The organism is Cupriavidus sp. a3 (assembly GCF_051015765.1).
Taxonomy (GTDB): Bacteria; Pseudomonadota; Gammaproteobacteria; order Burkholderiales; family Burkholderiaceae; genus Cupriavidus; species Cupriavidus oxalaticus_A.
The window spans coordinates 961097-1018767 of sequence record NZ_CP170644.1 but is presented as its reverse complement, the minus strand read 5'-3'; the positions used below and the strand labels follow the sequence as shown (position 1 = coordinate 1018767).

General features: G+C 68.2%; 47 protein-coding genes (2 of these 47 running past the window's edge). 28 read left to right on the top strand and 19 right to left on the bottom strand.

Annotated features, from left to right (window positions below):
* On the top strand, nt 1-108 hold the final stretch of the coding sequence (locus ACAD63_RS26465) for a hypothetical protein (RefSeq protein ID WP_434034611.1). 114 nt of this gene lie to the left of the window's left edge; only the last 108 of its 222 coding nucleotides appear in the window; the start codon falls outside the window, past its left edge; its stop codon occupies nt 106-108.
* Nucleotides 109-115: 7 nt separating this feature from the next.
* Here ACAD63_RS26465 and ACAD63_RS26460 read toward each other — a convergent pair whose 3' ends face one another.
* Entirely contained in the window at nt 116-2140 is a 2025-nt protein-coding gene (locus ACAD63_RS26460; RefSeq protein WP_434034610.1) for a sensor histidine kinase, read from the bottom strand.
* 26 nt (nt 2141-2166) lie between these two features.
* On the bottom strand, nt 2167-3558 hold the full coding sequence (locus ACAD63_RS26455) for a sigma-54-dependent transcriptional regulator (RefSeq protein ID WP_135702785.1): 1392 nt from the start codon (nt 3556-3558) through the stop codon (nt 2167-2169).
* A 296-nt stretch (nt 3559-3854) separates the two neighbouring features.
* Here ACAD63_RS26455 and ACAD63_RS26450 point away from each other — a divergent pair, with 296 nt between their 5' ends.
* The 9 genes from ACAD63_RS26450 to moaA all read left to right on the top strand — a co-directional run bounded on the left by ACAD63_RS26450 (nt 3855) and on the right by moaA (nt 12747).
* Nucleotides 3855-5306, top strand: coding sequence for an L-lactate MFS transporter (locus ACAD63_RS26450; protein WP_434034609.1), 1452 nt, complete (start codon nt 3855-3857; stop codon nt 5304-5306).
* 34 nt (nt 5307-5340) lie between these two features.
* The gene (locus tag ACAD63_RS26445) at nt 5341-5463 is read left to right on the top strand and encodes an MFS transporter small subunit (RefSeq protein WP_198065771.1); all 123 of its coding nucleotides are present in this window, start codon (nt 5341-5343) and stop codon (nt 5461-5463) included.
* A gap of 302 nt (nt 5464-5765) precedes the next feature.
* Complete coding sequence (locus ACAD63_RS26440) at nt 5766-7205, top strand: cytochrome ubiquinol oxidase subunit I (RefSeq protein WP_434034608.1); 1440 nt, start codon at nt 5766-5768, stop codon at nt 7203-7205.
* Nucleotides 7206-7225: 20 nt separating this feature from the next.
* On the top strand, nt 7226-8233 hold the full coding sequence (gene cydB / locus ACAD63_RS26435; RefSeq protein ID WP_195427789.1) for a cytochrome d ubiquinol oxidase subunit II: 1008 nt from the start codon (nt 7226-7228) through the stop codon (nt 8231-8233).
* On the top strand, nt 8233-8370 hold the full coding sequence (locus ACAD63_RS26430; protein WP_434034607.1) for a DUF2474 family protein: 138 nt from the start codon (nt 8233-8235) through the stop codon (nt 8368-8370). Before cydB ends, ACAD63_RS26430 begins: the two co-directional genes overlap by 1 nt.
* 3 nt (nt 8371-8373) lie before the next feature.
* On the top strand, nt 8374-10512 hold the full coding sequence (locus ACAD63_RS26425; protein WP_434034606.1) for an FUSC family protein: 2139 nt from the start codon (nt 8374-8376) through the stop codon (nt 10510-10512).
* Nucleotides 10499-10711: a DUF1656 domain-containing protein gene (locus tag ACAD63_RS26420; protein ID WP_434034605.1), complete on the top strand. Its 213-nt coding sequence runs from the start codon at nt 10499-10501 to the stop codon at nt 10709-10711. The genes ACAD63_RS26425 and ACAD63_RS26420 overlap by 14 nt, the downstream gene beginning before the upstream one ends.
* Nucleotides 10708-11523 (top strand): HlyD family efflux transporter periplasmic adaptor subunit, encoded by an 816-nt coding sequence (locus ACAD63_RS26415; protein ID WP_434034604.1) that lies wholly within the window; start codon nt 10708-10710, stop codon nt 11521-11523. The genes ACAD63_RS26420 and ACAD63_RS26415 overlap by 4 nt, the downstream gene beginning before the upstream one ends.
* 108 nt (nt 11524-11631) lie before the next feature.
* Nucleotides 11632-12747 carry a GTP 3',8-cyclase MoaA gene (gene moaA / locus ACAD63_RS26410; RefSeq protein WP_434034603.1) on the top strand — a complete coding sequence of 372 codons (1116 nt, stop codon included), beginning with the start codon at nt 11632-11634 and terminating at the stop codon, nt 12745-12747.
* Between the two features lie 5 nt (nt 12748-12752).
* On the opposite strand, the gene ACAD63_RS26405 is transcribed toward moaA, so the two are convergent.
* From ACAD63_RS26405 to ACAD63_RS26380, 6 genes are all read right to left on the bottom strand, one after another.
* The gene (locus ACAD63_RS26405) at nt 12753-13019 is read right to left on the bottom strand and encodes an Rrf2 family transcriptional regulator (protein ID WP_133094567.1); all 267 of its coding nucleotides are present in this window, start codon (nt 13017-13019) and stop codon (nt 12753-12755) included.
* On the bottom strand, nt 13006-14466 hold the full coding sequence (locus ACAD63_RS26400; RefSeq protein WP_133094566.1) for a PLP-dependent aminotransferase family protein: 1461 nt from the start codon (nt 14464-14466) through the stop codon (nt 13006-13008). Before ACAD63_RS26400 ends, ACAD63_RS26405 begins: the two co-directional genes overlap by 14 nt.
* A gap of 34 nt (nt 14467-14500) precedes the next feature.
* Nucleotides 14501-15709 (bottom strand): molybdopterin molybdotransferase MoeA, encoded by a 1209-nt coding sequence (locus ACAD63_RS26395; RefSeq protein WP_135702794.1) that lies wholly within the window; start codon nt 15707-15709, stop codon nt 14501-14503.
* Nucleotides 15703-16572: a formate dehydrogenase accessory sulfurtransferase FdhD gene (gene fdhD / locus ACAD63_RS26390; RefSeq protein WP_434034602.1), complete on the bottom strand. Its 870-nt coding sequence runs from the start codon at nt 16570-16572 to the stop codon at nt 15703-15705. The genes ACAD63_RS26395 and fdhD overlap by 7 nt, the downstream gene beginning before the upstream one ends.
* Before the next feature lie 99 nt (nt 16573-16671).
* Complete coding sequence (locus ACAD63_RS26385; RefSeq protein ID WP_434034601.1) at nt 16672-18999, bottom strand: FdhF/YdeP family oxidoreductase; 2328 nt, start codon at nt 18997-18999, stop codon at nt 16672-16674.
* 178 nt (nt 19000-19177) lie between these two features.
* Nucleotides 19178-19498, bottom strand: a complete 321-nt coding sequence (locus ACAD63_RS26380; RefSeq protein ID WP_434034600.1) for an AMP-binding protein — start codon at nt 19496-19498, stop codon at nt 19178-19180.
* Between the two features lie 59 nt (nt 19499-19557).
* On the opposite strand from ACAD63_RS26380, the gene ACAD63_RS26375 reads away from it, so the two are divergent.
* From ACAD63_RS26375 to ACAD63_RS26355, 5 genes are read left to right on the top strand one after another with little or no spacing between them, the layout of a single operon-like run.
* Nucleotides 19558-20511, top strand: coding sequence for a hypothetical protein (locus ACAD63_RS26375; RefSeq protein ID WP_195427796.1), 954 nt, complete (start codon nt 19558-19560; stop codon nt 20509-20511).
* Nucleotides 20508-21392, top strand: a complete 885-nt coding sequence (locus ACAD63_RS26370; RefSeq protein WP_195427797.1) for a HesA/MoeB/ThiF family protein — start codon at nt 20508-20510, stop codon at nt 21390-21392. The genes ACAD63_RS26375 and ACAD63_RS26370 overlap by 4 nt, the downstream gene beginning before the upstream one ends.
* Nucleotides 21385-22656, top strand: coding sequence for a hypothetical protein (locus tag ACAD63_RS26365; RefSeq protein WP_195427798.1), 1272 nt, complete (start codon nt 21385-21387; stop codon nt 22654-22656). Before ACAD63_RS26370 ends, ACAD63_RS26365 begins: the two co-directional genes overlap by 8 nt.
* On the top strand, nt 22653-23789 hold the full coding sequence (locus ACAD63_RS26360; protein ID WP_135702801.1) for a GNAT family N-acetyltransferase: 1137 nt from the start codon (nt 22653-22655) through the stop codon (nt 23787-23789). The genes ACAD63_RS26365 and ACAD63_RS26360 overlap by 4 nt, the downstream gene beginning before the upstream one ends.
* Nucleotides 23783-24799, top strand: coding sequence for a hypothetical protein (locus ACAD63_RS26355; protein WP_434034599.1), 1017 nt, complete (start codon nt 23783-23785; stop codon nt 24797-24799). Before ACAD63_RS26360 ends, ACAD63_RS26355 begins: the two co-directional genes overlap by 7 nt.
* On the opposite strand, the gene ACAD63_RS26350 is transcribed toward ACAD63_RS26355, so the two are convergent.
* From ACAD63_RS26350 to pgaA, 6 genes are all read right to left on the bottom strand, one after another.
* The gene (locus tag ACAD63_RS26350; RefSeq protein WP_133094558.1) at nt 24796-26439 is read right to left on the bottom strand and encodes a c-type cytochrome; all 1644 of its coding nucleotides are present in this window, start codon (nt 26437-26439) and stop codon (nt 24796-24798) included. The two genes, ACAD63_RS26355 and ACAD63_RS26350, sit on opposite strands and share 4 nt — an antisense overlap.
* Before the next feature lie 121 nt (nt 26440-26560).
* Entirely contained in the window at nt 26561-27880 is a 1320-nt protein-coding gene (gene oxlT / locus ACAD63_RS26345) for an oxalate/formate MFS antiporter (protein ID WP_133094557.1), read from the bottom strand.
* Nucleotides 27881-28533: 653 nt separating this feature from the next.
* On the bottom strand, nt 28534-29028 hold the full coding sequence (pgaD, locus tag ACAD63_RS26340; RefSeq protein WP_135702804.1) for a poly-beta-1,6-N-acetyl-D-glucosamine biosynthesis protein PgaD: 495 nt from the start codon (nt 29026-29028) through the stop codon (nt 28534-28536).
* Nucleotides 29025-30362, bottom strand: a complete 1338-nt coding sequence (gene pgaC, locus ACAD63_RS26335; protein ID WP_434034598.1) for a poly-beta-1,6-N-acetyl-D-glucosamine synthase — start codon at nt 30360-30362, stop codon at nt 29025-29027. The genes pgaD and pgaC overlap by 4 nt, the downstream gene beginning before the upstream one ends.
* Entirely contained in the window at nt 30359-32389 is a 2031-nt protein-coding gene (gene pgaB, locus ACAD63_RS26330; RefSeq protein WP_434034597.1) for a poly-beta-1,6-N-acetyl-D-glucosamine N-deacetylase PgaB, read from the bottom strand. Before pgaB ends, pgaC begins: the two co-directional genes overlap by 4 nt.
* 14 nt (nt 32390-32403) lie before the next feature.
* A complete protein-coding gene (pgaA, locus tag ACAD63_RS26325; protein ID WP_434034596.1) occupies nt 32404-34920 on the bottom strand; it encodes a poly-beta-1,6 N-acetyl-D-glucosamine export porin PgaA in 2517 nt (838 codons plus the stop codon).
* 921 nt (nt 34921-35841) lie between these two features.
* Here pgaA and ACAD63_RS26320 point away from each other — a divergent pair.
* Both ACAD63_RS26320 and ACAD63_RS26315 read left to right on the top strand, forming a co-directional pair.
* Nucleotides 35842-36534, top strand: coding sequence for a cytochrome c biogenesis CcdA family protein (locus ACAD63_RS26320; RefSeq protein ID WP_135702807.1), 693 nt, complete (start codon nt 35842-35844; stop codon nt 36532-36534).
* A 61-nt stretch (nt 36535-36595) separates the two neighbouring features.
* Entirely contained in the window at nt 36596-37126 is a 531-nt protein-coding gene (locus ACAD63_RS26315) for a thioredoxin family protein (protein ID WP_133094552.1), read from the top strand.
* Nucleotides 37127-37164: 38 nt separating this feature from the next.
* On the opposite strand, the gene ACAD63_RS26310 is transcribed toward ACAD63_RS26315, so the two are convergent.
* Nucleotides 37165-37683 carry a M23 family metallopeptidase gene (locus ACAD63_RS26310; RefSeq protein ID WP_434034595.1) on the bottom strand — a complete coding sequence of 173 codons (519 nt, stop codon included), beginning with the start codon at nt 37681-37683 and terminating at the stop codon, nt 37165-37167.
* Between the two features lie 266 nt (nt 37684-37949).
* Between ACAD63_RS26310 and ACAD63_RS26305 the strand changes: the two genes are divergently transcribed.
* Nucleotides 37950-38264, top strand: coding sequence for a zf-TFIIB domain-containing protein (locus ACAD63_RS26305; RefSeq protein ID WP_133094551.1), 315 nt, complete (start codon nt 37950-37952; stop codon nt 38262-38264).
* A gap of 57 nt (nt 38265-38321) precedes the next feature.
* Here the strand turns inward: ACAD63_RS26305 and ACAD63_RS26300 are convergent, their stop codons facing one another.
* Nucleotides 38322-39956 carry a hypothetical protein gene (locus tag ACAD63_RS26300; RefSeq protein WP_135702809.1) on the bottom strand — a complete coding sequence of 545 codons (1635 nt, stop codon included), beginning with the start codon at nt 39954-39956 and terminating at the stop codon, nt 38322-38324.
* A 169-nt stretch (nt 39957-40125) separates the two neighbouring features.
* On the opposite strand from ACAD63_RS26300, the gene blaOXA reads away from it, so the two are divergent.
* A complete protein-coding gene (gene blaOXA / locus ACAD63_RS26295) occupies nt 40126-40965 on the top strand; it encodes an OXA-1206 family carbapenem-hydrolyzing class D beta-lactamase (protein ID WP_135702810.1) in 840 nt (279 codons plus the stop codon).
* Nucleotides 40966-40979: 14 nt separating this feature from the next.
* Here the strand turns inward: blaOXA and ACAD63_RS26290 are convergent, their stop codons facing one another.
* Entirely contained in the window at nt 40980-41324 is a 345-nt protein-coding gene (locus ACAD63_RS26290; RefSeq protein WP_133094548.1) for a hypothetical protein, read from the bottom strand.
* Between the two features lie 221 nt (nt 41325-41545).
* Between ACAD63_RS26290 and ACAD63_RS26285 the strand changes: the two genes are divergently transcribed.
* The 7 genes from ACAD63_RS26285 (at nt 41546) to ACAD63_RS26255 (ending at nt 50774) form a co-directional block, all read left to right on the top strand.
* On the top strand, nt 41546-42808 hold the full coding sequence (locus ACAD63_RS26285) for an ROK family protein (protein ID WP_434034594.1): 1263 nt from the start codon (nt 41546-41548) through the stop codon (nt 42806-42808).
* Nucleotides 42795-44396 (top strand): sugar ABC transporter ATP-binding protein, encoded by a 1602-nt coding sequence (locus ACAD63_RS26280; protein ID WP_434034593.1) that lies wholly within the window; start codon nt 42795-42797, stop codon nt 44394-44396. Before ACAD63_RS26285 ends, ACAD63_RS26280 begins: the two co-directional genes overlap by 14 nt.
* A gap of 139 nt (nt 44397-44535) precedes the next feature.
* Nucleotides 44536-45567 (top strand): ABC transporter permease subunit, encoded by a 1032-nt coding sequence (locus ACAD63_RS26275; protein ID WP_133094546.1) that lies wholly within the window; start codon nt 44536-44538, stop codon nt 45565-45567.
* Between the two features lie 26 nt (nt 45568-45593).
* A complete protein-coding gene (locus ACAD63_RS26270) occupies nt 45594-46574 on the top strand; it encodes an ABC transporter substrate-binding protein (protein ID WP_434034592.1) in 981 nt (326 codons plus the stop codon).
* 57 nt (nt 46575-46631) lie between these two features.
* Nucleotides 46632-48122, top strand: a complete 1491-nt coding sequence (zwf, locus tag ACAD63_RS26265; protein WP_371703944.1) for a glucose-6-phosphate dehydrogenase — start codon at nt 46632-46634, stop codon at nt 48120-48122.
* 11 nt (nt 48123-48133) lie between these two features.
* On the top strand, nt 48134-49792 hold the full coding sequence (pgi, locus tag ACAD63_RS26260) for a glucose-6-phosphate isomerase (RefSeq protein WP_434034591.1): 1659 nt from the start codon (nt 48134-48136) through the stop codon (nt 49790-49792).
* A 22-nt stretch (nt 49793-49814) separates the two neighbouring features.
* On the top strand, nt 49815-50774 hold the full coding sequence (locus ACAD63_RS26255; RefSeq protein ID WP_434034590.1) for a carbohydrate kinase family protein: 960 nt from the start codon (nt 49815-49817) through the stop codon (nt 50772-50774).
* Nucleotides 50775-51093: 319 nt separating this feature from the next.
* Here the strand turns inward: ACAD63_RS26255 and ACAD63_RS26250 are convergent, their stop codons facing one another.
* Nucleotides 51094-52065: a Bug family tripartite tricarboxylate transporter substrate binding protein gene (locus tag ACAD63_RS26250; RefSeq protein WP_135702818.1), complete on the bottom strand. Its 972-nt coding sequence runs from the start codon at nt 52063-52065 to the stop codon at nt 51094-51096.
* A gap of 493 nt (nt 52066-52558) precedes the next feature.
* Between ACAD63_RS26250 and ACAD63_RS26245 the strand changes: the two genes are divergently transcribed.
* Nucleotides 52559-54622, top strand: a complete 2064-nt coding sequence (locus ACAD63_RS26245; protein ID WP_434034589.1) for a cytochrome-c peroxidase — start codon at nt 52559-52561, stop codon at nt 54620-54622.
* Nucleotides 54623-55169: 547 nt separating this feature from the next.
* A complete protein-coding gene (locus ACAD63_RS26240) occupies nt 55170-56513 on the top strand; it encodes a nucleobase:cation symporter-2 family protein (RefSeq protein WP_133094539.1) in 1344 nt (447 codons plus the stop codon).
* Nucleotides 56514-56591: 78 nt separating this feature from the next.
* On the opposite strand, the gene ACAD63_RS26235 is transcribed toward ACAD63_RS26240, so the two are convergent.
* Nucleotides 56592-57671: the 3' portion of a PQQ-dependent sugar dehydrogenase gene (locus ACAD63_RS26235; RefSeq protein WP_135702819.1), read on the bottom strand. Its footprint extends 402 nt past the window's final position; only the last 1080 of its 1482 coding nucleotides appear in the window; the start codon falls outside the window, past its right edge; it ends in the stop codon at nt 56592-56594.

Genomic DNA, 57671 nt, shown 5'->3' with positions numbered 1-57671 from the left:
GAAGTGGAAAGCGAGCGCTTGCAGGCATGCCACGGCGTACACTGCCTGCTGGCAATGATCAAAACGCAACTTGATCTGATGGCAGAGGAGTTGTGTCCCGTGGCGTGAGTCGTCATCACCCTCGGCCATCCGCCTCTGGCTGCGCCGCAGACCCGTCTTCGCGCAGCCAGACGATGAACTCGGCACCCTGCCCCACCGTGCTTTCCACCGTAATGCGGCCACCATAGCGCTCTACCAGCGCATAGCTGATGGACAGGCCGAGGCCGGTCCCCATCTGCTTCTTGGTGGTGAAAAACGGATTGAACAGGTTGGGCAGGTCTTCCTCGCGGATGCCGCGGCCCGTGTCGCGCACATGCAGCGTCACGCCGTGCCCTTCCCAGTCGCGCGTGGCCAGCGTAAGGATGCCGCCCTCCGGCATGGCGTGGATGGCATTGGTCACCAGGTTGACGATGACCTGCTGCAGTTCGCTGCGGCTGATGCGCACGCGGCGTGTGGCCTGGCAGGCCAGTTCGACCCGGATGGCCGCGTCCTTCAGCATATGCCGGACCAGGTCCACGCAGCCGGCCGCGACCTCGCCCACATCCAGGCGCTCGGTATTGCCGGCGTAGGCCTCCGGCCGGACAAACTGCAGCAGCCGGTTGGTCAGCAGGTAGATGCGTCGCACCTGCTCGTCGATCAGCCGCAATTCATGCCGGACCGGCTCCGCGGCCGGGCCGAGAATATCGCGGGTCACGTCCAGGTTGCCCTGGATCACCGCAATCGGATTGTTGATCTCATGGGCCACGCCCGCGGTAAGCTGCCCCGCGAGCGCAAGCTTTTCCGAGGTAATCAGCTGCTGCCGGGTCGCGCGCAGCACCGCGTTCGCATCCTCGAGCTCGCGGGTCCGCTCGGCGACCTTGCGGTCTAGCGAGTCCGCCCAGTCCCTGAGCTCGGCATTGCGCTGCTGCACGTCCGACAGCAACCGGTCGAACTGGCCGGCGAGCTGGCCCAGTTCATCCTCGCTGCGCACCGGGCCGACGCGCGCGTTGTCGTTGCCGGCCTCGAGCGCGCGCATGGTGCCGACCATCTGCGTCATCGGCGTGAACACGCGCCTGGCCCACAGCAGCGAGAATAGCGCTCCCGCCACGGCCAGCAGCAGGAACAGGCCCACCAGCACGCCCAGCGCGAGGTCCTTGGCCTGGCTGATCGGCCTGGCCAGGTAGCCCACGTAGAGCATGCCGATGCGCTGGCCGCGGCTGTCCACGATAGGCTCATAGGCGCTCATGTACCGGTCGTTGACCACGAAGGCCAGGTCCAGCCATTTTTCGCCACGCGTGAGCACCTTGTCCCGCACCTCGCGGGAGACGCGCGTGCCCAGGGCCCGCTCGCCATGGAACAGCCGCACATTGGTGGCAATGCGCGTGTCGTCCAGGAACAGGGTCGCCGTGCCCTGGCTGCCACGGGGCAGGGATTCCGGCTGGTAGACCAGTGCGTTGATCGCGTCGATAAAGCCGAGGTTGTGGTTCAGCAGCGTACCGCCGTGCAGGATCGCCACCAGCTTGCCCGCCGCATCGAACACCGGCGCCGCCGCGTGCACCACCATGCCACGGGATTCCATGGTCCTGTCGGTCGGCGCCGCATTGGCGGTGGCGCGCAGCGTTACCTGGGCGCGCCTGGCAAGGTCGCCGGAGACGGCAGCCAGCTGCGCGGCGGACCAGGCGTCGGTGGCGGCATCCGGGCGGCCGGCCGCGGCGCTTTCCACCACGCGCCAGCCGGCGTAGTCCATACCCGCCGCACCCGCCGGCGCAGCGGCAAGCAGCCGCCCTTTGGGATCGAGCAGTTGCAGGAAGTCGAGGCCGTGCGTACGCCGCGCGTCGGCCAGGATGGCGGGCATGGCGCTGCCGCGGCCAAGACCGTCCACCAGGGCATAGGATCTGGCCTCCTGCAGGACGCGGTCTTTCATGCCGCCGACCATGTGCTCGAAGTACTCGTGGGCGACCAGCAGGTCGCTGTTGACCTTGTAGGCCAGCAAGGCCTGGAACGTGCGATTGCCCCACAGCGCCATCAGCAGCAGCAGCGCCACCAGCGCCACCAGCAGGGGCGCGACCACGATGGACACCAGCTTGGCGCGCAGCGAGGCGCGATAGCGGCGCAGCAGCATTGAGGGCGCTGAGGGCGTTGAGGGCTTCAAGCGCGCAGGCCCCACTGCAGGCATTTGCGGTCCAGCGTGCGGCGCGAGATGCCGAGCCGGCGCGCGGCTTCCACGCGATTGCCGCCCTCCGCCGCCAGCACCTGCAGGATGTGCCGGCGCTCGACGGCTTCGAGCAGGGTGGCGTCGTCGGCGGCTGCGTCATGCGTCGGCGGCGTATCCGCGTCACGCGGCTCGGCGGCATGGGCCAGCAGTTCGACGGGGTACTCGCCCAGGATCAGCGCCCGCTCCACCAGGTTGCGCAGCTCGCGCGCATTGCCTGGCCAGTCATAGGCCTTGAGCAGGCACACCAGCGACGGCGACAGCGGCACCGGCGGCAGCCCCAGCTGCGCCGACAGCTGCTCGGAGAAATGCTCGGCCAGCGGCACCACGTCTTCCGGCCGCGTGCGCAGCGGCGGGATGGTCACGGCGACCACGTCGAGCCGGTAGAACAGGTCCTGGCGGAAGCGCCCCGCGGCGACTTCGTTGGCCAGGTTGCGGTTGCAGGCGGCAACGATGCGCACGTCCACCGCGATCTCGCGCTCGGTGCCGAGCGGGCGGATGCGCCGGTCCTCGATGACGCGCAGCAGCTTGGCCTGCATCGCCAGCGGCAGTTCCGAGATCTCGTCCAGGAACAGCGTGCCGCCATCGGCATAGAGGAACAGCCCGTGGCGCGCGCCGGCCGCGCCGGTGAAAGCGCCCTTGGCGTGGCCGAACAGCTCGCTTTCGATGATCTCGGGCGCCATCGCGCCGCAGTTCAGCGGCACGAACTGGCCCTGGCGGCCGCTGAGCCGGTGCAGCTCGCGCGCCACCACTTCCTTGCCGGTGCCGGACTCGCCCGTCACCAGCACCGTGGACGGCATCGGTGCGACCCGCGCGACCAGCGCCATCAGCTTCTTCATGGCTTCGGACTCGCCGATGAAGTCCTTGTGGATGGTGTACTTGTCCAGCTCGCGGCGCAGCAGGTAGTTCTCGCGCGCGAGCCGGGCCTGGTTGAAGCAGCGCCGGATGGCGTTGAGCACCTGGTCGACGCGGAACGGCTTGACGATGAAGTCCGCCGCGCCGGAGCGCAGCGCGGCAATGGCCGTGTCCATGTCGGCGAAGGCCGTCATCAGGATGACGTCGGCGGGATTGCCGGCTGCGCGCAATGCCTGGAGCCACTCCATGCCGCTGGCGCCGGGCAGCGCCACGTCCAGCAGGATCAGGTCCACATGGCGCTGCTCCAGCAGCGCGGCGCCCGCTTCGGCGCTGTCGGCCGTAAGCACGCTGCCCACCTTGCCTTCCAGCGCCCGCGACAGGAACGAACGCATGCCGGCCTCGTCGTCCACCACCAGGATCGTGCGGCGCTGCCAGTTATCGGCTTCGGCGGCGTTGCTTTGTCGTTCGCTCATCACTTTGGTTGTTGCGGTGCAGGCGGAGAGTCTAGCGACTGTGCCCGATCCGCCTGTATTGGGGTTAAACCGACCCGACCGTGCGCGGCGGCGGCCGTGGATGGACATTTTGACCCGCACGCCGGGCCCGTGCCCGGACATTTTGTCCAATGGCCCGCCCTTCCGGAAGGCCGCTTGCCGCAACCCATTGATGGCAAACGGTATCGGCCACCGGCACAGCTCTTGCTGAACGACGCGCCTCAGCCCGGCGCACCCGCGCAACAAGAGGCTGCCACTTCCAGGTAGGAGACAACTTCATGTCCTATTCCGCGCAAGCGCAAACACCCGCCAAGCAGGAGCAACACCGTTCCGGGCCATCGCAAGGACCATCGCCATCGCGGCCAGCATCGCGGCCATCGCCCTTCTCCAAGGAAGCGATCATCGCCCGGCCGGGCTTCAACCGCTGGATGGTGCCGCCCGCCGCGCTGGCGGTGCACCTGTGCATCGGCCAGGCCTACGCCTTCTCGGTCTTCAACGAACCGCTGACACGGATCATCGGCGTCACGAGCGCGGCGCCGGGCGACTGGCAGCTGACCACGCTGGGCTGGGTGTTCTCGCTGGCGATCTTCTTCGTTGGCATCTCGGCCGCGTTCGCGGGCAAGTGGCTGGAGAAGGTCGGGCCGCGCCGCACCATGTTCACGGCCGCGTGCTGCTTCGGCGGCGGCTTCCTGGTGTCGGCGGCGGGGATCTGGCTGCACCAGATCTGGATGCTGTACCTGGGCTACGGCGTGCTGGGCGGGATCGGGCTCGGGCTTGGATACGTGTCGCCGGTGTCTACGCTGATCCGCTGGTTCCCGGACCGCCGAGGCATGGCCACCGGGATGGCGATCATGGGCTTCGGCGGCGGCGCGATGATCGGCGCGCCGCTGTCGCTCGCGCTGATGAACCACTTCAAAAGCGCCACCAGCGCGGGCGTGGCCGAGACCTTCCTGGTCATGGGCGTGATCTATTTCATCTCGATGTCGCTTGGCGCGCTGGCGATCCGCATCCCGGCCCCGGGCTGGGCGCCTGCCGGCTTTGTGCCCAAGGCCAAGGCGAGCAAGATGGTCACGCACGCCAACGTGCATATCGACCAGGCGCTGAAGACGCCGCAGTTCTACCTGCTATGGCTGATCCTGTTCCTGAACATCACGGCAGGCATCGGCGTGCTGGGCCAGGCAGCGGTGATGATCCAGGAAACCTTCAAGGGCACCATCACCGCCGCGGCCGCGGCCGGCTTCGTCGGCCTGCTCAGCATCGGCAACATGACGGGACGCTTCCTGTGGAGCTCCGCCAGCGACTACTTCGGCCGCAAGCTGACCTACGCCATCTTCTTCGCCTTCGGGGCCGCGCTCTACCTGGCCGTGCCGGCGATCGGCGCGGCCGGCAACGTGGCGCTGTTCGTGGCCTGCTATTTCCTGATCCTGACCATGTACGGCGGCGGCTTCAGCACCATTCCGGCCTACCTGGCCGACATGTTCGGCACCGCGTACGTGGGCGGAATCCATGGCCGCCTGCTGACCGCATGGGCCGCCGCCGGCATTGCCGGACCGGCGCTGGTGAACTACATCCGCGAGTACAAGCTGGCGCTGGGCGTGCCCAGGTCAGAGGTCTACGTCGACACCCTGCACATCATGGCGGGACTGCTGGTGGTGGGCTTCGCCTGCAACCTGCTGATCCGGCCGGTGCATGCGCGGCACCACCTGCGCGAAGCGGCCAGCGCGGCCTGACTGGGCCTGCCATCAAGAACACAGGAGACAAACCATGGAAAACGGCCGCACTTTCGGCAAGACACTGCTGCTGCTCGCGTTCTGGACCTATGTGCTGATCCCGCTGGGCGCGGGCATCTGGTCGACCCTCGGCAAGGCCATGACGCTGTTCAGCTGAGCGACCGCGCAGGCTGTCCGCTGCAGCACGCTCCGTGCTTGCGGTGGCGCCCGATGCGATTGCCCCTGGCTCCGGGCCCGTCGATGCCGCGGGATCCATCCCAGCCTGTGATCCCGCGCAACGGCGCCATCTGTACTGGTGGCGCCCACGGGCCTGGCCAGCGCCGCCCCGGCCCGAACAACTGAGCTTGAACGGTTCCCCCAGAACTGTATCCCTGGCGGGCAGGCTGTCACCCGTACCCTTGTCCGTAATGTCGCGGTACGGCCCATCTGCCGGCGGCGCCCCCCACGGAGAGCACCTCAATGCACGGACTCACAGCCCTGGACCTTGCCCGAATCCAGTTCGGGTTCACGGTTTCCTTCCACATCTTATTTCCCGCCATCACTATCGGGCTGGCCTGCTTCCTGGCATTCCTGGAAGCGCGCTGGCTGCAGACCCGGGACACCGTCTACCGGACCCTGTACCAGTTCTGGATCAAGATCTTCTCGCTGAACTTCGGCATGGGGGTCGTCTCCGGCCTGGTCATGGCCTATGAGTTCGGCACCAACTGGTCGGGCTTCTCGCAGTTTGCCGGGGGCGTCACCGGCCCGCTGCTGACCTACGAGGTGCTGACCGCCTTCTTCCTGGAGGCGGGCTTCCTTGGCGTGATGCTGTTCGGCTGGAACCGCGTCGGGCCGGGGCTCCATTTCTTCTCGACGGTGATGGTGGCGCTCGGCACCATGATTTCCTCCACCTGGATCCTGGCGTCCAACAGCTGGATGCACACGCCCGCCGGCTACGTCATCGTTGCCGGCAAGGTGGTGCCGACCGACTGGCTGGAGGTGATCTTCAACCCGTCGTTCCCCTACCGCCTCGCCCATATGGTCATCGCCGCGCTGCTGTCCACGGCGCTGTTCGTGGCGGCGTCGTCGGCCTGGCAGCTGCTGCACGGGCGCGCCGTGCCCGCCGCGCGCAAGATGCTGTCGCTGGCGATGTGGATGGTGCTGGTCACCGCGCCGATCCAGGCGATGGTGGGCGACGCCCACGGCCTGAACACGCTGGAGCACCAGCCCGCCAAGATCGCGGCGCTGGAGGGGCACTGGAACACGGCCGCGAAGGATGACAAGAACGGCTTTCCGCTGATCGTGTTCGGCATCCCCGACATGGAGCGCGAGGAAACCCGCTACGCCATCGAGATTCCGCGCCTGGGCAGCCTGATCCTGACGCACACCCTTGACGGGCAGATCCGCGGCCTGAAGGACTTCCCCACGGAAGACCGCCCCAACGCCACCGTGCTGTTCTTTACCTTCCGCACCATGGTGGGCCTGGGCGTGGCGATGATCGGCTTCGGCCTGCTGGGATGGATACTGCGCCGCAACGGCGCGCTGTACCGGTCCAGGGCGTTCCTGCGCCTGGCCGTGGCGATGGGCCCCACCGGCCTGATCGCGCTGCTGGCCGGCTGGATGACCACGGAGATCGGGCGCCAGCCGTGGGTGGTGTACGGGTTGCTGCGTACCCGGGACGCCGTGTCGGCGCATGCGGCCGGCCCGGTGGCGCTGTCGCTGGCGCTGTTCGTGGTGGTCTATTTCGTCTGCTTCGGCGTCGGCATCCGCTACATGCTCAAGCTGGCCAGCGCCGGCCCCGCCCCTGACGCACATCCGCATGAGGCACCGTCCTACGGCCCCGGCAGCGTCGTTCCCGCCGCCATCGCCGCGGCTTCCGAACCCCACGCGATGGCCCGCCACGGCCGCCGCGATTCCTGAACCCTGAACAGGTGATCGACATGGGTATCAACCTTCCCGTTATCTGGGCCGCCCTGATCTTCTTCGGCGTGATGATGTACGTCGTCATGGACGGCTTCGATCTTGGCATCGGCATCCTCTTCCCCTTCGTCGGCGACCGCCATGACCGCGACGTGATGATGAACACCGTGGCGCCGGTCTGGGACGGCAACGAGACCTGGCTGGTGCTGGGCGGCGCGGCGCTGCTGTGCGCCTTCCCGCTGGCCTACTCGGTGCTGCTGACCGCGTTCTACCTGCCGCTGATGTTCATGCTGCTGGGACTGATCTTCCGTGGCGTGGCCTTCGAATTCCGCTTCAAGGCCAGCGACCGCAGCCGCCCGTACTGGGATGCCGCCTTCACGTGGGGCTCGGTGGTGGCCGCGTTCTTCCAGGGCGTGACGCTGGGCGCCTATATCGATGGCATTGCCATGGATGTCACCACCTATGCCGGCGGCGCGCTGGACTGGCTGGCGCCGTTCCCGATCTTCGCGGGCGTGGGCGTGGTGATCACGTACGCCTTCCTGGGCGTTACCTGGCTGATCATGAAGACCGAGGGCCGGCTGCAATGGACCATGCTGCGCGTGACCAACGTGCTGACGGGCGTGATGGTGGCCATGATCGCGGCGGTGAGCGTGTGGACGCCGCTGACGCATCCGGGCATTGCCGAGCGCTGGTTCGCGCTGCCCAACCTGTTCTTCTTCCTGCCGGTGCCGCTGCTGGTGCTGGTCGCGGCCGCCGGCATCTACCGCTCGCTGCACCAGCGGCCGAACGTGGCGCCGTTCCTGTACGCGCTGCTGATGATCTTCATGGGCTATACCGGGCTGGCCATCAGCATCTGGCCCAATATCATCCCGCCGTCGATCTCGATCTTCGATGCGTCGTCGGCCCCGCAAAGCCAGGGCTTTGCGCTGGTCGGCACGCTGTTCATCGTGCCGATCATCCTGGCCTACACGTCCTGGTCCTACTATGTGTTCCGCGGCAAAGTCAAGCGCGGGGAGGGATACCACTGATGGCCAGGCTCATGCGTTCGGGGCTCGCGTCGCGGCTGGGCTGGCTGCTGGCCCTGTGGCTGGCGGGCGTCGGCACGGTCTTCGTGTGCGCCAGCCTGATGCGGCTGCTGATGCGGGCGGTCGGGTTGTCGGGCTGAAGCATGGCCTCGTCCAACCCGCTTCCCCGGGCCACGCTGCCGGGCCACGATGCACCGGATGCCCCCGATGCCACCGAGGCACAGCGCTGGCTCCGCGCGCTCGCGGCAGCATGCCCGGAATACGCGCCGTGGCTGCATTCGCTGAAGGTGTTCGGCGCGGCCATGCTGGCGCTCGGCGTGGCGCTGGCGCTCGGCCTGCCGCGGCCGTACTGGGCCATGGCCACGGTGTACCTGGTATCCAGCCCGCTGGCCGGCGCCACCCACGCCAAGGGCACCTACCGCATCCTCGGCACGCTGCTGGGCGCGGTGTCCGCAGTGGTGCTGGTGCCGCTGCTGGTCGACGAGCCCGTGCTGCTGATGGCCGCGATCGCGTGCTGGACCGGCGCCCTGCTCTACCTGTCCCTGCTGGAGCCGGCGCCGCGCAACTACATCTGCCTGCTGGCCGCCTACACGCTGCCGATCGTGGCGCTGCCCACGGTCACGCATCCGGCGGCCGTGTTCGGCATGGGCCTTGCCCGCATCGAGGAGATCGTGATCGGCATCGCCTGCGCCAGCGTGGTCAGCGCGGTGGTCTTTCCCGTGCGCACCACCCCGGCGCTGGCTGCGCGCGCGTCCGTCTGGCTGGACCATGCCTCGCGCTGGATCCGCGACATCATGGCCACCGGCGCCACCGGTGCCAGCGCGGGCCAGCGCCACGACAGCTTCAGCCTGCTGGCCGCCGATATCCTGGCCATGGAGACGCAGCTCGCCCAGCTCAGATATGAGACCGACGGTGCGCCGGCACTGCGGCACGCGCGCGCCCTGCACCAGCGCATGACGGCCCTGCTGCCGCTGGTGCTGGCGCTTGCCGATGCCGCCGGCGCCTTGCGGCGCCACCCGGCGGGCATGCCTGACGCGGTGGCGCAACGGCTGCGCGCCACCCTGGCATGGATCGCCGGCGAGCGGGGCGCGAGCCGCCCGGTGCCTTCCTGGCTACCCTCGGGCACTGCACCGGCACCATCCGCGGACTGGCATGCGCGCCTGGTCGCGGCCACCAGTACCTACCTCGATGAGCTGGCCGACCTGTGGCAAGACTGCCGCCTGCTGCAGGCAAGCCTGCGCCAGCATGGCAGCGACCCGGCGACGCTGCGCTATCGGGTCGAGCCCGCCGGACGGGCGCGCCACCACGATCACGCGCAACTGCTGTTCCGCGCCGCCACCGCCGGCTCGGCCACCTTAATGGCGGGCTTGCTGTGGATGGCCTCGGGCTGGGTCGACGGCGCCGTCCCGGTCGGGCTGGCCGCGCTTGCCAGCTGCTTTATTGCGAGCACCGCGGAGCCGCGCCTGGTGGCCGGCCGCGTGATCGCGTGGAGCATCGCCTGCGCGCTGCTGTCCTGGTACTACCAGTTCGTGGTGCTGGTGCTGGCGCATGACTTCGGCTCGCTGGTGGCGCTGCTGTTCGTTCCGTACCTGTTCATCGGCGCGATGACGACGCAGCCGCGCAATGCGCTGTTCGGGGTGCTGCTGGCGGTCACCGCGGCGTCGTTCCCCGGGCCGCAGCACCTCGGTGCAGCCAGCTTCGCCGGCATCTTCAACAGCAGCCTGGCAAGCCTGGCGGCGCTGGTGTTCGCCGCGTTGTGGGCCGTGCTGATGCAGCCCTTCGGCCAGCAGCTGGTGGCCTACCGGCTGGCCAGGGCCAACTGGAACGAGATCGCGCTGGCCGCGCATCCGCGCGCGGCGGTCAACAGCGCGCGGCTGCGCGGCCGCATGCTGGACCGGCTGCTGCGCCAGTGGCCGCCGCTGACGCGCCGCAACAACGCCAGCACCAGGCCGGCCGGCCTTGCCGCAGCCGACTTCCTGGTGGAAGCCGCCGTGCTGGCGCTGCGGCGCGCCTGTGCCGATGGCCCGGCCGAGCGCCGCCGCGCCGTGGAACACGTGCTGGCAGGGGTGGCGCGGCATTACCGGCAGTGCGCGCGCATCGGCCATGCCGGCACGCCTACTGTGGCACTGGCCGCGCGGATCGACGCGGCCGCCGCGGCGCTGGCCACGAATTTCCACGCCAGCCCCCGCGCCGCGCTGGCGGCGCTGGCCACCCTGCGGCTGGCGCTGTATACGGACCGCACGGACCGCGCGGACCACGGACGCCCTCATGCACGCCACTGAGTTCGACCTGTACGGCGTCTTCGTGCCGGCCACCGTGGTGTGGATGCTGGCGGCGTTCGCCATCACCGCCGGCGTGCGCGCCGTGCTCGGCCGGATCGGCTTCTACCGCATCGTGTGGCACCGGTCCCTGTTCAACTTCTCGCTTTATATCCTCGTGCTGGGCGCGATCGTCGCGCTCGCCTGGCAGGCTCCATTATGAATCGCAAGCTTTCGCTGCTCGGCCCCTACGCGGTGACCCTGGCGGCCGTGGTCGCGGCGGCACTGACCGCCTGGCATCTGTGGCAGTACTACACCGAAGCACCGTGGACGCGCGACGGCCATGTGCGCGCGGACGTGATCCAGGTCGCGCCCGATGTCTCCGGCCTGGTCACGGCCGTGATGGTCGATGGCAATGCCTGGGTGCGGCGCGGCCAGGTGCTGTTCGTGGTGGACGAGGCGCGCTTCAGCCTGGCGTTGCGAGTGGCGCAGGCCGAGGCCGCCTCGGCACGCGCGGCGCTGGCCCTGGCGCGCCGCGATCCCGCCGCGGCGGACAACGCGCAGGGGCGCGTCGCCACGGCCGATGCCGCGGTGGACGTGGCCAGCCTGAACCTTGCCCGCTGCCGCGTAACCAGCCCCGTGGACGGCTATGTCAGCGACCGCCTGCCGCGCGCTGGGGATTTTGCCAGCCGCGGCCGCCCGGCGCTGTCGGTGGTGGCGAGCGGCACCCAGTTCGTCGAAGGGTATTTCGAGGAAACCAAGCTGCCCGCGATCCGGGTCGGCAGTGCCGCGGAGGTACATATCATGGGCCTGCCCACGCCGCTGCGCGGCCGGGTGCAGAGCATTGCCCCCGGCATCGAAGACCAGGACCGCAGCAGCGGGCCGAACATGCTCCCCAGCGTCAACCCGACCTTCAACTGGGTGCGGCTGGCACAGCGCATCCCGGTGCGCATCGCGCTGGACAAGGTGCCGCCCGGAGTACGCCTGATCGCCGGCCAGACCGCCACGGTGCGCATCCGCGACGCGCACGAATAAGCGCCAACTGTTCTGCTGCGGGCCGGCCCGAAGTGTGCGCCTGCCGGGCCGCGAGCCGTCCTTACCATGGACGGCATGCCCCACCCCATTGCCCCCGGGAGAGCCGCCATGCAAGCCGCGCCTGTGCAGACCCAGCACGCTACCCAAGCCAACCCCGCCACCCTGGCCACCATCGCGCCGGACCAGGCCTGCCGCGACCTGCTTGGCCGGCCCTTGCGCGACTTGCGGCTCTCCGTGATCGACCAGTGCAACTTTCGCTGCACGTATTGCATGCCGAAGGAGCGCTTCGGGCCCGACTATCCGTTCCTGACGGCGCAGCAACGGTTGAGCGATGCCGAGCTGCTGCGCATCGTCCGCGCCTTCGTCTGGCTCGGTGTCGAGAAGGTGCGGCTGACCGGCGGCGAGCCGCTGCTGCGCAAGGGGATCGAAGCGCTGGTGGAAGCGATTGCGTCGTTGCGCACCCCCGGCGGCAAGCCGGTCGAGGTGGCCATGACCACCAACGGCAGCCTGCTGGCGCGCAAGGCCCGCGCGCTGCGCGACGCCGGCCTGGGCCGCGTCACGGTCAGCCTGGACAGCCTGGACGACGGCGTGTTCCGCGCCATGAACGACGTCGGTTTCCCGGTGGCACGGGTGCTGGAAGGCATCGATGCCGCGTGCGCCGCCGGGCTGGCTCCGGTCAAGGTCAACTGCGTGGTCGAGCGCGGCACCAACGACGCGCAGGTGTTGCCCCTGGTCGAGCACTTCCGTGGCAGCGGCGTCACGCTGCGCTTTATCGAATATATGGACGTGGAGGGCCCGCGCGGCTGGTCGCAGTCGCGCGTGATGCCTTCCGCCGAGATCCGCGCCATGGTCGAGCGCACGCATGCGCTGCTGCCGGTCGCGCGGCGGGATGCGGAAACGGCCAGCAACTACATGCTGGCCGATGGCAGCCTGAAACTGGGCTTTATCTCCAGCGTATCGCACCCGTTCTGCGGCGATTGCACCCGCGCACGCGTTTCGGTCGATGGCCGCCTGCACCTGTGCCTGTTCGCCACCAGTTCCGTCGACCTGCGTCCGCACCTGTCGGCCACTCGCCCGGGTGCAGCACTCGCCGATGCCATCAGCCAGGCATGGCAGGCGCGCGGCGACCGCTACTCCGAACTGCGCGGCGAATTGCGCGCGGAACGGCTTGCCAGCGGCAAGCATCAATACCCCACCGTACGCATGTCGCTGGTGGGCGGCTGAGCCGTTCAGTCATTCTGCGGGAACGCCTGCGCGGCAAGCTCCGCCCCGGCCTGCGTCAGGCTGGCGTGGCCGTGGCCCGCCTCGTCGATCGCAAAATCGGCCAGCCCCGCGGACTGCAGCTGCGTCAGCACGCGCCGCAGCACGCTCATCGGCAGTTGCGCCCGCTTGGCGATCTTCGCGAGCGACCAGGGCGCCGTGGCAGCGTCGCGCGGGGCCTGGTTCAGCACCTGCAACGCGGCGAGGATGGCGGGATCGATGTCATGGTCCGGCATGGCCCGGCTTCTCCTGTTCGTGCTGCCGGCTGCGCGCCAGCAGGTGCTGCGCGATCTTGCCCAGCGTCTGCACCGCGGACTCGATGCCGGGCGACCATTCGGCGCTGTAGTTCAGCCGGATGCAGTTGGCGTAGGTGGCCCCTGGCGCGAACATATGGCCCGGCGCGACCGTGATGCGGTGTTCCAGCGCCGCGTGGTACATCTCCATGGCGTCGATGCCTTCCGGCAGCTGCACCCACAGCACGTAGCCGCCCGCGGGCCGCGACGTGGTCGTCCCTTCGGGAAAGAAGCGGCGCACCGCCGCCGCCATGATGCTGGCCTGCTGCGCATAGGCCTTGCGCACGCGCCGCAGGTGGAAGTCGTAGCCGTCGTTCTTCAGGAACTCGGCGATCGCCAGCTGCGGGATCGCCGGCGTGGTCAGCGTATTGAGGAACTTGAGCCGCTCCACCGCTTCGCGGTAGCGGCCCGGCAGCGCCCAGCCGATGCGGTAGGCATTGGTCAGCGTCTTGGAGAACGAGGCGCAATGCAGCACAATGCCGGCCTTGTCGTGGGCCTTGAGCGAGCTGGGATGGGCTTCGCCGTAATAGAGCTCGCCGTAGACGTCGTTCTCGATCACGGGGATGTCCTTCTCGGTCAGCATCGCCACCAGGCTGCGCTTCCTGTCGTCGGGCATGTGGAAGCCGAGCGGGTTCTGGAAGTTCGGCATCACCATGCACGCCTTCACGCCTTTCTCGTCGATCAGCCGGGCCAGTGCCTCCTGGTCGATGCCTTCCACGGGATCGGTCGCGACCTCTATGGCGCGCATGCCCAGGCGCTCGATCGCGTGCAGCATGGCATAGTAGGTCGGTGACTCGACCGCGATGGTGTCGCCCGGCTTTGCCACCGCCTGCAGGCACAGGTTGATGGCTTCGGTGGCGCCGATGGTGACGATCACTTCATTGGGGTCGATGGCCTGGCCGTTCTCCAGGTAGCGGCGCGAGATCTGCCGGATCAGCTCGGGGCTGCCCGGAGGCAAGTCGTCGAGCAGCGTCCACTTGGCATAGCGGCGCGCGATGTTGTTGGCGTACTGGTTGATGCGCTGCCACGGGAACAGCGACGGATCCGGATAAGGCGAGCCCAGCGGCACGGCCTCGTCCGAGCGGATCGAGCGCAGCGTGGAAAGCACCAGCGCGCTGACGTCGACCGCCGAAGGCTTGGCGCTGGGCCGGGACGTACGCAGCTCGATCGCCGGCTCGCCCGGGCGTGCGCGGACGAAGTAGCCGGACTGCGGCCGGCTTTCGATCACGCCGCGGCTCTCCAGCAGCACATAGGCGCGGATCACCGTAGTGATGCTCATGCGGTGGTGCTGGCTGGCCTGCCGCACCGACGGAATGCGCTCGCCCGGCAGCAGCACGCCCTGCTGCACCAGCGCCTCGATATCCGCAGCCAGTTTTTCATATAGTGTCACGCTGCGCTCCCCGCCTGCCGTGTTGCCGATCTTGTTAGCTGAGCCAACGATGGAGATCATAGTACGGCAGCGGCACATGATGGAGCGATCCGGCGCTGTGCGGCCCGACGCGCACAAAGCCGCTGGCGTGGCCGAGCGCGGACACGGACGCCGCGCCCTGCTGCGCGGTGACCTGCACGAGGCTGTCCCGGCCGGCCGGGCTGCCGGGCTCGCCGACACGCCAGAAGGCATCACCGCGCTGCGCCCGCGCACCCGGCAGCGCCGCGCGCACGCGCCCTACCGGCGGGAACAGCACCGCGCGGCCCTGCAGCCGGCGCAGCAGCGGCGTCACCAGCAGCGCGAAGGTGGCATACGCCGCGGCCGGATTGCCGGGCAGGCAAACCACTGGCTTGCCGCGCAGGCGCCCCACCGTGACCGGCTTGCCGGGCTTCATGTCGACGCCGCGGCAAAGCAGTTCCCCGCCGGCCGAGGCCAGCGCCGCGGCCACCAGGTCGCGCTGCCCGACCGAGGCGCCGCCCGCCACCAGCACCAGGTCCGCATCGGCGGCCAGTTCGCGCAGGATGTCGTGCAGCGCCCGCTCGTCGTCCCGCACATGGCGATGGCAGCAGACTACCGCGCCCATGGACTGCACCAGCGATTCGAGCATGGGGCCATTGACGTCATGCACCTGGTAGACGTCGCGCGGCTCGTCGTTGGCGGCGACCTCGTCTCCCGAGGTCACGACCGCCACTTCCACCAGGCGGCAGACCGGCACTTCGGCCAGGCCCTGCGACGCCAGCGCGGCGATATGGCCAGCCTGCAGCAGCGTGCCGGCGGGCAGCAGCAGGTCGCCGCGGCGGGCGTCCTCGCCCTTGCGGCGGATATGCTGGCCCGCACCGGGGGCGCGCGCGCACACCACGCCGCGGTAGCTTTCCTCGGCATCCTCCAGTGCGACGACCGCGTCGGCGCCGGGCGGGATCACGCCGCCGGTGTAGATGCGGATGGCATGGCCCGGCAACAGCGGCTCGGGCCGCGTGCCGGCGTAGACCACCTGCTGCAGCGGCAGGCAGGCCTCGCGGCAGTCTTCGCTGCGCACGGCGTAGCCGTCCATCGCGCTGCGGTCGGCTGCCGGCGTGTCGATCACGGCGCAAAGGTCGCGTGCCAGCACGCGCCCCGTCGCCAGTCCCAGCCATACGGTCTCCGTTTCGCGGACCGGCTCCGCGCTCATGGCGAACACGGCCTGTGCCTCGTCGAAGCTCAGCACGCTGCCCCTCCCACTTCTCCAGTCATGCCCGGCGCGGCGGCGGTGTAATCGACATAGCCGTCGGCGCGGCAGAAGCTGAGCAGGCGCAGGCCGGCCTGCTCGGCTATGCGGATCGCCAGCGAGGTCGGCGCCGAGATCGTCGCCAGCATCTGGATGTTCATGCGCGCGGCCTTGCGCACCAGTTCATAGCTGGCACGGCTGGACAGCAGCACGAAGCCGTCGTCCAGCGCCACGCGCTGCATGGCCAGGTGGCCGATCAGCTTGTCCAGGCCGTTGTGCCGGCCGACATCTTCGAACGCATGCAGGATCTCGCCGCTGGCGTTGCACCACGCCGCCGCATGCACGCCACCGGTGGCGCGCATCAGCCGCTGGTGCGAAGGCAGCGCCGACACGGCGCGCTCGAGCAACCCGCGCGAAGGCACCAGCCGCCGTGCCGGCTCGCGGATACGCGCAGGCTGCAGGTCCAGCAGTTCCAGGCTCTCGATGCCGCACACGCCGCAGCCGGTGCGGCCCGCCAGCGCACGGCGCTGCGCCTTCATCGCGGCAAAGGCCTGCTCGCTGATCTGCAGCTGGACTTCGGCGCTGTGCCGGTGCACGCGGACTTCGATGTCGTGGATCTGCGCGTTGTGGGCAACGATGCCCTCCGTCAGCGAGAAGCCCACGGCGAACGCTTCCAGGTCCAGCGGCGTGGCCATCATCACGGCGTGCGAGATGCCGTTGTAGACCAGGGCCACCGGCACTTCCTCCGCCACGTTGTCGAGCGCCGGCCGCGCCGCGATGTCCTTGTGGCGGACGATAGGGCGGGATTCATAGCCTGTGTGCTGGATCTGGTCGATCTGTCCGGCCTGTTCGATGCAATGCATGGGGACCTCATGAACCTGTGAAATGCTGCCGGTCTGCTCCCTCTCCCACTGCGCGGGAGAGGAGCGTTTGCGTGGGGCGACGGCAAGCGCCGGCCACGCTCACGCCGCCACTGCCGGCTGGCTGCGCGACGGCGTCAGCAGCACCGGCACCGATTTCGAAGTCGGCGTGCCGCAGCCGTCGCCGGTGCTTTCCAGCGGCACCAGCGGATTGGTCTCGGGATAGTAGGCGCCCAGGCAGCCCTGCGGGATGTCGTAGTCGACCAGCACGAAGTCCTCGACATGGCGCTGCAGGCCGTCGTCCCAGACGCTGGTGATATCGACATGCTGCCCCGCCTCCAGGCCAAGCCTTGCACGGTCGGCCGGATTGATGAAGACCACCCGGCGCAGGCCGAACACGCCGCGATAGCGGTCATCCAGGCCGTAGATCGTGGTGTTGTACTGGTCGTGCGAGCGCGTGGTCATCATCACCATCAGCTTGTCGCCGTACTGGTCCCGCGCGCGGTGGATCGGGGTGTCCTTGTCGATGCCGTGGACCAGGAACTGCGCCTTGCCCGACGGCGTCTGCCAGATCCGGTTGCGCGCCGGCGGCGTCAGGTGGAAGCCGCCCGGCACGGCGACGCGCTCGTTGTAGTCGTCGAAGCCTTCGATCACCTGCTCGATGGCATCGCGGATACGCGCATAGTCCTGCGCGTACCAGAGCCAGTCGATCTTTCCGGTACCCAGCGTGGCGGCGGCCATGCGCGCCACGATCGCGGTCTCCGACAGCAGGTGCGGCGACGCCGGCGCGTTCATGCCGAAGGAGATATGCACCATGCAGACCGAATCCTCCACCGTCACTCCCTGCGGCACGCCTTCCTGCATATCGATTTCGGTGCGGCCTAGCGTCGGCAGGATCAGCGACTCCTTGCCATGCACCAGGTGGCTGCGGTTGAGCTTGGTAGCGATATTCACCGTCAGCGCACACTGGCGCAGCGCCTCGTGCGTGCGCGGCGTGTCCGGCGTGGCGGTCGAGAAATTGCCGCCCAGTCCGACAAAGACCTTGACCTTGCCCTCCAGCATCGCGGCAATGGTCTCGACCACGTCATAGCCGTGCTCGCGCGGCGGCTCGAAGCCGAAGGCGGCGCCCAGGCGGTCCAGGAACGCCGCTTCTGGCTTTTCCTCGATGCCCACGGTGCGGTCGCCCTGCACGTTCGAATGCCCGCGCACCGGCAGCAGCCCGGCTCCCTCACGGCCGATATTGCCGCGCATCATCATCAGGTTGGACAGCAGCTGCACCGTCGGCACCGAATGCTTGTGTTGCGTCAGGCCCATGCCCCAGCAGGCGATCACGCGCTTGCCGCGGGCATAGACCTGCGTCAGCGCATCGATGTCTTCCAGCGAAACGCCCGACTCCGAGACGATGTCGGCCCAGCTTTCCGCACGCAGGTCTTCGACGAAGGCGCCGAAGCCGATGGTGTGCTCGCGCACGAAGTCGACATCGACCAGCCGCTCGCGGCCATGCCGGATCGCCTCGTCGTCGAGCTCGACCAGGCGCTTGGCCATGCCCTTGATGAGCGCGAAGTCGCCGCCCAGCTTTGGCTGCACGAACATCGACGCAATCCTGGTGCTGGAGCCGGTCAGCATCTCCACCGGGTGCTGCGGGCTGGTAAAGCGCTCCACGCCGCGCTCGCGCAGCGGATTGATCGACACGATGGTCGCGCCGCGCCGGGCGCATTCGCGCAGATCGCCCAGCATGCGCGGATGGTTGGTGGCCGCGTTGTGGCCGAACAGCAGGATGGTGTCGGCATGCTCGAAGTCATCGAGCACCACGGTGGCCTTGCCCACGCCCACCGTCAGCGGCAGGCCGCGGCTGGTGGCTTCGTGGCACATGTTCGAGCAGTCGGGGAAGTTGTTGGTGCCGTAAGCGCGCACGAACAGCTGGTACAGGAACGCGGCCTCGTTGCTGGCGCGGCCCGACGTGTAGAACGCGGCCTGGTTCGGGTCCGGCAGCGCATTCAGGTGGCGGCCGATCATGGCAAAGGCCTCGTCCCAGGCGATCGCGCGGTACTTGTCGGTCTGCGCGTCATAGACCATGGGGTGCGTGAGGCGGCCGTGCTGCTCCAGCTCGTAATCGGTCTGCGCCATCAGCGACGTCACCGTGTGCTGCGCGAAGAATTCCGGCGTGACGCGCAGGCTGGTGGCTTCCGCGGCCACGGCCTTGACGCCGTTCTCACAGAACTCGAAGGTCGACGCGTGCTGGCGGTCCGGCCAGGCGCAGCCGGGACAGTCAAAGCCGTCGGCCTGGTTCTGCTTGAACAGCATCTTGTACTTGCCGCCGGCCACCTTCTCCTTGATCAGGTTGATGGCAACGTACTTCAGCGCACCCCAGCCGGCGGCGGGATGGGTGTAGGGGGCGATGTGGCCTTTCTCGGGGGTCGGGGTGCTCATTGGCGTGGTGTCCTGTAACGACGGGGGCATCCGGGGGGCTGGACCAGGGGTCGCGTCCGGATCGTTGCGGTGACACCAGAGTAGGCCGGCGGGGTGGCGCCGGAGACGTACAAAGCGCGGGATGGCCGGGGAGTACAGTCTTGCCGGGCGGCCGGGCCGCCGCCCATGCGAGGTTGCGTCAGGCCGGCTGGCTGCCGGCCTGGCCGTGCCTATGCAGCACAAGCGACGTGCGCGGCAGGTTGCACCTGGAACAGCGCGCGCCCACGGACCGCAGGTTGCGGTGTGACAGCGGCACGCCCTTGGGAACGCCGGTCGAGCCCGAAGTGAACAGGACCCGCCCCGTCTCTTCGTCACCGATTGCGGCATGGGCGGCGCGCACCGCCGCGCTGCGCTGCGCCGTGACTTCGGCACCTGCCAGTGAGGCCCAGGGCAATTGCCCGGTCACGGCCTTGTCGAATTGCGTACTGGCCCCGATCTTGTTATATGCTGCGCCCTGCACCTCCGTTTCCCGGAGTTACTGGACCGCTTACATAAGAACAAGGCATCGGGCAGACCTGCATGTTCCAAGTCATCCGTCGAATCCGCCAGCGGCTGCGCTACCTGGACCTGACCCTGAACGCCAGCCGCAGCGTGCGCATCCGGGTGGTCGAGCGGCCCGGGCTGTGGATGGACAGCGCCCGGCTCGACGCCATGCTGGCCCAGATGCGCGGCGTGGTGCGGCGGGGCATCGGCAAGGATCTCGACTACGGGGTGCTGTCCGGCGATCCCGAGCGGCTGCGCCGCGCCGTGGTCACGCTGCTCTACGACCGGGACAGCGGCCATCCCATCGCCTTCAACGCGCTGTCGATCATGCCGATCGAGGTCAGGGGACGGCCGGTAGAGGCCATCCACCTCGGGCTGGTGATGGTCGATCCCGGCTATCGCACGCAGGGACTTTCCTGGGTGCTGTACGGCCTGACCTGCATCCTGCTGTTCTTCCGCCGCGGCTTGCGCCCGATCTGGATCAGCAACGTGACCCAGGTGCCGGCGATCATCGGCAAGGTGGCCGAAGTCTTCGTCACGGCGTATCCCAATCCGTTCGCGCAGTCGCGGCGCAGCTTCGAACACCTGAGCGTGGCGCGCGAGATCATGAAATCGCACCGCCATGTCTTCGGCGTCGACGCGGATGCCGGCTTCGACGAGGCCCGCTTTGTCATCACCGACGCGTATCGCGGCGGCTCGGACAACCTCAAGAAGACCTTCGACGCGGCGCCCAAGCACCGCGACGAGCGCGTCAATGCGCTGTGCCAGCGCGAGCTCGACTACCAGCGCGGCGACGACTTCCTGCAGGTTGCGCGGCTGGACCTGGCCAGCGCGCGCAAGTACCTGCTGCGCGAAGTCCCGCGCGACTCGCTGCCGGCGATCTTGTCGCAGGTGGCGTTCCTCGCGCTCGGCCGGATCGTCCTGCCGCTGGTGCATTGGCTGAACCCGCGCGAGCCGATGGGAGACTTGCGCGCAAGGAACCACGCATGACCGCATCGCCTGCCTTTTCTTACGAAGAATTCACCACCCGCAATATCGGCTTCGTGACCGAGGCCGAGCAGCAGCGGCTGCGCGACGCGCGCATCCTGGTCTGCGGCGTCGGCGGCATGGGCGGCGCCTGCCTGCAGGCCCTGGCGCGCATGGGCGTCGGCGGCTTTGCGCTGGCCGACTTCGACGTGTTCGAAGTGTCCAACATGAACCGGCAGGTGTTTGCCAGCCTGGCCACCGTCGGCGTCGGCAAGGTCGAGGCCACCGTCGCGCAGCTGCGCCAGGTCAACCCCGCGCTTCAGATCGAGATGCTGGGCGAGGACTGGCCGGGGCGGCTCGATGACCTGCTGGCGCGCTACCCGATCGTGGTCAACGGCATGGACGACATGGCCGCGGGCATCGCGCTCTACCGCAAGGCGCGCGAGCATGGCGCCACCGTCATCGATGCCTATACCGCGCCGCTGCCCTCGGTCACCGTGGTGCGGCCGCACGACCCGCGGCCGGAGACGCGCCTGGGCTATCCGACCGCCGGCATGGACTGGCAGGCGCTGACGCCGGAGATCCGGCAGGCCTGCCTGGGCAAGGAGCTGGAGTACGTCATGGTCCATTCCAGCTCGGTCCGCCATGTCGATCTTTCGATTGCGAAGGACCTGCTTTCGGGCAAGCGCAAGCGCATGTCGTTCGCGCCGATGGTAATCACCACCGGCAACCTGATGGCCTTCGAGGCAGCCAAGCTGGTGCTGGAGCGGCCGAGGCTGGCGGATGCGCGCGGCTATTTCTTCAACCCGTGGACCATGCGCGTCGAAACTCCGCGCAATGCGCTGGCGGCGTGGCTGGTGCGCGCCGCGGTGCGCCGCTTCATGGCGAGGCTGTTCCGTGATTAACGCGCTTGCCAGCGATGTCACCGTGACCTGGCTGGGCGCACTGGGCTGCGGCCTCTACCTGCATTTCCTGTGGACACGCCGCGAAGCTGGCACCGGCACCGGGTTGTTCCTGTTCGGCGTGCTGACCGCATTGCTGGCGGTCCGGGGCTTTGCCTGGCTGCTCGGCGGACCGCATTTCGGCCCACTTCTCGGCCCACTTCTCAGCCGACTACTCGGCCGGCTGGTGTTCGCCGCGGCCACGCTGCTGCCGATCGCGACCACGCTGTTCGCCGAACAGCTGCTGCGGCGCCATCATCCGTTGTGGCTGAAACTGCTGGCGCTCGGTGTGTCGGTGGTGTTCTTCGTCATCAACCTCGTTGCCGACCTGTCCGCCAACGTGCCGCTGCTGCTGGCCTTCCTGGCCTGCTATGCGATGGTGACGGCGAGCAACGGCTGGTTCCTGCTCTGGCTGCGCGATGCCGACCTGTCCAGCAATGAAGAGCGGCTGGCGCGCGCGGTGGTCGTGGTGGTGGCGCTGGCCGTGCCGCTAATGGCGACGGATTTCCGCGAGGAACTTGGGCATGTGCCGGTCCGGCTGGGCGCGCTCGGGGCGCTGGCCTTTGTCTACGTGCTGCTGAACCTGTCCGATTCGCAGCGCGTCGTGCGCGGGCTGCTCGCGCATATTGCCACCGCGCTGGTCTTTGCCGTGGTCCTGGCCGGTGCCATGGCGCTGGCGTCGCACGGGCCGGGCCAGGGATTCTGGCAGGCCGGCGTGCGCGGCATGCCGGTGGCACTGGCCTGGGTGTTGCTGACCGCCATCTTTGTCCGCATCCGCGCTGTGTCGCTCGCTGGCGACGGCAACGCCTTCCTGCGCTGGCTGCTCCATGCCCGGCTCGATACGCCGGACGGCTTCCTCCATTCGCTGCGGCGCCTGCCGCAGACGGCCGACCATGTGGTGCTGGGCGACGCCGAGCTGGCTGGCTATGCACTGGGCGAGTTGTTCGCGCTGGCCGGCAAGCGGCGCGAGCCGGTGTCGATCGGTGATGCCAGGGGGTGGGCCCGGCAGCCCCAGGCAAGCGGCGTCGGCAACGGCATCGAAGCCGCGGAGCAACTGGTCGACCTGATGGAGCGCCACGAGATGACCCACGCCCTGCTGATCGCACGGCAACCGGCCATGGTGGTGCTGCTGAACCTGCCGCAGGGCGCCAACGCCGCCATCGGCGAGCTGCGCGCCGCCGTGATCCTGCGGCTGGCGCGGCACCTGCGCCGAGAGGAGGCCGCATGACCGTGGAATTGCGCGAAGGCGATTTCGATGCGTTCTTCACCGCGCCGTTCGCCTGCTATGGCGACCAGACCCATTTCGTCTCGCCGATGAAGGGCGACCTCGCGCGCGCGCTGGATGCAGCGAAAAACCCCTTGTTCCGGCAGTTTGCGCGCCGCACCTGGTACACCGCGCACCGCGACGGGCAGATCGTGGGACGCATCCTGGCCCATGTGCACGATGCCTCTAACCGGCGGTACGGGCAGAAGCGCGGATATTTCGGCCTGTTCGACTGCATCGACGACATCGCCGTCGCGCGTGCGCTGCTCGATGCGGCTGCCGGATGGGCCAGCCGGCAAGGCTGCGACGAGCTGGCGGGCAGCTTCAACCTGACCATTACGCAGATGATCGGCATCGTCACCGATGGCTTCGGGCACGCGCCGTACACCTACCAGGAATACACGCCGCCGCACATTGCCCGGCTGCTGGAAGCCTGCGGCTTCGAGCGCTTCTTTCCGATGCGCACCTTCGAGATGGACGTGCGCGGCTACGACCCCGAACAGTTGCTAGGCGACCGGCAGCGTGCGCTGGCCAGCGATCCGGACTGGCGTTTCGCGCCGATCCGCCGCCGCGGCTTTGAAGGGCGCCTGCGCGAAGCGTGCGCCGTGCTGAACGACGGCTTTGCCGGCAACCCGATGTTCGTGCCGCTGACGGAAGCGGAATTCCTCTACCCCTGCGCCGGCATGATGTGGATCATCGACGAGCGCCTGTCGTACACCGCGTATTACCGCGGCGAGCCGGCCGGCGTGCTGCTGTGCGTGCCGGACCTCAACCCGTTCCTGCGTGCCACCGGATTCCGGCTGACATGGTCGACGCTGTGGCACTTGCTGCGGTTCCGCGCCAGCCGCAAGCGCGCGGCGGTGATCTTTTTCTCGGTACGCCAGGCGTTCCACGGCCAGGGCGTCAACGGCGTGCTGCTGCATCGCCTGCTGACGGCGATGCGCGATGCCGGCTATTCGCACCTGGGCATCAGCTGGGTGTCCGATACCAATGGCGCAAGCCTGCGGCAGATGGAAAAGCTGGGCGCCACCGAACTGCACCGCCTGCACCTGTTCCGCCGGGCGCTGGCGCCGGAGAATGGCAACCTACGATGCTGACACCAGACCAGCAACTGGCCCTGGTCGCGCAGGCCGCGCGCGCCCCGAGTGCCCACAATATCCAGCCGGCCCGCTGGCACTTTGCCGGCGACCGCATCCTGCTGCTGGAGGATCCCGCGCGCTGGCTGTCCGTAGGCGACCCGACCGGCCGGGATAACCGGATCGCGCTGGGCATGGCGTGGGAAGGCATGGCGCTGGCGTTGTCGGCCATCGGCTTTGCGCTTTCGCCGCCGGAGGTCGCGGCACTGCCCTACCCGCCCGCGGCTGCCGGCCCGCGCGTCGCGGCCACAGGCGAGCTCCGGCCGGGCGCCTGCACCGATCCGCTGGCTGCCGCCTGTGAGCAACGCCGCACCTGGCGCGGCACGTTCGCGCCTGCCGACGCCGCGCAGCTCGCGGCCATGGACCAGTGCATCGCCACTCATGCCCCGGTTGCCATGGCGGCGGAGCCCGCCAGCACGGCGCAGATCGCCAGCTGGCATGAGGCTGCCGCCGCGGCCGCCTTCCACGACCCGGCCTTTGTGCGCGAGCTTTACCACTGGATGCGCCTGTCCCCGCGCGCCGCTGGCTGGACCCGCGACGGACTGTCGGCCGAGTGCATGGCGCTGTCGCGCTGGGAAGCGATGGCAGCGTCGGTGGCCCTGCGTCCGGCCGTAGTGCGCGCGCTGTCGGCGCTGTCGCTGACCGGCCTGCTGGCCGCGGACGCCGCCAAGGTCAACAGCGCCGCCCGGATCGTGCTGATCCACGCCGCGCACGACGTGACAGACTTCGAGGCCGGGCGCCGCTGGTACCGCTTCTGGCTGGGCATGGCCGCCCTCGGCTTTGCCGGCGTGCCGATGTCGGCCCTGTCCGATTCGCCCCGCTACGCGGCATTGCTGACGGACCACCAGGCGCTGCCAGCGGGCCACCGGCTGGTCAACGTGATGCGTTTCGGCCCCGCGCCTGACGCGGCGATTCCGCGCAGCGCCAGGCTGCCGGCGGCGGAATTGCTGCAGGCGGACGGCCCGCGCTAGAGCAGCTTCAGGAATTCCAGCAGCGCATCCTTGTCGCTTTCCGGCAAGGCGCTGAACTCCCGCTCATGGCCCCGGTTGTCCCGCCCCGTGGTCGCGGTGTCATAGAGCACCGGGCTTGACCACGGCCGGTAGTCCGGAGGATAGGCCCACGCGCCCTGCGCATCGGGCCGCCCGGCAATGCCCACTTTGGCGTAGTCCAGCGCATGCCCACCCACCCAGAACCGGCGCGGCCGCGCCTCCGGATGCATCAGGTGCCACAGCGTGGGCACCGAGCCGTTGTGCAGGTAAGGCGCCGTCGCCCACAGGCCCGACAAGACGGGCGCCACATAGCCGCCGGTGTTGGCCGCATCGATATGCCTGCCCAGCGCGGAGCGCCCGATGGCCTGCAGCAGGCTCGCATCGATCGCCTGCCAGCGCGTGGCATCGGTGCCGAGTTCCGCCTGCGCCACCAGCCGGTTGGGATAGCTGACCAGCCGGGGACGCGCCGCGTCCTGGGTGTAGCTGCCATGGCACTGCGCGCACTGCGCCGCGTAAACGCCGGCGCCGCGTGCCGCGCGGCCCCGGTCGACCGGTCCGGGAAACGGCGGCGGCGTGTAGCCCGCCATAAACCGCATCACGTCCTCCACCTGCGGGATGGCGCGGCTGGCGCGATCCGGCGGCATGCCCATGGTCGGCACGGTAAAGAAGGCCACGATATGCGCGAGACGCCCGGGATCCATGGCCGCATCCGCGGCAACCGGCGCAAAGCGCGCCGCGCCCTTGTTGGCATAGACCCCGTCATAGAGCAGCGACGAGCGCAGGCGCCGGTCGCCCAGTTCCGGGATCGAGGTCGAGCCGCTCGCGCCCGTCCCGGCGGAGAGCAGATGGAACTGGAACTTCAGCGCCGCCACGCCATTGGTGCTGCCGGCCGCGCCATTGCTGAACGGCAGCGGCGCATCGCCGCTGGCCGCGAGTTCGTCGATGCGCCTGACCAGCCGCGGCCAGACGAACTTGCGGATGGTCGCCAGTTCGTCCGCCGAGGTATCGGGATACAGCTTCGGAATGGCGACCAGCAGCTTGTCGGGGTCGGACTTGACCCGCTTGACCGCGAGGTAGACCGCGTTGACGAAGCCATCGAGATTGAGCGAGGTATTCGGCAAACCCAGCCACACCTTGCCGCTGGGCTGGCCGTCCTTGCCGTAGGTCACGCCCGCATGGCACGCCGCGCACCCCAGGTTAGAGACTTCCAGCCGGATCCTGGGCAGGTCGCGGCCGACGGTGCCGCTGACGATGCCGAGCGGCTTGTCGAAGCGCGGCTGCTGCGCAAGCGGCCAGTTCAGGATGCCGTCGGGATAGACAAACCCGAACTCCCGCAGCGCGCGCCGCAATGTCTGCGGCGCAGGCACCGCATCCGGGGCGTTGGCAAGCACCAGCGCGGTCGTGGCCAGCTTCCATGGCAGCGCGTTGGATTCCAGCGTGTCGGTGCTCAGGCCGCCGAAGTCGTCGAACACAAAGCGCGCCGCGCCGATCTGCGCCGGCGTGCCACTGCCGGCAAACTCCCGCATGGCCGAGGATTGGCCATCGGCATAGCCGCGCAGGAAATCGCAGCCTGCGAGCGTGGACAGCAGCAGCCCTATGGTGATTGCGCGTGCGAGAGGCATCGAGATCGCCGGTGGATCGAGCTTCGCATTCTAATCGGTGACGCCCAAAAAAAGCGGGCTTCCGAAGAAGCCCGCCCAGCCAACTACAGTGGATCCGTCTATCTGAAGCGAGGCGCGTGGACTAGGCCGCCACCTGCGCGCCGGCTGCGGCAGATTCCTTCGCGAACTGCTGCCTGGAGGTCGCAACGTGCGAGGCCAGCACCGGCCGCAGCACCATGATGGCAAGGAACGCAGCGGTCAGGTCCATTGCCGCCACCGTGTAGAGCACCGTCGACCAGGTGCCGGTGGCTTCCATCAGCAGGTTGCCGATCGGCACGAACAGTGCGCCGATGCCCTTGGCGGTGTACAGCACGCCGTAGATCTTGCCGATGTGCTTGGTGCCGAAGGCATCGCCCGCCAGTGCCGAGAACAGCGAGTAGACTTCGCCCCAGGCCAGGAACACCACGCCGGACAGGATCAGGAAGGCGTACGGGTCGCTGCCGAAGTAACCCAGCGCGATGATGCCCAGCCCTTCCAGCGTGAAGGCGATCACCATCGTCTTCTCGCGGCCGATGTTGTCCGAGATCCAGCCGAACAGCGGACGCGAGATGCCGTTCATGATGCGGTCGAGCATCAGGGCGAGCGGCAATGCGGCCATCACGAAGAAGTGCAGGTCAACCTTGAATTCCTTCACGCCAAGGTCCTTGGCGATGACGCCGAGCTGGGCCACGGCCATCATGCCGCCGGTGACGACCAGCACGAACATCACCAGCATCAGCCAGAACAGCTTGGTGCACAGCGCTTCCTTGAGGGTGTAGTCGCGCGTGGCCTGGGCCAGCTTCTTCGAACCACGCACCTCGCCGGTCTTGGGCGAACGCAGGAACCATGCCGCGACGAAGGCGAGCGATCCTTGCAGCAGGCCGAAGAACAGGAAGGTGTGCTGGAAGCCCTGCGACTCGATCATCGCCGCGATCGGCAGGATGGTCGCCGCCGAGCCCGCGCCATAGCCGCCGGCGGTCAGGCCGACCGCGAGGCCGCGGCGGTCCGGGAACCACTTCAGCGCGTTGTTGATGCAGGTCGCATAGATGGAGCCCACGCCCAGGCCGCCGACCGCGGCGCCGACGTAGAAGCCCATCAGCGTGGTCGCCTGCGAGTTGATGACCCACGCCGTGCCGATAAAGAGCGCGCCGAAGGCCACCATCATGCGCGGCCCGAACTTGTCGATGAAGTAGCCCTCGATCGGCGCCAGCCAGGTCTGCACCAGCACGAACACGGTGAAGGCGATCTGGATGCTGGCGCGTGACCAGCCGTAGGTTTCCTGGATTTCAGGCACGAACAGCGTCCAGGCGTACTGGATGTTCGCGGTTGCGATCATGCAGACCACGCCGACGACCAGCTGGATCCAGCGCGTGGACTCCGGAGCGTGATTGGGGTGCAGGGCCCCTGCGTTTGCGTTACTCATAGCGCACTCCTTGAACCGTGTGTTTCGGGAAATCCGTGGGGATGGACGAAGGTGGGGACGCCATGCGCGTCAACTTGCAGGTGGCTCCTGGCATTTTCTGTCTCCTGTGTCGTTGGCATTTACTGCCTTTTATTGCGACGCCATATCGACGTCTCCCGCACTCACCTGTTTTCAAAACTACGAGATGCGATGGGATACACAGTATGTGATATATCAAGCGAGTTCAAGACGAACCGGCGCAGGGTTTTCACTAGCCCGCTGATTAATGAGGAATATGGCTATAACACCGGATTCAGGTCATTTCCGCATCAGTGCGAAAGGCGTATGAATAAACGCGTCACATTCCTGGAACTCAATAGCCGCGCGCCTTTCAGGGAAGTATTGACGGCCATGGCAAAAGCATGTCAAATGCTGGCCAGCCGAGAAACATTGCGATTTTGTAATGTTTCGGGAAAAATCAGGGTTTTCACCAGCCCGAATCAGAAACGGGCAAAATAAGATTCCTGATTAATATCGATCAGGAATAATCGAGGATAAAAAAAGGCCCGCAGGCGTCCCGGCGGGCGGAGTCATGATGCGTGACATCAGCCGCAGCATGTCACGTATTTATAAGCGATTATCCGGAGTAAATAAACAAGGTCGCGACTAATGGATTACCCGTTGTCCGGGTCGACGCTTTTCCTCCGGAAAGCGCCCACACAAGGGGAGCCGCTCGCATGGAAGACGCGCACGCCGGCGATGCCGCCGTCGTGGTCGTGGTCGACGACCGCCACCTTGGCCTGCTGCAGCGCCTCGACGCGCTGTTCCGGCAGGCCGAAGCTGGCCGCCAGCTCATCGCCGCCCAGCGGCGGCAGCGGCTTGCGGCGGTCCATGCCGGCGAAGCGGATCTGGTTGTACAGGGCCCACACCAACAGCACCACGCCGTTGAACACGCCCACCAGCACGTACACCGACAGCGTGCCCATGGTGGGCATCATCGCGGACCAGAACGGCACGTCGAGGCCGGACGACGCTCCCGCCAGGATGTCGCGGATGCCGCTGGCGAAGAGGTAGAAGAACCCGGTCCACGCCAGCGCGGTCAGCACCGCGTCGAACGCCCAGCGCAGCGGTGCGCGCCGGGTACGGATGATCATGTTGTCGGGATTCATGACGATTTCATCGATTGGATGCCGCGATCGGGACTGTCCCAGCGCGCACGCTTGCGCCGGGTCTTGAGCATGACCTTGGGAAAGGCCAGCAGCGTGGTGAACATGCCGACCAGCCAGTACGCCAGCGGGTACCAGATGATCCAGTACAGCGTGCGCCCCAGGCGCGGCTCGTAGCGGCGGTCGATCGCCACGCTGATCATGAACTGCAATATGCAGACCGCCGCCAGCACCATGCCGGTAAAGCCCGGCGGCATCAGCTTCTGGATGCGGATATGCTCCGGCAGCTCGACGAAGTGCCCCAGCGCCCACAGCACGATCGACATGGCAAAGGCAAAGGCCCAGCCCGCCGACAGGCAGTACTCCGCCATCAGCGGCCACAGCCGGCGGTGGCGCCAGATCCAGATCGAGCGCACGTTTTTCATGAACACTTCGGCGCCGCCCTGGGCCCAGCGCAGCCGCTGCTTGAACAGGCCGCGCACGGTCTCGGGCATCAGGATCCAGCACAGTGCGCGCGGCTCGTAGAAGATCGACCAGTGGTCGCGCTGCAGCTTCCAGCTGATGTCGATGTCCTCTGTGATCATGTCCAGGCTCCAGTAGCCGACGCGGTCCAGCGCGCGGCGGCGGAACGCGGCGACCACGCCGGACACGGTAAAGACCTGCCCATAGACGCGCTGGGTGCGCTTGATCAGCCCGATGATCGACGAGAACTCGCCGACCTGGATGCGCCCCACCAGCGTGGACCGCGTGCGGATGCGCGGGTTGCCGGTGACCGCGCCCACGCGCGGGTTGGCCACCATCGGCGCGACCAGGTAGGCCGCGGCGTCGGGATCCAGCGCCGCGTCGCCGTCGATGCAGACCAGGTATTCGCCGCGCGCCGCCAGCGCGCCCATGCGCAGCGCCATGGCCTTGCCCTGGTTCTGCGCCAGGTGCACCACGCGCAGCCGCTCATGGCGCTGCGCCAGCGCTTCCAGCACGGCGCCGGTGCCGTCGCGCGAACCGTCATTGACGGCGATCACCTCGAACTCGGGATAGCGCTGTCCCAGCGCGGCCAGCAGCGTCTCTTCGCCGTTCTGCTCTTCGTTGTAGCAGGGCACCAGGATCGAGATGAACGGTGTGCCGGACACCTGCGGCGCCTCGCGCTGCTCGCCCCCCCGCCACTTGCGCTCCCAATGCAGCCAGAAGTACACGCCGCCGGCCATCCACAAGCCGGACATGAACAGCGGATAGAAGAACACGAAGGCCAGCAGCAGGTCGCCGGTGGCAAGCGCGGCCAGCGCGAACGGCAGCGCCAGCGCCAGGCACAGGATAACCAGGGCAAACAGTCTTTCGATCATGGTGCGGGGTACCAGGCGTTAGACAGCGCCGGGCGGATCAAGTCGAGCCGGGGCTGGTTGTTCAGGAAGTCGTCGGGGTAGTAGCCGAAGCTGCGCGCGCCGCGCCACTGAAGGCGCTGCATCCAGCCGGCCAGCACCTTGCTGTCGACTGCGCCTGCAACCCCACCTTCTGGCTTGCGCCAGTCGCGCGCCTGCAGCTCGAACACCGTGCGCCGCAGCGCGCCGGGGTGCTGCGCCACCGCGTCGACGATGCGGTCGAGCCATTGGTGCTCGTGGCCGCGCGGCACCTGCTCCATGAACGGCATCGCCATCGGCGCGGTCCAGTCGTATGCGGCCAGGAAGTCGTCGAGGTTCTGCGCGAACCAGGCTTCGCTGTCCGGCTGCAGGATGGGCATGGCGAAGATATTGCGCGCGGTCTTGATCGCCGGGCCGCGGATGGCGCGCACACGCTGTGTCAGTTCCTGCGTGAAATCGACCAGCGCACGGCTCTTCATGCGCGTCCAGCGCTGCATCGTTTCCGGGTCGGCGCGCAGCGCGGCAATGTTGTCCGGCAGCCCGGCCTTGCGGTACGCCGCCAGTGCCGGCGCGCTGGCGTCCTCGAAATCGCTGAGGATGGCGTCGTCGTGGAACAGCAGGCCCTGGAAGAAGGCGTGCCGGGCCAGGTCTTCATAGACCTCGGCGATGCGCTGGCGCGCCACCGGGTCGAACGGCGACAGGCGGCGGTATTGCTTCGCGTCGACCCCGGCGCGATTGGTGGCCGGGTCCCAGCGGGTCACGCGCGGCAGCGACGGGTCCATGTCGAAGCTCAGCACCGGCATCCAGGCGTAGACCTTGACTTTGGCGCGGTTGCCGAGTTGCCATGCCACGCGGTTGAACAAGTCCGCGCGCATCGGCAGCCAGCGGTTCGGGAAGTACACCGACCGGACCAGGCCGCTGCCATCTTCGTCGGAGAAGGCCTGCAGGAAAACCGTGTTGATCTTGAGGTCGTAGATACGCTGCACCAGCCGGTCGAGGTTGCGATCGAGCTGGGCCGGGTCCGGATCATAGACGTAGTCCAGGTCGACGTGCGCGACGCGCATGGCGCTCGGCTCTTCCATCGTCGCCACCGACTGCGCGAAGCCGGGCACGCCGGGATCGCCGGTGACTAGCATGCGCGGGCCGGACATCAGCTTGTCGACGCTGGCCAGGCCGTCTTCCAGCGTCAGCGCCATCTCATAGCCGTTCTCGCCGACGATGCGCAGCGCGGTGCCTCCTTCGGCGCCGTACGGCCATACCCAGACGCGCACCGGCTTGCCGGTGACGGCATGGACTTTCTTCGTGATGCGCTGCATGTCGGTACGCACGCGCGCCGCGTAGGTTGCGTCGGTCTCGTAGCGGCCGGTGCCGGCATCGAAGGCGCGCACCGCCGCGGCCGGCTCGGTATTGCCCTGCGGATTGGCGTTGATGCCGTAGTGCAAGGCGTCCGTGTGCGCGCCGATCTCGACCAGCCCGGAGGCGGAAATCTCGCGCAATTGCTGCCAGGTCAGCAGACGGTCGCGAGCGGTCGGCGTGCCGCCGAAATCGACCGGCTGGCCCACTGGCGTGTCGAGCCACGCACCGACCGGCGCCAGCACCGCGGGCCAGCGGTAGGCCTTCAGGATCGGCAGCACGCGCGCATGGAAGCTGCGGTAGCCGTCGTCGAAGGTCAGCAGCACCGCGCGCGCCGGCAACGGCTTGCCGCCGCGGCGCGCGGCCAGCACCTGGTCGACCGAGACCGCCTGGTAGCCGTTCTCGCGCAGCCAGGCCAGCTGGCCGATCAGGTGGTCGGTACGCACGCTCAGGTAGGCCTGGTCGGGATCCCTGTCTTCGACGTCGTGGTAGGCCAGCACCACCAGGTGGTTGTTCGGCCAGGGCTGTTCGGCGGCGGCGAGCGGGCGCTGCGCCGGCGGCGTGAACACCGGGATGTCCTTGGCGCAGCCGGCCAGCAGGCATGCGGCCAGCAGCAGCCAGAGCAGGCGGCGCCAGGCGCGCTGCGGGAATCGTGTCATGGCGGGGGTCCGGGTCAGAATCGATAGGTCAGGTCGAACACGATGCGCAGTTCGCGCTCGCGCTGGCCGTCATAGGGCCGGCTGCTGGCGGTGACGGTGGCGCCCACGTCGAACACGCCGTTGGTGCGGTAGCGCTGGCCGTAGCCGAGCAGCAGGATCGCGCCGGTGCCGAAGCCTTGCTGGCTGTAGGTGCCGGCGCCGCCCAGGAACTGCTGCTCCCAGGCGGTCTCGTAGCGGCGGTACAGCGTGTGCGTGAGCCGGGCCGACGGCAACACCGTCAGGTCCGCGCGCGGGCTGTAGTACGGCACGTCGGTGCGGCTGTTGCGCGAGCTCCACAGGTCCACCAGCAGGTCGGCCTTCAGGTGCGGCGCGGCGTAGATCCGCTGCACGCCGGAGATGCCGCCTTCGAGCCGGTCATTGCCGTCGCTGAAGTGCGACGGCGCCACCGTCAGCATCCACTCGCTGGCCTCGCTGGCGCGCCAGCGGCCGTAGACCTGCACGTTGTTGGCGTAAATGCCGTTGAGCAGCGCCCGCAGCGGCGTGGCGGTCGAGCGCATCGCGGCCGAGGCGCCGATGCGCCAGCGGTCATCCAGGTCATAGTCCACCGCCACCTGGCCGCCCTGGCGCGCGCCATAGCCATATCCGTGCGTGGACAGCTCGGCCTCGACGGTCAGGTCGCGCACGCGCCGCTGCACGCCGGCGCGGGCCCAGCGGTAGTCGACACGCCCTTCGTCGAAGCGGCCGGTGGCATAGCCCACGCCGCCAAAGGCGCGCCAGTCATAGTGGATCGGCGGCGTGTACAGCACCGACTCGATGCCGAAATTGCCGTCGCCCACCACCGGGCTGTCGTTGGCCAGGCCGCGATAGCCTTCGATGCGCAGCTCGGCCTTGTTGTGCACGGCCCACTCGCGCGCCAGGCGGCGGGCGGCCAGGTCATCAGGGAAGCGCGCCAGGGTATCGTCGCGCAGCATTTCCGCCTGGCGCCATTCCTGCAGGTCGAGCGCGGCGTGGCCCTGCTGCACTTCCACCGCGAGCGCGCGCGGCGCCAGCGTTTCGGCGGCCTTCAGTTCCTGCTCGGCGGCGCGCGGCCAGCCGCGCGCCAGGTAGACATTGGCCAGGCCCACGCGCAGGCCGGAATGGCCGGGCGCGTTGCGCACCAGGTCTTCCGTGCGCTGCTGGGCCTGCTGGGTGTCGCCGGCCTGCAGGAGCGCGAGCGTGGCGGTCTGCTCGGCGGACAGCCACAGTTCGTTGGGCTGGCGCGCCGGCTGGCCGCGCACCCGGCGCCATTGCGGCTGCTCGGCGCGGGCCTCGCTCACCGCCTCGCCCGCCGGGTCGAAGGCTTCGGCTTCGGCGTTGGCGTAGTACAGGCCGGTCTGGGCCTTCAGGCGCGTTTCGGGGTCGAGTCCGGGCGGATAGGCTTCGCGCACCTGGCGGAACAGTTCGGCGGCCTGCTCGGGGTGGCGCAGGTAGAGGTAGGCCGAGGCCACGTCGCCCAGCACGTAGACGGGCACGGCGACACCCTCGGCGCGCAGCGCCTCGTAGCTGTCGACCACGTCCTGCATGCGCAAGCGCGCATGCAGCGCGCCGAGGCGGTCGATGCGGGCGCGGCGGTACAGGGCCTCGCTTTGTCCTTCCTTGTTGCCCTGCCCCTGCAGTGCGGGCAGCAGCGCGTCATAGCGCGCCAGCGCGCGGTCGGCGATGGCAAAGCGCTCGGCTTCCATCCGTGTGGGCATGTCGGCCAGCCGCACCAGTTCGGCGGCGGCGTCCAGTTCCAGCGTCTGCCGGGCCGCGGTGTCGAACAGTGTCGGCTGCTCGCCGGCGACGCGCAGCGCGGCATCGGGCAGCCCGGCGCGCTGCAGCGCGCCCACATGGGCGCGCACGGCGTCGGCGCGTTTGGGTGCGCGGGTATAGGCCTGGTCGGCCTCGAACAGGGCCTCGTAAGGTTCGCCGGCGCGGGCCTGCGCATAGGCCAGCGCGAGGCGGCTGTCGACATCATCCGGCTGCTTGCGCACCAGGGCCTGGCCAGCGCTGACGGCTTCCGCGGCCTGGCCGCTGTCGGCCAGCACGCCGACCTCGCCCAGCGCGAACACCGGCTCGGCGGGGTAGCGCTGGCGTCCTTCGCGGTAGCGTGCCAGCGCCTCGTCCCAGCGCTTCTGGTCGCGCAGCGCGCCCGCCGCCGCGGCCAGCACCTGCGGCGGCGCGGTGCGCGCGGCGCCCGCCTGCTCCAGTTCGCCGTAGGCGGCCAGCACCTCGTCGGAACGGCCGGCCCAGCCGGCGATGATGATCCGGTCAAACGCCGCGCGCCGGTCCGAGGGAGCGCTGGCCACGCGCTCGCGCAGCATTGCCAGCGCACTGCCGTAGTCGCCGGCGCGGGCGCGCTGGATCAGGGCTTCGTATTCGGCGTCAGCCTGCGCGGGGGCCGGCATGCAGCAAAGTGCCGCCGCCAGCCCGGCCGCGAGCCCGGCCGGCATGCGCCGGCGCAAGGCCTTGCGCCGGGCGGGACCGGTGCCGGCGCACGAAGGTTGCGTCATCAGTGAATCCATGGGATCCGCAGCCTGTCTCATCTATGCCCGAGCGCCGGCTCGCCTGCTGGAAGCGGGCGCGCGCCTGGGGTCCGTTATCGGCAGATGACATGCGGCACGGAGACACGGAACCCGATCGGGCCTGGCCGCAGGAGAGAGGCGGCAGGACAGGCCTACGGGATCCGGCGGGTACCGAGGAACCACGCCGGATGGCCAGCCCGCGATGGGCATGGCGTCGTGCAGACGCTACCTCCGCCGGTGGCGGGGTGCGTTGCCGCAAATCGGGGGAAAGTGTAAGCGCGTGGCGAAAATCAAATCGTGAACATTCGCAAACACATTTACAGCTTGCATCAAATTCCCGGGGCGAATTCTTGCCGCATTCCGCGGCTCGGGACAATACCCGTTCGGGGGAAACATTACTCGGTTCTGGCCAGGCGCCTTGCCTGGCCTGGTGTCGCGAGAGCCGCGGTAAAGCGGGGGGGGGTAAAGCGGGAGTTTCCGGGGCGGATTTGGCGGGGTATCAGGTAATGTCCGACATAACTCCTCGCGCACGAATATCTTGATTATTCGCTGGCTGGCAGGTGTCCGGAATTCGATAAATCAGCCCAATGGCGGATTTATGGTGGTAGAAATGCCGCCCTTTGGCGGCATTTCACCGGCCCCAGCGGGCCACCTGGCCGTCGATGCCCATTTCCAGGCCGCTGACGCGCTCAGTGCCTGCGGCCAACCCGCCACTTTGTATCGCACTGTATCTGGCGCGGCGCCGGACATGAAATCTTGCATTCCGGCCGCTGCCCGGAAACAAGCGGGATACGCGCGGGCGCTCCAATGCGGTCATCGACCCGACCGGAGCCCGACGATGACCTGCTGCCTTGCCCTGCCTGCCCCTGCCGCGCGGTGTGCCGCGCCGCGCCCCCGCAGGAGCCGCCAATGATCGACGCACTGCTTGCCTTCCTCGCCGGCGTGCTGACGATCGCCTCGCCGTGCGTGCTGCCGGTGCTGCCGATGCTGCTCGGCGCTTCCCTGGGCCAGTCGGACCGCCTGCGCCCGCTGGCCATCGCGCTGGGCTTCGTCACGGCGTTCTCGGCCTTCGGCATTGCCTTCGGCGCGCTGTCCAGCGCCTTTGCCGACGCCCACGGGGTGGTGCGCAACGCCGCCATCCTGTTCCTGCTGGCGACCGGACTGGCGCGGCTGTGGCCGGCCGGCTTCGCGCGGCTGACGGGGCCGTTCGGCGGTATCGCCGAGCGCCTGGCGGACCGGCTCGGCAGCGTGGGCGGCAGCGGCATGGCCGGCGGCTTTGTGCTGGGCATGTCGCTGGGCGTGGTCTGGACCCCGTGCGCGGGGCCGGTGCTGGCGTCGATCCTGGCGCTGGTGGCCAAGGCCCAGGACCTGCAACGCGCCGCCGCGCTGCTGGGGATGTATGCCGCCGGCGCGGCTATTCCGATGCTGTTGATCGCCTATGGCGGCCAGTTCGCCACCACCCATGTGCGCCGGCTGGCGCGCCATACCCAGCGGCTGCAGCAAGGCTTCGGCGCGCTGGTGGTGGCCACGGCCGTCGCCATGTACTTCCAGTACGACACCCTCGCCGTCGCTTGGCTGACGTCGCTGGCCCCGCTGACCTGAATCCACCAGCGGAATCTGTTCGCTGAACCCTTCCCCCACTGTCTGACACGGAGACTGCACCATGCACCGCATCCTGCGTACCCTGCTTGCCGCCACCACCATCTTCGCCGCCACCCACGGCGCTCCCGCTGCCGCCGCGCCGGCGGATTTCGGCAAGGCGCCGGAATTCACCGGCATCGAGAAATGGCTCAACTCCGAACCGCTGACCCTTGCCGGACTGCGCGGCAAGGTCGTGCTGGTAGATTTCTGGACCTACGACTGCATCAACTGCATCCGCACCCTGCCCCATGTGCGCCAGTGGTACGACAAATACCGCGACAAGGGGCTGGTGGTGGTCGGCGTGCATACGCCCGAGTTCGGCTACGAAAAGTCCACCGCCAATGTCCAGGCGGCGATCAAGCGCTTCGACATCCGCTACCCGGTGGCGCAGGACAACAAGTACGCCACCTGGAACGCCTGGCACAACCAGTACTGGCCGGCGCTGTATCTTGTCGACGCCAGCGGCAACGTCGTCTACAAGCACTTCGGCGAAGGCAACTACGCCCAGACCGACGCTGCCATCCAGAAGGCCCTGGCCGACGCCAGGCCCTGACTCCTCCGGCGCGCTCCTGCGCGCGGCGCAGCCCCCGGCTAGCGCCGCGGCGCGCCGGCTGTCGGGGGCGGCTTCAGCAGCGGATACGGGTTGATCGCACCCCCGGCGGCATAGATGCCGTAGTGCAGGTGCGGCGGCGTGCCGCGGGCGTTGCCGGTGGTGCCGACATAGCCGAGCACCGTGCCCGGTGCAACGATATCGCCGGCGCGTATTGCCGCGTAGTCGTCGAGGTGCGCGTAGTAATGCATCTGCCGGCCCGGTCCCATCACCCAGACCACCTTGCCGCCGAGCGAATTGGTGCCGACGCGCGAGACGATGCCTTCCGTGGCCGACTGCACCGGCCGGCCGCGCGGCGCGAAGATGTCGATGCCTTCATGCTTGCGCCCGCCGGAGCGCGCGCCATGCCACGTGTCGCGCAGCGCGCGCGGGGCGACGCCTTGCACCGGAACCGGCAGCGCGCTCGGCGCCGGGCGGGCCGCCAGCCGCATCGCGTAGATGGCGCGTTCGAGCTGGGGCTGCAGCCATGGCCAGGCGGCCCACAAGATCGCCGCCACCATCGCCGGCGCTGCCAGGCGCCCGATCAGCGGCCGGCGGCGCGGCGCATCGCCATACGGCGCCGATGCTGGCGAAGCGGACGGTTCAGGAGCCGGTCCGCGATGGGGATCGAATTGAGGCATTCCGGTTCGACGGCGGCGCGGCCGACAAATTCCGCACGCCGCCACGTGGCGTGCGCGTCTCTGCGCAGGCGACAGCCGCACACTGGCGAACCATTGCCGGGCGGGCCGGTCATACCTCGACTTATCGACAGCAACGAGGAGAAGGCATGGATTGTCCGGTGTGCCCGCAAACGCAACTGGTGATGTCCGAAAGGCAGGGCATCGAAATCGACTATTGCCCGAAATGCCGCGGCGTATGGCTGGACCGCGGCGAACTCGACAAGATCCTGGAGCGTTCGGTCGCCGCGGCGCCAGCGACGCAGGCCGTGGCGCCCGCTGCGCCGCCCCAGCAAAGCTACGGCGACCGGGACCGCGGCCATGAGTGGGGCCGCGCTCGTCATCATGACGGGGACCGCTATTACGACGAACGCCACCAGAAGCAATATCGGAAGAAGAGCATCTGGCACGAGCTGTTCGACTGAACGCTGGCTGCGCGCGATGCCGCGCAATGAATACGCCGGCGATCCCGCTATCCCCCGCTATCCCTTGCGCCGCCGGCGCGCCACCTCCGCCGCCGCGTCGCGCAGTTCCGGCGGCAGCGCGCGGATCTCCGCCGCAAAGAACGCCCGCTCGGCCGCGCGCAACGCCGGCAACTGCGCTGCCAGCCGCTCCACCGCCGCGCAGGCTTTGGCGGTTGCGCCTTGCTCGTGTGTCAGGTACCAGGCCGACTCCAGCAACAGGTTGGCCAGCTGCAACGGCCCCAGGCTGACATGGCCCGCGTCGTGGTCTTCCAGCGCAAAGGCGGCCACGGCCGACCAGCGCACGAATCCCTTGGCCGGAGCAAACGGCGCGTGGAAGGGCCGCAGCGCATCAATGGCATCGGCTACGGACAGCGGGCGCTGGCGGCGAAAGGCGGCCACGCTCTGCACGCCCTTGCCCTCGCCAGCATCGCCGGGCGCATCCGGCCCGCAGCTGCCGCGCGCGATGCGCAACAGGAAGATCGCGTTCCACGCGGTGCCGCCGCCCACCCCGAAGCGGTCGCAGATCCATTCCGACAACCCCAGCCAGCGCATCGCCTGCCGCTGCACCGCGCCGGCATCGAGCGCGCGGCCGGGGTCGGCCAGCCCATGGCGCCAGAACAGCCACAGGCACAGGCCGATATTGGCCGCGGCATGCTGCACGGCGTCGACCGAATCGGCTTCGTAACCGGCTTGCAGCGCTGCCGCGAAGGCATCGAGGGCACGCTGCGCCGACAGCGCCGGCGCCACGCTGCCGGCTGCGGCCTTGCCCATCGCACCGGCCTTGTACAGCAGCCCTTCCAGGTTCAGCACCTCGAAGCGCAGGCGCGGGTTGTAACGCACCGCCGGGGATAGCTCCGGATCCGCACGCAGCGCGGCCAGCCCGGCGCCGGCGCCGTCGTGGTCGCCGCGCGTATAGCGGGCCCAGGCGCGCACCACGTGCGCCATCGCCGCGAAGGTGGGCACGGCGGCGCCGGGGCTGCCTGCCCGGGACAGCCGGTCAAAGCGCGCCAGCGCGGCGCGGCTCTGCTCGAGGCTGCCGCAGCGGCGCCAGGCCAGGCTTTCCTTCAGCAGCGACAACGCCTGCTGGAACGGATCGCCGGCGCTGCGCTGTGCCACGCGGAACGCTTCGGCCACGGCGGTGCCGTGCGCGCCGGCATAGCCGTCCTGCGCGCTGCGCATGGCCTGCGTCAGTTCGCTCCAGAAGGCCATGTCGCGCATCACGTAGGCCGCGCCGTCCGCCATGCCGGACTCTGGCGCCCCCGCCTCGGCAAAGCCCAGCTGCCGCGCCAGCGCCGCCGGGCCCAGCGTGCGGCCGTGCGCGACGAAGCGCAGTTGCCGGGCCTGCGCCGCCGTCATCCAGAACGGCCCGCGGCTGCGCTGCGCGGGGTTGGCCGTTGCCGGATCGCGTTGCCGGTCCGCGCCCCAGCCCAGCGTCACGCCCCACCGGGCAAAGTCCGCGAAGGCGCGCGATACCAGCATGCGCAGGTTGGCGGCGGCCGGGAAGGCGCTGCGCACGGCCGCCGCTGTCACATCACCGCCGCTGCGCTGCGCATGCCAGGCGCGCGCCAGCAGCCAGACCGACTGGAAGCGGGCGGGCTCGCCATTGACGCGATAGGGGGCGCGGACGTCGATGCAAAGCAAGGCAGCGGACATGGGCTGGAGCAGTAGCAGGCTGGAGGCCGGAGAGGATGCGACGCCGTCATGTTACGCAGGTTACAGCGTGCGCGGTTGGCGTGCGTGGAGCGCTCTCCTATGCTGCGCACCACGGTCCGGGCCCGGATTGCCACCAGAGGATTCCTATCCAACCCAACACGTTACTGCCATGCCTATCCGAATCGCCCGTTTGCTGTCCCCGCTGGCCGTGGGACTCGCCCTGCTCTCTTGCGCCCTGCCCGCCACCGCCGCACCGCAAGCTGCACCGCTCGATGCGGAAGCGCTGTTCCGCCAGGCCGGTACCAGCGGCACCATCGTCGTCCACGACCTGCGCCGCGATCGCGTGCTGACCTACAACGCTGCGCGCGCGGCCAGGCCGTATTCGCCTGCGTCGACCTTCAAGATCATGAATTCGCTGATCGGCCTGGACAGCGGCGCCGTGGCCGACATCGACCACGACAAGCTGCCGTGGGACGGCAAGGTCTGGCTGGTCGGCGGCAAGGCTGTCCTGCCCGAAGCCTGCAATGCCGACGTGCCGCTGCGCGTGGCCTTCCCCAACTCATGCGTGCCCGCCTACCAGGCGCTGGCGCGACGGGTCGGCAGCCCGGCCTACCAGCGCTACCTGACCGCCTCGCATTACGGCAATGCCGACAGCTCGGGACCGGTCGACCGCTTCTGGCTCAATGGCCGGCTGCAGATCTCAGCCAACCAGCAGATCGATTTCCTCAAGGGGCTGGTGCAGCGCACGCTGCCGTTCTCGCCGGCCGCGTTCGATGGCGTGGACCGGCTGACGGTGACAGAACGCACCGCAGGCTATACGCTGCACGCCAAGACCGGCTGGGCCGATTCGGCGCAGCCGGCGGTGGGATGGCTGGTGGGATGGGTGGAGCGCGGCGGAGACAACTACCTGTTCGCGCTCAATCTCGATCTCCTCAAACCCGAGCACGCCAAGGCACGGATGGAGATTGCACGCGCGGCGCTGCGGCAGGCCGGGGCGCTGCCGGATTGAGTTGCAGCCGACGCCTACGGCACCGTCCCGCCGAGCTGCCGCAATAGCTTCTTCACGATGTCATCGTGCAATGCCAGCGCGGCAGCGAGCGTGGGCGCGCCGTAGCTTTCGTTGTCCTGCTCCCCCATGCCAGTCACGCGGGTCACGAACAGCGGCGCTTCCCCTGATGCCTGCGCCAGTCCGCGAAAGCGCGTGGTGACCACGCCGCCGCTGTCCTGCAGCAGCGTGCGGCGGAACACCGGATCGTTCTCAGCCATCCAGCGCTCCCATTCCTCACGTGCCGCCACCTCCACCGGCCGGTTTTTCAGGTCCAGCACGTAGTAGCGGCTCCACTGGCCAGTCTCGGCGCGGGCCTTCATCTCTTGCTCCGGGTTGCTAGTTTCGGTCTGTCTTTACGCTAGCCAGCCAGGCGCCGCCGCGCAAGCGCAGTGTTCCAAAAGCCACTCCAGCCCGCCTGCGCGCTTTCACCCACGGGTTTTCCCGCAGTTGAGTTCTGCCGTCGAGTATTCTTTAATTCAACCTGAATTAATTAATACCGAGCCGACGCCCCCACCAGCGTCGGCCAAAGGACGGAGACAACATGACCGCATCCAAGGCAGGCCGTGGCGTGAATTCCGCCAGCTTGCGCCTGTACAACGAACGCGCGCTGCTGCTGGCGTTGCGCCGCGCCGGCGAGGCGTCGAAGGCCGATCTGGCGCGGATGGCGCAGCTGACCAACACCGCGGTCGGCAGCATCGTGCAGACCCTGGCCGACGAAGGCCTGGTGGAGCAGGCCGGCCGCCGCACCGAGGGCCAGCGCGGGCAACCCGCCAGCCTGATCCGGCTCAAGGCCAAAGGCGCCTTCGGCATTGGCGTGAGGCTCGACCGCGGCAGCATCGAGACCGTGATGGTGGACTTTGCCGGCGAGCTGCTCGCCAGCCATGCGCACCAGCTGGTCCTGCCTCATCCCGAGCAGGCGCTGGAACTGGTGCGGCGCGATATCGACGCGATGCGCGCCCGGCTCAGCCCGGGCGAGCAGAAGCGGCTGCTGGGAATCGGCGTGGCGCAGCCCTATAACCTTGGGGCGTGGCTGCGCGAGCTCGACGTGCAGGGCGAGGACTTCCAGGCAAGCTTCCGCGCCTGGGACGAGGCCGACTTCGCCGCGATGCTCAACGCCGTCACCGGCCTGCCGGTGTTCAGCGAGAACGACGGCACCGCGGCCGCGGTAGCCGAGCTGTTCTACGGGCGCCACCACGCGCAGCATTTCCTCTATGTGTTCCTCGGCCCCGCCATCGGCGGCGGCGTGGTGATCAACGGCGACTGCGTGCGCGGCGTTTCCGGCAATGCCGGCGACATCGCCATGATGCCGGTGCCGCCCAGCACCCTGCCGTCAGCGCCGACGCCTGCCGGCAAGCGCCGCGACCTGCTGCTGTCGCGCGCCTCGCTCAATGCGCTGACGCGCCACCTGCGCTATCACGGCGTGGCGGTCGACGGCCATGCCGACCTGCAGCGCCAGGCCGAGCTGGGCCACCCGGCGGTGGCGCAATGGATCGACGACTGCGTCGACGCGCTGGCGCCGGCGCTGCAATCGGCGCTGGCGGTGCTGGACGTGCCGCTGGTGATCTTCGACGCCGACATCGACGGCGGGCTGGTGCCGGCGCTGATCGACCGGCTGCAGCAGGCCCTGAACGACAGCGCCCCGGAAGCGCGCACGCCCGCCACCGTGGTGCGCGGCTGCTTCGGCGCCAACGCCGGCGCGGTCGGCGCGGCGTCGCTGCCGATGTTCATGAATTTCTCGCCGCGTGCCGAGCTGCTCAAGGGCGCCTCGGCCATTGTCCCGGAGGCCCGCCATGCCATGGTCTGAAGCATCACGCACCCTGCCCCAGCCCCAGCAGCAGCGCCCCCATGGCGCCGCCGCTGCCGCGCCGCTGCTGGCGCTGCGCAATATCTCCAAGACCTTTCCCGGCGTGAAGGCGCTCAGCAATGTGCAGCTGACCGTCTACGCGGGCGAAGTCCATGCGCTGATGGGCGAGAACGGCGCCGGCAAGTCGACACTGATGAAAATCCTCTCCGGCGCCTACACCGCCGATCCCGGCGCCGAGTGCCGCATCGCCGGCGAGCCGGTCGCTTTCGGCGGCCCGGCCGCGGCACGCGAGCATGGCATCGCGGTGATCTACCAGGAGCTGAGCCTGGCGCCGAACCTGAGCGTGGCCGAGAACATCTACCTCGGCCGGCATCTGCACCGCCATGGCATGGTCGACCGCGCCGCGATGGCCAGCGCGTGCGAAGCCACGCTGGCGCGGCTCGGGGCGGACTTCACGCCAACCACGCCGGTGCATACGCTGTCGATCGCGCAGCGCCAGCTGGTCGAGATTGCGCGCGCGGTGCATTTCGAGACGCGCATCCTGGTGATGGACGAGCCCACCACGCCGCTGTCGACCCGCGAAACCGACCGGCTGTTCGCGCTGATCCGCCAGCTGCGTGCCGAAGGCATGGCGATCATCTACATCAGCCATCGCATGGCCGAGATCGACGAGCTGGCCGACCGCGTCACGGTGCTGCGCGACGGCTGCTTCGTCGGCACGCTGGAGCGCGACAACCTGACCCGCGCCGCGCTGGTCAAGATGATGGTGGGCCGCGACCTGTCCGGCTTCTACACCAAGACCCATGGCGAGACACGCCAGGGCGAGATCATGCTGTCGGTGCGCAATATGTCCGATGGCCGGCGCGTGCTGCCGTGCAGTTTCGACCTGCGCGCCGGCGAAGTGCTGGGGCTGGCCGGCCTGGTCGGCGCCGGCCGAACCGAACTGGCGCGGCTGATCTTCGGCGCCGATGCGCGCAGCGCTGGCGCGGTGTTCGTCGCCGGCACGCCGCTGGCCATTTCGAGCCCGCGCCAGGCGATCGACGCCGGCATCGCCTACCTGACCGAAGACCGCAAGCTGCAGGGGCTGTTCCTGGATCAGAGCGTGCACGAGAACATCAACCTGATCGTGGCGGCCCGCGACGCGCTGCGCGGCGGCCGGCTCAACCGCGCCAGCGCCCGCCAGCGCACCACGCAGGCAATCCGCTCGCTCGGCATCCGCGTGGCGCACCCGCAGGTCAACGTCGGCGCGCTGTCAGGCGGCAACCAGCAGAAGGTGATGCTGTCGCGGCTGCTGGAAACGCGGCCGCGCGTGCTGATCCTGGATGAGCCGACGCGCGGCGTGGATATCGGCGCCAAGGCGGAGATCTACCGGCTGGTGGACGAGCTGGCCCGCTCGGGCGTGGCCGTGCTGCTGATTTCCAGCGAGCTGCCGGAGGTGGTCGGCCTGTGCGACCGCGTGCTGGTGATGCGCGAAGGCGAGCTGGTCGGCGAAGTGGCTGGTTGTGCCGATGCGGCTGGCATGCAGGAACGGATTATTGCGCTGGCGACCGGGGCGGGTGGGGACATTCAACCCACCACACTGCATTGACGGTCCCCGCGGTTTGCTCCCCTCTCCCGCAAGCGGGAGAGGGGAGCAAACACTCGGTTCATCAGTCGCCAATCGCAAAACATAAATGCACCTAAGCACGTCGGCCCACGCAGGCACGACGTTCCGACAAGGAGACACCATGCGCAACCCCTTCCACCCCGCCGCCCACGCCGCTGCCGCGGCCGCACCTTCCACCGGCCCCGCCCTGCCCGGCGCCGCCGGCCGCGCCACCACGCAGGAACGCCTGCGCGCGCTCGGCATGCTGCCGGTGCTGGTGCTGCTCTGCTTCGGCTTCACGCTGCTGACCGACAACTTTGCCAGCCTGCAGAACCTGTCGATCATCGCGCAGCAGGCGTCGATCAACCTGGTACTGGCGGCGGGCATGACCTTTGTCATCCTGACCGGCGGCATCGACCTGTCGGTGGGCTCGATCCTGTCGGTGTCCGCGGTGGTGGCGATGCTGGTTTCGCTGATGCCGCAGCTGGCGGCACTGAGCGTGCCGGCGGCGCTGCTGTGCGGGCTGCTGTTCGGCCTGTTCAACGGCGCGCTGATCGCTTTCATGAAACTGCCGCCGTTCATCGTCACGCTGGGCAGCCTGACCGCAGTGCGCGGACTGGCCCGGCTGGTTGGGAATGACAGCACCGTCTACAACCCCGACATCTCCTTTGCCTTCATCGGCAACGGCGACCTGCTGGGCGTGCCCTGGCTGGTGGTGATCGCGGCGGCCGTGGTGGCGGTGTCGTGGCTGGTGCTGCGACGCACGGTGCTGGGCCTGCAGATCTACGCCGTCGGCGGCAATGCCGAAGCGGCGCGGCTGTCGGGCATCAAGGTCTGGGTGGTGCTGCTGTTCGTCTATGCCGTGTCCGGGCTGCTGTCGGGGCTGGGCGGCGTCATGTCGGCGTCGCGGCTGTACGCGGCCAATGGCCTGCAGCTGGGCCAGTCCTACGAGCTCGATGCCATCGCCGCGGTGATCCTGGGCGGCACCAGCTTCGTCGGCGGGGTCGGCTCGATCGCCGGCACGCTGGTGGGCGCGCTGATCATCGCGGTGCTGTCCAACGGGCTGATCCTGCTGGGCGTGTCGGACATCTGGCAGTACATCATCAAAGGGCTGGTGATCATCGGCGCGGTGGCGCTGGACCGCTACCGTCAGAAGGGTTCGGCGCGGACCTGAGCAACGCACTGACAGGAGACACATCGATGATCAAGCCCGTTCCCTTCCTCCGCGCACTGGCAGCGGTCGCAATGGCCGCGCTCTGCGCGCTGCCGGCCGCCGCGCAGACGCCGTCGCAGTCCGCCGTACAAGCCCCGCAGCGCCAGCTCAAGAAGGTCGGCGTAACGCTGGGCTCGCTCGGCAACCCGTACTTCGTCGCGCTGGCGCGCGGCGCCGAGGCCGCGGCCCGGCAGGTCAATCCCGACGTCAAGGTCACCGTGCTGTCGGCGGACTATGACCTGAACAAGCAGTTCACCCATATCGACAGCTTTATCGTCGCCAGGGTCGACCTGATCCTGATCAACGCGGCGGATGCGCGCGCGATCGAGCCTGCGGTGCGCAAGGCGCGCAAGGCCGGCATCGTGGTGGTCGCGGTCGACGTGGCCGCCGCCGGCGCCGATGCCACGGTGCAGACCGACAACACCCAGGCCGGCGAACTGGCCTGCGGCTTCATCGCCGAGCGTCTCAAGGGGCGCGGCAACGTGATCATCCAGAACGGGCCGCCGGTGTCGGCCGTGCTCGATCGCGTCAAGGGCTGCAAGGCCGTGCTGGCGCGGCACCCTGACATCCGCATCCTGTCGGACGACCAGGACGCCAAGGGCTCGCGCGAGGGTGGCCTGAACGTGATGCAGCTGTACCTGACGCGCTTTCCCAAGGTCGACGCGGTCTTCACCATCAACGACCCGCAGGCGGTGGGCGCCGACCTGGCCGCGCGCCAGCTCAACCGCCGCGGCATCCTGATCGCTTCGGTGGACGGAGCGCCCGACATCGAAGCCGCGCTGAAGGCCGATACGCTGGTGCAGGCCTCGGCCAGCCAGGACCCGTGGGCGATCGCCCGCACCGCGGTGCAGCTGGGCGTCGGCATGATGAATGGCCAGCGACCCGCAACTCCGACCGTGCTGCTGCCTTCGACCCTGGTGACGCGCGCCAACGTCGGCCAGTACAAGGGCTGGGCTACGCCGCGATGAGCGTCAGGCCCGCCATCTTTCCAACCTCTTTTGCCGAACGCACCGTTTCTTCCCGACATGATGGACAGCCATTCCGCAGCGGCTCCGGCCGCTGCCCACGCACCCGAATTCGACTTCGTCCTGTTCGGCGCCACCGGCGACCTGGCGCGGCGCAAGCTGCTGCCGGCGCTGTTCGATGCGCACGCCGCCGGCGCGCTGCACCCGCGCGGGCGCATCCTGGCGCTGGGCAGCCAGCCGCTGTCGCACGACGCCTACGTGGCCATGCTCAACGACGAGGTGCTGCCGGCGCTGGCCGGCAACGCCGCGGCATGGCAAGGCTTCCTGGAGCGCATCGTGTACCTGCAGGTCGATGCCAACGCCGATGCCGGCTTCGACGCGCTGGCCGAACTGGTCAACGCCCGCGCCGCGCCGGTGGTGGTGTGCTACCTGGCGACCGCGCCGCACCTGTTCGCCACCATCTGCGCGCAGCTGGCGCGCGTGGGACTGGCCGGCGAGCGCAGCCGGGTGGTGCTGGAAAAGCCGCTCGGCCATGACCTGGCATCGTCCGAGGCCATCAATGCCGAAGTGGCGCGGCATTTCGCCGAGGACCGCATCTACCGCATCGACCACTACCTCGGCAAGGAGTCGGTGCAGAACCTGATGGCGATGCGCTTCGGCAACGTGTTGTTCGAGCCGCTGTGGCGGCGCGAATGGGTGCGGCAGGTACAGATCACCATTGCCGAGGAGCTGGGCGTGGAGCGCCGCGGCGGCTTCTACGACGGCATCGGCGCGCTGCGCGACATGGTGCAGAACCACTTGCTGCAGCTGCTGTGCATGGTGGCGATGGAGCCGCCCACCAGCCTGTCCGAAGACGCCATCCGCGACGAGAAGCTCAAGATCCTGAAGGCGCTGCGTCCGATCCGCACCGAGGACGTGGCCGAGAAAGTGGTACGCGGCCAGTATTGCCGTGGCGCCGCGGGGGGCAACCCGGTGCCAGGCTACGCCAGCGAGCCGGGCATCGCCCCGGACAGCCGCACCGAAACCTTCGTCGCCATCCGCGCCGAGATCGCCAACTGGCGCTGGGCCGGCGTGCCGTTCTACCTGCGTACCGGCAAGCGCATGCAGTCGCGCGTGGCGGAGATCGTGATCCATTTCCACGACGTGCCGTACCCGCTGTTCCCGCATCCGCTGGGCACCATGGCCGGCAACCGGCTGGTGATCACGCTGCAGCCGGAGGAAAGCATCCGCCTCTATTTCCTGACCAAGCAGCCGGGCGACACGCAGGCGCTGCAGCCCGCTTCGCTCGACCTGCAGCTGAACAGCGCGGCGCCGCGCGTGCGGCGCGTGGGCGCCTATGAGCGGCTGCTGCTCGACGTGATCCGCGGCCGGCTGGGCCTGTTCGTGCGCCGCGACGAGCAGGTGCAGGCCTGGCGCTGGGTCGCGCCGATCCTGCAGGCGTGGGAGAACACCACCGCGCCGCCCAAGCCATATACCGCCGGCACCTGGGGGCCGGCGGCCTCCAGCGCCCTGCTGTCGCGCGACGGCCAGGCCTGGCACGAAGAAATGTAGGAGCCATCGACATGACCACCACCCTTCCCGCCTGGCAAGCGCTGCGCGCGCATGCCGAGACCATGCGCCACACCCATATGCGCGACTGGTTCGACGGCCCGCATGGCATGGCGCGCGCCGAGCGCTTCACCGCCGAGGCCTGCGGCCTGACGCTCGACTACGCCAAGAACCGGGTCACCGACGAGACGCTGCAACTGCTGCTCGAGCTGGCGGCACAGGCGCGCGTCAGCGAGCGGCGTGATGCCATGTTCGCCGGCGAGCCGGTCAATACCACCGAGCGCCGCGCCGCGCTGCATGTCGCGCTGCGCGCTTACCCCGAGGACGGCTACCGCGCGCTTGGCGTGCCGGTTGGCGCGGACGTCGCCACGGTGCTGGGCCAGATGGAACGATTTGCCGATGCCGTGCGTGGCGGTGCCTGGACCGGCTTTGACGGCCGCGCGATCACCGATGTGGTCAATATCGGCATCGGCGGCTCTGACCTGGGGCCGCGCATGGTATGCCGTGCGCTGGCGGGCGCCGAGAGTGCGAACAGTGCCGACAGCGCCGGGCCACGCATGCATTTCGTCGCCAACGTCGACGGCAGCGACCTGGCGCGCACGCTGGCACCGCTGGACGCCGCCACCACGCTGGTGATCGTCTGCTCCAAGACCTTCACCACGCTGGAAACCATGGCCAACGCAGGCACCGCGCGCGACTGGTTCATGCAGCAGGGTGCGTCGCGCGCGGACCTGGCGCGCCATTTCGTGGCGGTCTCGACCAACCGCGACGCGGTGGCCGCGTTCGGCATCGATCCGGCCAATATGTTCCCGTTCTGGGACTGGGTAGGGGGACGCTTTTCGCTGTGGTCGGCGGTGGGCCTGTCGATCGCCGTGGCAGTGGGCTTCGGGCGCTTCCGCGAACTGCTCGACAGCGCGCGCGCGATGGACCTGCATTTCGCCAGCGCGCCTGCAGCGCGGAACCTGCCGATGCTGCTGGGGCTGCTCGATGTCTGGTATCGCAGCTTCCTCGGCGCCGGCAGCCGCTGCGTGGCCCCCTACTGCGAACCGCTGGAACTGCTGCCCGCCTTCCTGCAGCAGCTGGAGATGGAAAGCAATGGCAAGTCGGTGCGCCTCGACGGCGGCAGCATCCAGGCAGGCTCGGCCCCGGTGGTGTGGGGTACGACCGGCACCAACGGCCAGCACGCCTATTTCCAGATGATGCACCAGGGCTCGCAGCTGGTTCCGGTAGACTTCATCGCCACGCTGGAGCCGGTCAGCGACCTGCCCGGGCACCATGCCAAGCTGCTGGCCAACTGCTTCGCGCAGGGAGAGGCGCTGCTGCGCGGCCGCACCGCGCAAGAAGTGCGGTCCGAAGGCGTCAGCGATGAAGCCCTGGTGCCCCACATGGTGTTCGAAGGCAACCGGCCCAGCAATACGCTGCTGCTGCGGCGGCTGGATCCGTGGCACCTTGGTGCGCTGCTCGCATTGGCCGAGCACCGGACCTTCGTGCAGGGCGCGCTGTGGCAGATCAATTCCTTCGACCAGTGGGGCGTGGAACTGGGCAAGAAGCTGGCCGCACCGATCCAGCGCGAGCTGGAAGGCACGGCGGCCGCGGCCCCGCACGATGCCTCTACCGCCGCGCTGATCCGCCGCGCGCAGGCCGCTCTCGCCCCGCAAGACGCCGCGGCCTGAGCTTTCCGCCGGAGATACCCTTATGTCCACGCCAACCTCCCTGCCCCGCTATGTCGTCTTTGGCGAAGCCCTGACTGACATGGTGCGCCAGCCCGACGGCAGCTGGCTGGGCCTGCCTGGCGGCTCGTGCTGGAACGTGGCGCGCGCCGGCGCGCGGCTGGGCCTTGCCACCGCATTCGCCGGCGCCGTCAGCCAGGACCTGTTCGGCGACGACCTCGCCCGCGCCAGCGCCGCGGCCGGGCTCGATACGCGCTTCCTGCAGCGCGTGCCGCACTCGCCCTTCCTTGCCTTCGTCGCCTCGCGCCATCCGCCGCAGTATTTCTTTGTCGGCGACGACAGCGCCGACCTGCACTTCGATGCCGCCGCGCTGCCCGCCGGCTGGCGCCAGGCGGCAGAAGTCGTGCATTTCGGCTCGATCAGCCTGGTGCGCCAGCCGCTGGCCGCACGGCTGTGCGAAGAGGCCACCCAGGCTGCGCAGGCCGGCAAGCGCATCGCCTTCGATCCCAACTTCCGCGACCTGATGCGCACGCCTGGCTACGCCGCGGTGCTGGCGCATATGCTGCGCCTGGCCAGCTACGTCAAGATCTCCGACGAAGACCTGGCGGGGCTGTTCCCCGGCCTCGACACCTGTGCCGCACTCGGACAGGTGCGCGCCATGGCGCCGGATGCCACCGTGATGCTGACGCGCGGCGCGCAGGGCATGACGCTGTGCAAGGGCGATGTCAGGGTCGAACAGCAGGCCTTGCGCGTTGAAGTCGCCGATACGGTCGGCTGCGGCGATGCTGCCATGGGCGGATGGATGGCCGGCGTGCTGTCGGGCGCCGCGCACGATCTGGCGGCGCAGGCGCGACTTGCTGCGGCAGCCGCGGCGGTAGCAGCGACGCGGGCCGGGGCGTATCCGCCGTCGCGCGAAGAAGTCGAGGGCCTGATGAACGCTACGGCAAGAACGCCGGCGACAACAACAACCGCAACCCGATCGTAAAAAACCGCTCGCCGGTCCCGCCGCCGAACACATTGCCATAGGTGGTATCGACCTGTACCCGGTCCCGCACGACCCAGAAGCGCAGGCCCGCCCGGAACGATGGGGTTGTCGCCAATGGAAGCCACTGCAGGCAGCGATGCCGCGCCTGCAGCCGCAAGACTGCAGTTGCTCAGCGCGCCATGGCGGCCCGGGACGATCCCCTTCCGCGGGAATGACTGGAACAACTGTCCACGGATAGCTCCGTTTATCAGAACGGGGCGCAGTGTAATGTCTGCGTCGGAAGCGGATCAACCCATCTGCGGCATGAATTTCGTGCTGGTCAGGAACCGGCCTTGTAGTTGGTTTCCTTGACGATGCGGGCCCAGCGGGCCGTGTCTTCGGCGATGGTGGTGGCGAACTGCTCCGGCGTGCTGCCGACCGCCTCATAGTCGATCGCCGCCAGCTTCTCCTTCATCTCCGGCAGCGCAACGATGCGCGTCACCTCCTGGTTCAGCCGGTTGACGATCTCCTTCGGCGTCCCCGCCGGCGCCAGCAAGCCGGCCCACGAGTTGAACGCCATGCCGTCGAAGCCAGCCTCCTGCATGGTCGGCACCTGCGGCAGCGCCGGCGATCGCCTGGAGGCAAACACCGCCAGCGGACGCAGCTTGCCCGCCTTGATCATCGCCATCGAGTTGAACGGATCGATGGTCATGTCTACCTCGCCCGACACCACCGCCTGCATCTGCGGGCCGGTGCCCTTGTACGAAGCGCTGACGACATCGGGAATGCCCGCGCTTGCCTTGAAGCTCGCGCCGATCAGCTCGATCATGCTGCTGCCTGCCGACAGGCTCAGCGGCCGGGTCTTGGACTTGGCCAGCGCCACGAACTCCTGCACCGTCCTGGCCGGCACCGACGGATGCACCACCATCACGAAGCCGATATTGCTGATCAGCGAGATCGGCGCAAAGCTCTTCAGCGGCTCGTAGCCTGCCTTGTACAACAGCGGGCTGAGCGTCTGCGCGCCGGCGGTGTTGAGCAGCAGCGTGTAGCCGTCCGGCGCCGCGCGCGCAACGATATCGGTGCCGATGATGCCGTTGGCGCCGGGACGGTTCTCCACCACCACCGACTGCTTCAGCGCCTCGCCCAGCTTCTGCGAGATCAGCCGCGCCACCACATCCGTGGCGCCGCCAGGAGAGAACGGCACCACCATGCGGATCGGCTTGCTGGGATAGGTATCGCTCCAGGCCAGCGTGGGCAGGGTGCCCAGCACGGCGGCACACAGCAGCGCGCGGCGGCGCAGGTTGACGGTCATGGGGCTGTCTCCGGTTTGCGGGCTATGCCAGTTCAGGGCCAGCCCTGCTGTTATTCATGATAATAAATCATATTTTATGTTCATGAATTTCACCGTCAACTGAGGATATGTACGGACGACGTTGACCACCTCGCGAAACCGCCCAAGCAAAAACCTTGCCAATCATCCCTGCTCCAAGCTGGGTGTCTCTTTCCACTCCCAGTTTGAATCCCTACGCGCTGATCGCGACAACGGTCGCGCATCAACAACCAACTCCCTGCCTCGCCTTTTGCGACAACGCTTTCCGGCACATGACCGTGCCACGCGAGCGAGCTGGCGAGAGCCCATGACGGGGTTACAGGGCTATGTGCGGTACCGCACATAGCCGATCCATTGGTCGTCCTGCGGCCCCTACAAATTAATAGCGAAAGGGCCCGTCGGGCCCTCTTGCAAGGCTGCATGCCAACTCCTGAGGGACTGGCAGCAATGCTGGCGGGAGGCGGCCTGTTGACGCATGGAACTCGACAACGCCACTCGAATTCACGGGGTGCAATTGCCTACGGTGAGGGGAGATATGATCAACAACATCAGTAGTGGCCGAGCCACGCCAATGCTCACGGCTGCCATCCTGGCTGCCGCACTAGGCCTGACGTCGCGCACGCCGCAGGCCCAGGTGACAGACCCACTGGCGGGTCTGCGTTCGCTCAAGACGGTTACGGTTCCCGGTCCGCCTGCCGAAGTCCTGGACGAGTTCGTCAAGGACAAGGCGGCCGCCATCCAGCTCGGAAAGGCGCTGTTCTGGGACATGAAGGTGGGCAGCGACAACAAGACCTCTTGCGCAAGCTGCCACTTCCATGCCGGTGTCGACAACCGCATCACGAACCAGCTTTCTCCAGGTTCAGGTGCGCCGGGCACCGACAGAACCTTCCAGCTGGGCGGGCCAAACTACACCTTCAAGCCGGAAGACTTTGGGTTCACCAAGCATGTGGACGTGAACCAGCCGCAGCCGCAACTCTCGAACGTCAACGAGGTTTCCGGCTCGCAGGGGGTGTTCACGGCCAACTTCATTGAATTTGGCACCGGTAGCACGGGCGATGCCTGCGCCAATGTTCCCGATGACATCTTCCACGGCGGCTCGGGATACAACATCAACGGCATCAACACGCGGCAGGTGACCGGACGCAACACCCCCTCTGTCATCAACGCGGTATTCAATTTCCGCAACTTCTGGGATGGGCGCGCCAACAACATGTTCAACGGCGGCGACCCGTTTGGCATGCGCAATCCATATGACCTTGTGTGGAAAAGTGAAGGTGGCGTACTCAGGCAAATCAAGCTGGCAATCCCTGGCGCCTCCCTGGCGTCGCAAGGTAGCGGCCCTCCCCTGAGCTCGGTCGAGATGAGTTGCAATGGACGGTCATTCATGAAACTCGGCAAGAAGCTGCTCGGCCAACGTCCTTTGTCAGGCCAGGCGATCGCGGCGGATGACAGCGTACTTGGTCCCCTGGTGATATTACGCAACAAGGATCAGGTGCCGACCTACTCCGAGATGATCAAGAAGGCATTCCGCTCCGAGTACTGGAACTCACCGACGTTGTTGAGGATGTCGGCCGCGGATGAGGCGAAATTTGCTTCGATGGATTTGTCGCCTCGCCAGGTCAAGCGCAGCACCGGGAAATTCGAGGTAAGCCAGATGGAAGCCAACTTCGCGCTCTTCTTCAGCCTCGCCGTTCAGCTTTACGAGTCCACCTTGATTGCCAACGATACGCCGGTCGACCGCTACCTCGATGGCCAGACCGGGGCCCTGAATGAGCAGCAGTTGCGTGGCGCCAGGATCTTCACCGGCACAGGTCGCTGCAGCCGCTGTCACTCGGGCGCTGAGCTGACCGCCGCCTCATTCTCCAGCGTGACCGCGCAGCGGCTCAGGCGGATGCCGATGGGTGACGGGCTCGAAGCGGTCTATGACAATGGCTTCTACAACATCGGCGTGCAACCGACCGCAGAAGATCTCGGCGTAGGCGGGCTGGATCAGTTCGGCAATCCGTTGTCCGAAACGCGGATGGCGCAGCAGGGCAAAACCCATTTGCTGGGGAACGGCTTCGATGCCACCAAGGAAACGGCAGTCGGAACTGAACAGCGGGTGGCGGTGGACGGTGCCTTCAAGACACCAAGCCTGCGCAACCTGGAGTTTACCGGCCCCTATTTCCATAACGGCGGCAAATCTACCCTGATGCAGGTGGTCGACTTCTATAACCGTGGCGGAGATTTCGGGGACGTCAACAGGGCTAACCTGGACCGGGGCATTACGCCGCTCAACCTGAGCGAGGCGGACAAGCAAGACCTGGTGGCTTTCCTGCTTGCCCTGAGTGATGACCGCGTTCGCTATCGCAAGGCGCCGTTCGACCACCCCTCGCTGTGCGTCCCCCAAGGGCATAAGGTCGGCGATTCCGGGGCCCTGCTGCAGGACGGAAGCACCGGGAACGGCGTAGACAACACGGAGTGCATTGGCGCGGTGGGCGCGGGCGGCGCGAGCAGCGGCCTCAAGCCGTTCCTCAACCTGGATCCGTTCCAGCGCTAGTGGATGAGCCAGCGGCGATTCGTGCAGCGCGGGTCCCGCTGACTCCCTGATCCCCCGTGCGGCGGCGCACCGCCGCCGCATTATTGTCGGCACAAACTGTCGTGGCGTGACCGCCATTCCAGTGCACGACAATCCAGCAAGACAATGACCAGCGCTGTAGCTCAAACGAAGCGGTGTTGACATTCTTACTGGAGATATATGTCGGCGCCGATTATCGTCTTAACGAGACGGACTGCTGGAATTGCCTGTCGTGCTTACCCCCGATTCGCATCCCACCTCAACAAGAGCGAGCTTCCATTATTATCGGACGACAAAATGTTTTCCGACGAAGCCTATATACATCACTTCGCGCGCCCATAGCATCATGGCTTCCTGATAATCAAATGGATTGATTTTTCATTTACTTTCCGGATAGCATGCCGGGCGCGCCGCGTAAGCCGCCTCGACGCTTTCGCTGCACGCGCATTGCCCTCTCCCGGCGGCATACGCCAGCCGGCCCGGAAAATGAAAAGGTGGAAACATCCACCCGCATAAACAGGAGACGTGAATGGCACCTTTGCTGTTCAAGGTGGAAGACCGTCCGCCGCGCATTACTACCGTGCTGCTGGCGCTTCAGCATTTGCTTGCCGCCCTCGGCGGCATTATCGCGGTGCCGCTGGTGATCGGCGGGGCATTAAAGCTGCCGACCGCGGAAATCATTGCGCTGGTGAATGCCGCGCTGATCGGCTCGGGCGTCGTAACCATTATTCAATGCAAGGGCGTGGGGCCGGTCGGCATCCGCCTGCCGTGCGTGATGGGCACCAGCTTTTCCTTCGTCGGTGCTGCCATCAGCGTTGGCGCCGAGCACGGCGTGGCCGGCATCCTGGGCTCGGCCCTGGCCGGCTCGCTGCTGATGATCGTCGGCAGCCATTTCATGCCGACCATCCGCAAGCTGTTTCCCCATACCGTCACCAGTGTGGTCGTCACCATGATCGGCCTTTCGCTGATCCCGGTTGCGGTGGACTGGGCCGCCGGTGGCCGCGGCAGCCCGCAGTATGGCGCGGTCGGCAACCTGGCGATTGCGGCCTTCGTGCTGGCGCTGGTGATCGCGATGGTGCAGTGGGGCAAGGGCATGATCTCGGCCTCTGCCATCGTGATCGGCATCCTGGGCGGCTACCTGCTGTGCCTGGCGCTGGGGCTGGTCGATTTCACGCAGATGCGAAATGCGCCGGTGCTGGCGCTGCCGCAGCCGCTGCACTTCGGGTTGACGTTCCCGGTGTCGGGCATCGTTGCAATGGCGATTGCCTACCTGGTGACGACGGTGGAATCCACCGGCACCTTCATGGCGCTCGGCTCGGCCACACAGACGCCGATCACGGGCAACAAGCTGTCGCGCGGCATCCTGTGCGACGGCTTCGGTTCCGCCTTTGCCGCACTGATTTCGAGCCCGCCGCTGTCCACGTTCGCGCAGAACGTCGGCGTGGTGTCGCTGACCGGCGTTGCCAGCCGCCACGTGGTGGCGCTGACCGGCGTGATGCTGCTGCTGGCCGGGCTGTTTCCGGTGCTGGGCGCACTGGTGGTGACGATTCCGCAGCCGGTGCTCGGCGGCGCCGGCCTGATGATGTTCGCGATGATCGTCTCGGGCGGCATCAACATGCTGAGCCGGATCGAGTTCACGCAGCGCAATACGCTGATCGTGGCCGTGTCGATCGGCTGCGGCCTGGCGGTGACCTTCCGCCCGGAGCTGCTGTCCAGGCTGCCGCTGTTTGTGCAGGAAGTATTCGGCTCGGGGATCTCGGTTGGATCGCTGGTGGCGGTGACGCTGAACCTGGTGCTGCCGGGCGGCAAGGCTGAACATGCTGAGGAGGCGCAGCACGACGAAGGGGCGCAACCTTCCGGCGAACTGGCCTGAACGCAACCGCTGCGCAGACGCGGTCGGGCCGGATTCGTGTATGGCACGGATCCGGCCACCCGTGTGACCAGGGGCGGCTTACTGCCCGCCAACGGTCGCATCGACCCGATACACCGCACCACTGGCCGCCGAAGTTCCTGTGTCCGACAGCACATACAGCGCCTGCCCGGCATCCACGCCAAAGGAATAGACGCTACCGGGGATGGTGACATTCCAGTCGACCTGCTCGGCTGCACCACCGTCGCGGTACACAAAGCTCAACAGCTTGCCCGTGCACAGGTCCGAATAGAAATAGCGGCCTTGCAGCGCAGCCAGCGCATTGCCCCGGTACACATAGCCGCCGACGATGGCGCAGGCGCCGGCTTCATGGCCGTACTCGAACACCGGCAGCGTCAGTCCGGCCGTATCGCAGGTGGCGGCGCCCACGCACGCGGTGCCCTCCATGCGGTTCCAGCCGTAGTTCAGCCCGGCGCTGGTGGCCGCCGCGACGTCGACTTCCTCGCGCTGGCCCTGGCCGACATCGGCGATATACAGCAGACCGGCATCGAACGAGAACCGCCACGGATTGCGCAGTCCGTATGCCCAGATCTCGCCACGCCTGCCGCTCTGGCCGGCAAACGGGTTGCCGGAGGGAACGCCATAAGGCTGCCCCGATGCGCCGCTGACATCGATGCGCAGCAATTTGCCGAGCAGCACGCCGAGGTTCTGCGCATTGCCTGACGGATCTCCGCCACCACCGCCATCGCCGGTGCCGACATAGAGCATGCCGTCCGTGCCGAACGCCAGCTGGCCGCCGTTGTGGTTCTGGAAGTTGCTGTGCGGGATCGACAGCAATATCGTGCCTGCGGTGTCCGCAACGTCTGGATTGCCCGCCGACACCTGGTAGCGCGCAATGGTGATGGCGCCGTTGTTATCGGTGTAGTAGACGTAGAAGCGGCCGTTGCTGGCATAGCCGGGATCGAATGCCATTGACAGCAGGCCGCGCTCGCCGTCGGTGGTGGTCAGCGCATCGATATTAAGGAAGGGCGTGCCCAGCAGCGTGCCGTTGCGCACGACGCGGATGCGCCCGGCGCGCTCCACGATGAACAAACGCGCGTCGCCCGCGGGCGCGGTGAGATAGATCGGCTCGGCCAGGCCGCCGGCCACTTGCGTCAGCGA

Bases quoted from the DNA above. Each gene is read 5' to 3' on its own strand.
- ACAD63_RS26460 (WP_434034610.1), bottom strand. From the start codon at position 2,140: ATGCTGCTGCGCCGCTATCGCGCCTCGCTGCGCGCCAAGCTGGTGTCC.
- ACAD63_RS26455 (WP_135702785.1), bottom strand. From the start codon at position 3,558: ATGAGCGAACGACAAAGCAACGCCGCCGAAGCCGATAACTGGCAGCGC.
- ACAD63_RS26450 (WP_434034609.1), top strand. From the start codon at position 3,855: ATGTCCTATTCCGCGCAAGCGCAAACACCCGCCAAGCAGGAGCAACAC.
- ACAD63_RS26445 (WP_198065771.1), top strand. From the start codon at position 5,341: ATGGAAAACGGCCGCACTTTCGGCAAGACACTGCTGCTGCTCGCGTTC.
- ACAD63_RS26440 (WP_434034608.1), top strand. From the start codon at position 5,766: ATGCACGGACTCACAGCCCTGGACCTTGCCCGAATCCAGTTCGGGTTC.
- cydB (WP_195427789.1), top strand. From the start codon at position 7,226: ATGGGTATCAACCTTCCCGTTATCTGGGCCGCCCTGATCTTCTTCGGC.
- ACAD63_RS26430 (WP_434034607.1), top strand. From the start codon at position 8,233: ATGGCCAGGCTCATGCGTTCGGGGCTCGCGTCGCGGCTGGGCTGGCTG.
- ACAD63_RS26425 (WP_434034606.1), top strand. From the start codon at position 8,374: ATGGCCTCGTCCAACCCGCTTCCCCGGGCCACGCTGCCGGGCCACGAT.
- ACAD63_RS26420 (WP_434034605.1), top strand. From the start codon at position 10,499: ATGCACGCCACTGAGTTCGACCTGTACGGCGTCTTCGTGCCGGCCACC.
- ACAD63_RS26415 (WP_434034604.1), top strand. From the start codon at position 10,708: ATGAATCGCAAGCTTTCGCTGCTCGGCCCCTACGCGGTGACCCTGGCG.
- moaA (WP_434034603.1), top strand. From the start codon at position 11,632: ATGCAAGCCGCGCCTGTGCAGACCCAGCACGCTACCCAAGCCAACCCC.
- ACAD63_RS26405 (WP_133094567.1), bottom strand. From the start codon at position 13,019: ATGCCGGACCATGACATCGATCCCGCCATCCTCGCCGCGTTGCAGGTG.
- fdhD (WP_434034602.1), bottom strand. From the start codon at position 16,572: ATGCATTGCATCGAACAGGCCGGACAGATCGACCAGATCCAGCACACA.
- ACAD63_RS26385 (WP_434034601.1), bottom strand. From the start codon at position 18,999: ATGAGCACCCCGACCCCCGAGAAAGGCCACATCGCCCCCTACACCCAT.
- ACAD63_RS26375 (WP_195427796.1), top strand. From the start codon at position 19,558: ATGTTCCAAGTCATCCGTCGAATCCGCCAGCGGCTGCGCTACCTGGAC.
- ACAD63_RS26370 (WP_195427797.1), top strand. From the start codon at position 20,508: ATGACCGCATCGCCTGCCTTTTCTTACGAAGAATTCACCACCCGCAAT.
- ACAD63_RS26360 (WP_135702801.1), top strand. From the start codon at position 22,653: ATGACCGTGGAATTGCGCGAAGGCGATTTCGATGCGTTCTTCACCGCG.
- ACAD63_RS26355 (WP_434034599.1), top strand. From the start codon at position 23,783: ATGCTGACACCAGACCAGCAACTGGCCCTGGTCGCGCAGGCCGCGCGC.
- ACAD63_RS26350 (WP_133094558.1), bottom strand. From the start codon at position 26,439: ATGCCTCTCGCACGCGCAATCACCATAGGGCTGCTGCTGTCCACGCTC.
- oxlT (WP_133094557.1), bottom strand. From the start codon at position 27,880: ATGAGTAACGCAAACGCAGGGGCCCTGCACCCCAATCACGCTCCGGAG.
- pgaD (WP_135702804.1), bottom strand. From the start codon at position 29,028: ATGAATCCCGACAACATGATCATCCGTACCCGGCGCGCACCGCTGCGC.
- pgaC (WP_434034598.1), bottom strand. From the start codon at position 30,362: ATGATCGAAAGACTGTTTGCCCTGGTTATCCTGTGCCTGGCGCTGGCG.
- pgaB (WP_434034597.1), bottom strand. From the start codon at position 32,389: ATGACACGATTCCCGCAGCGCGCCTGGCGCCGCCTGCTCTGGCTGCTG.
- pgaA (WP_434034596.1), bottom strand. From the start codon at position 34,920: ATGACGCAACCTTCGTGCGCCGGCACCGGTCCCGCCCGGCGCAAGGCC.
- ACAD63_RS26320 (WP_135702807.1), top strand. From the start codon at position 35,842: ATGATCGACGCACTGCTTGCCTTCCTCGCCGGCGTGCTGACGATCGCC.
- ACAD63_RS26315 (WP_133094552.1), top strand. From the start codon at position 36,596: ATGCACCGCATCCTGCGTACCCTGCTTGCCGCCACCACCATCTTCGCC.
- ACAD63_RS26310 (WP_434034595.1), bottom strand. From the start codon at position 37,683: ATGGTGGCGGCGATCTTGTGGGCCGCCTGGCCATGGCTGCAGCCCCAG.
- ACAD63_RS26305 (WP_133094551.1), top strand. From the start codon at position 37,950: ATGGATTGTCCGGTGTGCCCGCAAACGCAACTGGTGATGTCCGAAAGG.
- ACAD63_RS26300 (WP_135702809.1), bottom strand. From the start codon at position 39,956: ATGTCCGCTGCCTTGCTTTGCATCGACGTCCGCGCCCCCTATCGCGTC.
- blaOXA (WP_135702810.1), top strand. From the start codon at position 40,126: ATGCCTATCCGAATCGCCCGTTTGCTGTCCCCGCTGGCCGTGGGACTC.
- ACAD63_RS26290 (WP_133094548.1), bottom strand. From the start codon at position 41,324: ATGAAGGCCCGCGCCGAGACTGGCCAGTGGAGCCGCTACTACGTGCTG.
- ACAD63_RS26285 (WP_434034594.1), top strand. From the start codon at position 41,546: ATGACCGCATCCAAGGCAGGCCGTGGCGTGAATTCCGCCAGCTTGCGC.
- ACAD63_RS26280 (WP_434034593.1), top strand. From the start codon at position 42,795: ATGCCATGGTCTGAAGCATCACGCACCCTGCCCCAGCCCCAGCAGCAG.
- ACAD63_RS26275 (WP_133094546.1), top strand. From the start codon at position 44,536: ATGCGCAACCCCTTCCACCCCGCCGCCCACGCCGCTGCCGCGGCCGCA.
- ACAD63_RS26270 (WP_434034592.1), top strand. From the start codon at position 45,594: ATGATCAAGCCCGTTCCCTTCCTCCGCGCACTGGCAGCGGTCGCAATG.
- zwf (WP_371703944.1), top strand. From the start codon at position 46,632: ATGATGGACAGCCATTCCGCAGCGGCTCCGGCCGCTGCCCACGCACCC.
- pgi (WP_434034591.1), top strand. From the start codon at position 48,134: ATGACCACCACCCTTCCCGCCTGGCAAGCGCTGCGCGCGCATGCCGAG.
- ACAD63_RS26255 (WP_434034590.1), top strand. From the start codon at position 49,815: ATGTCCACGCCAACCTCCCTGCCCCGCTATGTCGTCTTTGGCGAAGCC.
- ACAD63_RS26250 (WP_135702818.1), bottom strand. From the start codon at position 52,065: ATGACCGTCAACCTGCGCCGCCGCGCGCTGCTGTGTGCCGCCGTGCTG.
- ACAD63_RS26245 (WP_434034589.1), top strand. From the start codon at position 52,559: ATGGAACTCGACAACGCCACTCGAATTCACGGGGTGCAATTGCCTACG.
- ACAD63_RS26240 (WP_133094539.1), top strand. From the start codon at position 55,170: ATGGCACCTTTGCTGTTCAAGGTGGAAGACCGTCCGCCGCGCATTACT.